Genomic DNA, 54,453 nt, shown 5'->3' with positions numbered 1-54,453 from the left:
GCCCAGCATCTGCGCGACATCGGCATCACCCGCGAATGACGAATGGTGGCGCTGCCACACTGGGCGGTGTGGCGGATCCGGCAGCGCACGACGTCGAGGCAGGTCTCACCGTCGGTGCGGTCGCGGCGCGGGCGGGCGTGACAGTCCGCGCCCTGCACCACTGGGATGCCATCGGCCTGGTCAGTCCGTCCGCCCGCACCGACGGCGGCTACCGGCTCTACACCGCCGCGGACCTCACCCGGCTGCACCGCGTGCTGGTTTACCGGGAGCTCGGGGTGCCGCTCGCCGAGATCGCCGGCCTGCTCGACTCCCCGTCGGCCGATGCGACGGACTCGCTGCGCCGCCAACGCGACCACCTGCGCGAACGCATCGCCGAACTGGAACGGATGGGCGCGGCGCTCGACCGCATGATCGAGGCCAGGCAGTCCGGCATCCTGCTGTCGGACCAGGAGCAGGTCGCGATGTTCGGCAAGCACTGGCAGCCGGAATGGGTCGGCCGGGCCCGCGAACAATGGGGCGACACCGCGCAGTGGGCGCAGTACGCCGAGCGGGCAGCCGAACGCACACCCGGCCAGTGGCAGCAGATCGCCGACTCCGTCCACGCGCTCAACGCGGACCTGGCCGCCGCCTGCCGCCGGGGCGTGCGGCCCGGCAGCGCGGAAGCCGATGACCTGGCCGAACGGCATCGGGCCTCGATCGGGGTGTACTTCGACTGCACTCATGCGATGCAGGTCTGCCTGGCGCGCAGGTACGTCGACGATGCGGGGTACACCGAGTTCTACGACGGCCTGGCGCCCGGCCTGACCGTATGGTTGCACGACATCATCGACGCGAATGCCCGCCATCACGGCGTCGACCCGGAGACCGCGACCTGGGCGTGAGCGGGCATCGGGCCATGCGCGACCCGGACGGCTCGTGACCGGTCGCGGCCGGTCACGTCGCGAGGGGATGCGAGGTGTAGGCGTGTGCGTCGCAGTCCGGTGCGTGCGCGCAGGTCGGTAGGTGGGCGAGACCGGCGCCGACCTGTGCTCGGTCGCTGACACCCGAACGATCGGTGCCCGTTTTGTCCCGGTTTCCGGCATGGGTAGGGTCTGGGTGCATCGATACGGAGGACGACATGGACGCGCAACAGCCGGTGGCGACCCAGACGCCATGGCTCGACCTGGAGCAGGTCGTGGACCGCGCGACCTCGCGACGGATCGTGCTGACCTTCCTCCGGTCGGTGATCGGGCGTCCCGTGCTGGGCGCCCTGGTCATCATCTGGCTCGGTATCTGGGTGGTCGTCGCGCCGGTCGGCGGTCTGTATCTGCCGGTGTTCCTGTCGGTGCTCATGACCCTCATGGCGCTCGCGCTACCGCTGGGCCCCGCGCTGCGCACCACCACCCTGCACGCCCGCACGGGTTCGGTCATCCAGGCCCGGTACTTCGAGGACTTCGTCACCACCGGCACTGCCGACGACGCCGACAGCCACCGATACGACGAGATCGAATCCGTCGACATTCGGGAGACGGTCGTCGTGCTCCGCTACACCGATCATCGCCGCGAGATCCTGCCGCGCGAACTCGTACCCGATGCGGCGCTGGCCGTCATGCGCCCGGGCACGCCTAGCTGAACGCAGTCTCCTCGCCCGCCGCCCCACTCGTGCGCCGGTGACGCAGGGAGCCGGCCGATCACCCGGTGGCGATTCCCACGACGAGATTGATCGTCGTCGCGAGGATGACGGTGCCGAAGGCGTAGGACAGCAGGTTGTGGCGCAGGGTGATGGCCCGGATCCGTGAGCTGGAGACGTCGGTGTCGGAGACCTGATAGGTCATGCCGAGGTTGTAGCTGAAGTAGAGGAAGTCGCGGTAGGCGGGCGCGTCGTCGGAGTTGAAATCGATGCCGCCGACAGGAGATTCGTAGAACAGGTAGGCGTAGCGGGCGGAGTACATCAGATGCAGCGCGGCCCACGCCATGAAGACCCCGCCGAGAGCGAGCGCGGCCGCCAGCTCGCCTGCGCCGGAATCGCCGAGCACGAGGATCACCACGATGCCGATCAGCCCGCTCGACGCGGCGCCGACCACCGACAGCTCCTCGACAACAGGCCGGAAGTCTTCGCGTCGCGCGTTCGCGCGGGTCTGCGCGGCATCCATCGGCCACAGCGCGAACCAGCCGACGACGACGAACAGCGTGTCCGCCGTGGCGATGCCGGCCAGGACCCCCAGCGGCCATTCGGTCAGACGGCCCACCAGCGCGCCGATCACGACACCGACCAGCACCGCGCCGACGAGTCGACCGACGGCGGATCGCAGGATCCGAGTCCTCATGCTCGTTCACTGTACGGATCGGATTGCCGCGACGTAGCTACATCGGTAGCCGCCCGGACGCCCGCCGAATCGTCTCCCCGATGCCCGCCGAACTCGCGGTCTCCGTCAGCGCCCTGGTCAGTACCGAACTCGGTTCGCCCGCATGGGTGACCAGGACGATCCGCGCGACCACGGCAGGATCGTCGAGTGCGAGCACCCGCACGCCTGCGGGCGGTCGCAGGGTGTGCAGCCAGGGCTGCGGCACGACGCAGGCCCAACGTCCGGTGCCCGCGTGCGCGAGCATGGCCACCACCGAATCGCTGTCCAGTTGCGGGGCGGCGGTGAGGCCGCGGGTGGCGAGGGCGTCGTCGATGAGCTGACGGCCGTGCATCCCCTTGTGCAGCAGGCACATCGGCATCTCCAATGCCTCGGCCCAGGTGATGGCGTCCGCGCGCCCCGCGAGCAATTCGGCGCCCGCGACGAGGACATGCCGCTCGTCGTAGAGCGGGGTGACGGTGAGATCGCCGGTTTCGATGCCATGCGCGTACACGATCCCGGCATCGAGTTCGAAGCGCCGGATCCGGTCGACGATGTCGGGGGAGCGCAGGCTGGTCTCCAGCCGCACCCGCACCAGCGGGTGTGCGGTGCAGAACGGATCGGTGAGCAGCGCGACGGTGCCCGACGCCGCCGGAATCACGCCGATCCGCAATTGCCCGGTCAACCCGGTGCGCAGGGCCGTCACCTCGTGTTTGAGCGCATCGTGGTCGGCCAGTATGCGCCGCGCCCACAGCACGAGCCGCTCACCCTCGGGCGTCAGCCCCTCGAAGGTGCGCCCGCGCCGGACCAGCGGCACTTCCAGCTCGCGTTCGAGCTTGCGGATCGCCTCCGACAGCGCGGGCTGGGAGACGTAGCAGGCGCGGGCCGCGCGGGCGAAGTGACGTTCGCGCGCGAGCGCGACGAAGTACTCGAGCTGGCGAAACAGCATGCGCTACCGCGATCAGTCCTCGTCTTGGGCGTCGGCGACGCGATTGCGGGCTTTGGCGATCTCCAGGGCGTTCTCCGCGGTCGCCTGGTCGGGGTAGGGCCCCATCCGGTCGCCGACCCAGCAGTTCTTGCCCTGCTCGGCGCGATGATGCTCGAGGCAGTAGTACCAGGCGTCGTTGTCGGAAGTCATGGCGCCAGTATGCGCGAGTTCGCATATCGCCGCGGTGACGGCGGGCGGCGTGGCGCCCGGTTGATGGATCAGCAGCGCTACCGCGACACCGACGGTGACTCCGAGGAGCGTGTCGACGGCCCGGTCGCTCAGCATGGTCAGGGGATCGGCCGGATCGGCGAGCTCGGTCATCAACATGATCAGCGGTGTGAAGAAGCCGAGCGCCACCGCGTAGTGGCGGGCCATGAACAGCTCCGTCGGATACAGCAACGCGATGATCGCCAGCGCCAGTACGGTCGCGCTCGGGCCGGGGATCAGCAGGGGAGCGGTGACCGCGAGACCGGCGAAGGTGCCGACCACCCGGTGCACGCCCCGCTGGATCCCGCCCTTGCGGTCGGCCGCGACCAAGGGCACCGCGGCGCCGGCCATCGCCCAATTGGCATGCCCCACACCGAGCAGCAGCCCGATCCCGCCCGCCACCGCGATGGCCGTCGCATAGCGCCCGGCCTGCACCAGCGATGCGGTCCCGGTCCGGCGCGGCAGGGCCGCCACGCTCGCCTCGGTGCCGGGCCGCCGGATCGCATCGAGGTAACCGACCAGCACGCACAGTCCGGCGGTCGCCGCGCAGATCGCCACGGCCTGCACCGGATCGTCCTGTGTTCCGGCGACCATGGCGATGGCGCCGAAGGCGAAGATCCCGAAGAACGGGCCCTCCGGCCGCAGTCCCAGCCGATCGGTCAGCGGTGAGGCGGCGGCGCCGAACAGCGCGACCGCCACCACCAGCAGCCATGCGGGTGCGAGTGAGCGACCGAGCACGATGCCGGCCGCGACGCCGCCGACCAGCAGGACCGCTGCCTCCAGCTGGTGGATCAGCCGCTGCCTCGGCGCCTCCGCATAGCCGTACATGCCGGTGAAGGACCCGAACACCGCGTAGATGAGCAGATCGGTCCGGCCCGCGGCGATCAGCATCAGCCCGGGAATCGCCAGTCCGGCGAACACCCGGACGGCGGGCAGATGATGATCGATCTCGCCGGCGAGGCGCTGGGTGAGCGGACGCGGCCGTGGTCGCGTGGTCGGCACGAATCCTCCGAAGGTCGCATCGCGGGCGCGATGACGGCAGTGTTGCCAGGTCGCTACGCGTGACCCGGTGCGGTGGATCAGCGTGCCCGAGCCCATCGCAAGCCGTCAACCTGCGGTTATCCGATCTCCGGCGGCGATTTCCGGTGCGACCGGCGGTGATAAGCGCTGCCTATCGACCGGTCGGAAGTTCGTCTTGGACAGCGGGTCCGAGCGCCCTGAACACTGGCGGTCGAGGTGGTGGCCGCCGCGCCCGGATCCGGTGGGTATTGCGGTCGCGCCGGAATCGGGACGAGGATTCTGAACGCACGACATTCAGCAGCTTCGCAAATCTCGAACCGGTGAGAGCCGCGTTCGAACCGTCGAAGGGATATGTCATGGCCGATCGTGTTCGTACCGATGCCGACCGCGCGGGATCCGCACCGGACGAGGGGCCGAGCGGCCGCGACAAGCAGCCCGAACCCGAATTCCGGCCCTACACCCACCCGGCGGCCGGTTGGGGCGCGGCCAAGAGCGTGACCAGGTTCCTGGCGCGCGAAGGCGAAGGGATCGCCGGACCGCACGCGATCCTGAAGATGAACCATGAGGACGGCGGATTCGACTGTCCGGGCTGCGCCTGGCCCGACGATATGAAGGGCCTGCACCTCGACATCTGCGAGAACGGCATCAAACACGTCGCCTGGGAGATGACCCACAAGCGGGTCGACCGCGAGTTCTTCGCCACGCACACCGTCAGCGAGCTGTCGCGGTGGAGCGAATTCGATCTGGAGAACCAGGGCAGGCTCACCGAGCCGATGAGCTACGACCCCGCCACCGACCGCTATGTCCCGATCAGCTGGCAGGAGGCGTTCGAACTCATCGGCCGCACCCTGCGCGAACTCGACGACCCGAACCAGGCCGCCTTCTATACCTCGGGCAGGCTCGGCAACGAAGCGACCTTTCTGTATCAGCTGCTGGCCCGCGAACTCGGCACCAACAACTTGCCGGACTGTTCGAACATGTGTCACGAGGCCAGCGGCCGAGCGCTCCAAGCGGCGCTCGGCACGGGTAAGGGCACCGTGGATCTCGAGGACTGGGAAACCACCGACGCCCTGTTCATCCTCGGCGTCAACGCGGCCTCGAACGCACCGCGCATGCTGACCGCGCTGGTGGAGGCGCACAAGCGCGGCGCGCACATCGTGCATATCAACCCGCTGGTGGAGGCGGCCGCTCGCAAGGCGATGATCCCGCATGATTTCGTGCAGATGGCCACCTTCCGCGCCACGCCGACCAGTTCGCTGAATCTACAGCCGCGCATCGGCGGCGATATGGCGTTGCTGCGTGGGATGGCGAAAGCGGTGCTGGAACAGGCGCGGTCGGACCCGAAGGCGATCGACATCGAATTCATCGAGCGGTACACGCACGGGTTCGACGAGTATCGCGCGGTGTGTGACGCGACGTCGTGGACCGATATCGAACGGCAGTCCGGTGTCGAGGTGGCCGATATCCGCAAGGCGGCGCGGATCTACTGCGACGCCGACCGCAGCATCATCAGCTGGTGTCTCGGGGTGACCCAGCATGAGCACGGCGTCGACACCGTCCGCGAGATCGTGAATCTGCTGTTGCTGCGCGGCAATCTGGGCCGGGAAGGCGCGGGACCGTCGCCGGTGCGCGGGCACAGCAATGTGCAGGGCAACCGCACCTGCGGTATCGATCATCGGCCAACGGACGCGTTCCTGGACCGGCTGGCGCAGGTGTGCGGGATCGATCCGCCGCGCGCGCACGGCCTGGACACCGTGGGAGCGATCGATGCCATGCACGCCGGCCGGGTGAAGGTCTTCGTCGGTATGGGCGGCAATTTCGCGATCGCGGCACCCGATACCGCCTACACCTTCGACGCGCTGCGCACCTGCGAACTGACCGTGCAGGTGAGCACGAAACTCAATCGCAGCCACCTCGTGCACGGCAGGCGCGCGGTGATCCTGCCGTGCCTGGGCCGCACCGAGAAGGACGAACAGCGCGGTGGCATCCAGGAGACCTCGGTGGAGGACTCGATGAGCATGGTGCATTTGTCGCGCGGGATGAAGAAGCCGGCCTCACCGCACCTGATGTCCGAGCCCGCGATCATCGCCGGCATCGCCCGCGCCGCGTTGCCCGGCAGCGCGACACCGTGGGAGTACTACGTCGAGGACTACGACCGCATCCGCGACACGATGGCCCAGGTGCTCGACGGTTTCGAAGATTTCAATCGCCGCGTCCGGCTGCCGCTCGGCTTCCGGATCCGCCAGCCCGCACGCGAATTGGTGTTCCGCACCCCATCCGGTCGCGCCGAATTCTCGGCCGCCGCGCTGCCCGACCTCACCCGGGAACCCGATACCCTCACTCTCGCCACCATGCGTTCGCACGACCAGTGGAACACCACCATCTACTCCGGCAACGACCGATACCGCGGCGTCAAGAACCTGCGCACGCTGATCTTCATGAACGCCGACGATATGCGTGAGCGCGGTCTGCGCCAGTTCGACGAGGTCGATATCACCAGCATCGCCCGTGACGGCAGCACCCGTTCACTGCGCAACTACAAGGTCATCCCGTACGACATCCCACCCGGCTGCGCGGCGGGGTACATGCCGGAAATGAATGTCTTGTGCGCGATCGGCGATGTGAGCACTCAAAGTGATCAGCCGATCATGAAGAACGTGAAGGTGAAGGTCCAGCGTTCGACCTGAGCGTCCGAGGTACCAGCGACCGCACTCCCGCTCCGAATGGCTACTGGTCGGCAAACATCATTGGGCCACTATTTGCGGGAATTCTCGCGCAGTGACGGGTTCTCAGTTACTCTTGAGCAACGCTAGTCGAAGTTGTCCCCTGCGGGCCCCACGGGGAACGCGCCCGGTCGACCGGAGGCGATGGGCTCCAGTATGCCATCGCCAACCGGCGGCCGACCTGCTCGTGAGTTTCTCGACGACAACGCTCGGACGTGCGCTCGATGTCCGTGCGGGAGAGGCCGTTACGAACATGCCGACCTCGGCGACAGCTGGTTCCGATCGCGCGGCCGACCTGCCGGGTGGTGATCAGTGCAGGGGGTAGAGCCACCCGGCGATTCATCCGACAGCAGCGCCGCACCCCGCTCGGCCGACGATCCCGCCTATGAACGCTGCCATGAGGTGCCGATCCTGCTCACCGAAGCGCACGCGCGCGGCATCGTCGGCATCCATGAACGCCTCGGATGCCGTTTCGACACCTGTGATCGGTTGCGCGCCGCGCGCCTGTACCTGGCGACGCTGCCATGAGGGCACCTGACGAGCCCGAGCCGCAGAGCTGGGTGCAATGGGCGGACGGATCGTGGGCGCCGGTGTACGCCGACGGGTGGACGGGCGACCCGGTCAGGATCTCCGAAATACTCGGCGCTGCACCGTCGTCCGGGGAATTGGTCGGCCCTTACATCGACGTCGATCCGCTCTCGGTCACCGATATCGAATCGACCGGATCGGAGCTCGGCGAGGGCGAAGGCCCGCCGTGAACCGCCGCTGACGCGGACGCCCGCAGGGTTCCATCTCCCGCCCAGTGGGAAGCGGTATCTGCCATGTCCTGCCGAGGCGGTTCAGTGCATGAGACGTGGACCACGGACGTGGTCCTACCGGCGGCGGATGGAGTCGATGGTGGGTCTGAGTTCGGATCGGATCGTGGTGGTCACCGGTGCCAGTCGCGGCGCAGGCAAGGGAATCGCGTTGGCGCTCGGGGAGACCGGTGCCACGGTGTACGTCACCGGCCGCACGCGCACCGAAGGCGAGTCGCCGCTACCGGGCACCGTGTTCGCGACCGCCGAGCAGATCACCCGTCGCGGCGGACGCGGCGTGCCGGTGGTGCTCGACCACCGTGACGACGCCCAGGTAGAGGCCCTCTTCGCCGACCTTCGCGACAAACACGGGCGGCTGGACATCCTGGTCAACAATGCCTTCACGGTGCCCGACGGCCTGACCGACAAGGGCCCGTTCTGGGAGAAGCCGCTGGCCTTGCTCGACCTGCTCGACGTCGGCATGCGCTCGAGCTACGTCAGCAGCTACTACGCCGCGCCGCTGCTGGTCGCCAATGGTGGCGGCCTGGTGGTGAATACGTCGTCGTTCGGTGGCACCTGCTACATGCACGGCCCGGCCTACGGTGCGGGCAAGGCCGCGGTGGACAAGATGGCCCACGATATGGCGGTCGACTTCCGGCCGTGGAACGTCGCGGTCGTCTCCATCTGGATGGGCCTGCTCACAACCGAACGTACACTGGCCGGTTTCGCCGCGAACCCGGGCGCCTACGAGGGCCTGGCCGCGACCGCCGAATCCCCGGAGTTCACCGGCCGCGTCATCGACGCCTTGGCCCGCGATCCGGACTTGATGAAGCGCAGCGGCAAGGTGCTCGTCGGCGCGGAAATCGCGCAGGAGCTGGGCGTCTCGGACACCGAGGGGCAACATCCGCCGTCACATCGCCCCTTCCTCGGCGACCCACCGGTGTTCTCCGACGCGGTCATCGACTGAGGTCTCGCCTTACCGTCCGATATCGGTGTCGCCGTCGTCGTTGCCCGGTGTAGAGACCGGCGACGCTGCTTCCGTGAACGGCACGTCGAGCGACAGCGCGCACCGGCAACCCGCCGACATTGCGGGCTTGCGCGCAGCCTCCGGTGACTGTGTTGTGAGAGCGGAAAAATCCGACTGCGCAAGGGAGTTCACACATGCAGTCATGGACATCGCGGATCAGGCGGCTGTTCGTGGTCGTCGCCGGGGCGACGCTCGCCGCAACCACCGTGGCCGGGCCACAAGCACACGCGGCCGGACCGGGACCGCTACCACCGCCGGGGCCGTCGTGCTCGACCACGCCGACCGGTGAGAACGCCATCGAACGAGACCTCGCCGACTCGACCGGCGAAGTGCGCCGATACCGACTGTTCGTGCCCGCAGGGCTCACCGGCCCCGCACCGCTGATCATCGCCCTGCACGGCGGGCAGAGCAATCCGGCCAAGTTCGAGGGTCAGTCCGGATGGACCGGCTTCGCCAAGACCAACAAGGTGATCGTCGCTTACCCGCGTGGCAGCAAACCCGATGGCGGCGCGGGCAAATGGGCCTGGGAGTTCGCCCGCGACACCGGCCCCGACGTCGACTACCTGCGCAGTGTTGCCGAAGACATCGCAGGCACCTACTGCGTGGACCCGAAGCGCGTCCACTTCGTCGGTCATTCCAACGGCGGCCAGATGACCACCCGCATGGCCTGCGAGGGCACCGATTGGATCGCCTCCGCCGCCGTCTGGGCGGGAGCGAAAGGCGCATGGGACGCCGCCGACTGCCCCGCCACCCGGCCGATCTCCTACGCCGTCATGGTCAACGACAACGACCCCATCATCTGGCAATGGCTCGCCGAGCAACACCGCGACCACTGGCGCACGATGAACAACTGCGGCACCGAACACTCCGAAACCGGCCCCGGCGTCCTCCGCGGCCAGCGCTTCGACTGCGCCGCGGGAACCGAAGTCGTCTACCGCCTCTACGACGGCCCCGACGACGTCACCAAGGCCCACGACTGGCCCGCCGACCCCGCGGGTGCGCACATCCGTAATCGGATGTGGGAGTTGTTCGACGGGAATCGGTTGCCGTAGGGGACGGCGGTAGCCGGTGCTGTTGCTAGTCGCACCGACTACCGCCGCCGCGGCGTTCGGCCTGCCCAGCAATGAGTTCTCGCGCATCGGCGCCGTAGACGGCGTGCCCGGCGATCAAGTCGAAGGCCCGCCCGTAGACCGCGATCTCACGCGGCTGAGTGATGGACAACTCCGCGGTCAGTGCTTCGACCTGAACGAGCTGATCATCGAACATGACGAAGTTCGTTACCTGCATGGGCAGTTCGGCATCGGCCGGGAGTATGCCGATTCGCACGCGTGGCAGGCCGAGTACCGCCAGCAGCCGGTCCAGCTGGCCCGCCATCACCGCGTCGTCGCCGACGGTGTTGTGCAATGCCTGTTCGGCGACGAGTATGTGGAACCGCCGATGCCCGCGGTAGAGCAGCTGCTGGCGTTCGATCCGTGCGGCCACCGCTTCGTCCACGTCGTCGGGAAGCCGGTAGAACGCGACCGCGTGCCGGAGGATCGCTTCGGCGTATTCGGCGGTCTGCACGATGCCCGGAATGACGTGCGGTTGAAAGATCCGCACGATATCGGCCTGCTCGGCACGCTTGATCGAGCGGCGTTGACCCTGCCTGAGCCCCGCTACATGCTGGCGCCGGTACTCCAGGTACGCCGCATCGAGGTTGTGCACACTGGCGAGTAGATCGTCCAGCTGGTCGGCCGCCCCGGTGTGGCGGCAGTAGGCCCGCACATCGGCATCGGACGGTTTGACCCTGCCGTACTCGATCTTGGAGACCTTCGACTCGTGCCATCCCTCCCGGCGGGCGAGGTCACGGCCGGTGATGCCGGCGCGCCGGCGAAGCTCTCGAAGCCGTGCCCCGAGAGCTTCCCTGGCTTGCTGTATCGAGCTGGTCACCGTCCTGTGGTGCTCGCTGAGCGGTACTCCGCATACGGTGTCGCCAGCGCCCAGAGCTGTTCTTTCACGCGTCGGCACCGGGCGACGGTTGCCGGATCGACGCTCAGTGCGGAACAGCCCGCAGCGCGGCCTTGCTCATTCACCAGATTGAACACTACGCGTTCGTCGTCGAGCAGCCAGAAGTCATCCAACGGAACAGCGGCCGCATCCACCAGATGCCGGGGAAGATACCGGATGTCTTCTCCCGCTTCTGTGTTCAAGGCGCTCAAGGCCAGCAACCAGCGCTGGTAATCCGAGTGCGGCACCGTGACCACCCGCACGCGCGTCACCTTCACGCCGCGTGCGGTGGTTTCGCGTATCAGCCGACCCCAGGATTCGAACCATGCGTTGTCGTCGGGCTCGCCGTCGAGGAACCGCCGGAACGGTTCGGATTCACTCGGCACCGCGTAGGTGTCGCGCACCTCCAGATGGAAGGCCTCACGCCGGCAGCGGCCGAACAACTCGGGCCATGGATTGCCGGGTAGCAGTTGCACCGTAGAACGTCCTCTCCTGCCGGGGTACTTCGATCGCCGCTTCACCGTCGGCCAGCGTGAGCTGCGCCAGCACATCGGGTTCGGTCACCGGCGGTCCGGTCACGAGGAATGTTCCTCTGCCGGTATCGACGAGCGTCGCACCGAGGAACTTTCGCGGCTCGACGAACCCGGTCAACAGGTGCGGTATCTCTACCGTGCCCGGCTCGTTCGTCTCCCACCCCTGAACGATATAGCTGTCCTCGTCGGTCACATACAGCGACGGGCAGTCGTTGGTACCGGATCCGCCCTTGCCGAGAAACCTCACACGCATGGCCTGTCCCCTCGAAGCGCTGTGCACGGGCTTTCCGTGCTGATTCCATGCTCTCGCACCATATCTCGACAAACTCGCAGAACAGCCGAAATCGGCAAGTTTTAGCAAACTCGTAGACCGGCCCGGCGCTTCGTTCATAGCGTGCTGCACACCCCCGGCGCCGGGTGTCGACCTCCTCGGCGTCGGGTGGAATCCACAACCCGACACACCACAGGGGTCTCCGATGCCCGAGCACAGTGAACGCCGGCTGACAATCGGCGCCGCGCACGACATCATGCAGGACCACCGGCGATGCAGCCTCGACAGCTGCGCCGAGAAACGACAGGCGTACCAGACGCTCGTCGACCACGGGGTGGTCGTCCCGGACCGGCGCGCCGAAAGGTACCTGCGGTGATCGACCCGGATGAGCCACAGTGCTGGGTGCAGTGGGACGACGGGACGTGGTCGCCGGTGTACTCCGATGGCTGGACGGGGGAGCGGCTGCCGGGCGCGGTGGTGCTCTCCGCCCTGGTGGATCGGGCTACCGCACCGTTAGCCGACGAGGAGGACGGCCGTCGCCTTCGCGTCGAGGCTTCCGCGGAGTCCCGCCGCATCAGTTCGTCGGGTGGCTTGTTCGCCGCGACAATTCGGCGGCAATGAGTTCTCGCGCCGCGTCCCCGTGCACGGCCTGCTCGGCCAACGCCGTGAACACCTTCTCGTAGAGGGCGATCTCGCGTGGCTGGGTGATGGTCGACTCCGCGGTGATGGTCTCCACCAGCACCTTGCGCCGGTCGTAGATCACGAAATCGGTGGTTCGGCGGAAGAACGCGCTACTGGCCGGGACGATGCCGAACACCAGGCGAGGCAGGCTCATCACCTCGAGCAGATGGGCGAGCTGGCCTGCCATCACCTCATCGCCGCCGACGGTCGTGCGCAGCGCCTGCTCGCCGACCAGCAGATAGAAGCGGTGCCTCCCCTGATGCAGGACCCGCTGGCGGTCCATCCGTGCGGCGACGGCTTGATCCAGGTCTCGGCTGGTGTTGAGGAACGACATACCCGCGGCCATGAGTGCGCGGGCGTAGTCCGCCGTTTGCAGTAGACCGTGGAACACCTGTGGGTCGTAGCCGCGAAGAAGTTCGGTGCGTTCCTCGATGCCGCTGATCTGGCGTTGGTGATTGGTGTAGCCGAGTCCGACGATGCGGCGCCATTCAGTCCAGGCCGCGGATATGTTGCGGACAGTGGCCAGCAGGTCCGGGTACTCGTCCTCGGCGCCGGTGATCCGGCACCAGATTGCCAGATCGTCTTCCGAGGTGGATTGTGCACCGTTCTCGATCCGGGAGACTTTTGCCGGATGCCAACCGGCCTGCTCGGCCAACTGATAACCGCGCAGGTGCGCCGCGACCCGGAGCCCGCGTAATCGGGCGCCCAGATCGCGGCGCGCTTCGCCCGCATTCGTCACTTGGCGTAGTCAGAGTGTTCGATTGCCTTCGCCCACAGGTCGTCTCGCCGCTGCGCGCAGTGCGCGACGATGACCGGATCTGTTGTCGCCACCCAGCCGGGAAGCGCTCGGCCGTCCGCGGTGAACACCGTGAACGCTGCCATGTCCTCGTCGAACAACCACCAGTCGTCATCGGGCAGGTCGAGCGGCGCATCGCGCCGGGGCAGCCACCGTATGTCCTCGCCCGCAGTCACATTGGCGGCGGTGGTCGCGATCGAGAATCGGGTGTAGTCCCCGTGCGGTTCCGAGATCACCCGGACGCGCTGGACTGCTGCGCCGGAACCGGTGACTTCCCGCATGAGCGCATGCCATCGCGCGCTCGCCGCGGGGTCTTGCGGTTCGCCATCGAGGAATCGGCGTACTCGGTCTGCTTCGCCTGCCACGCCGCTGTAGTCGTCGCGCACTTCGAGGTGGAATGCCCGCCGGTGGGTGCGGAAAGCCTCCGCTAGATCATCGAACGACAGGTGCCGCATCGCGCCTCCGCTCCACTCCGACGCCGACCTCGATCGCCGATTCGTGGCCGGGCAACCGCATCTGAGCGAGCGCTGCGGGGTCGGTGACCGGATCGCCGGTGAGCAGGAATGTACCGTGCCCGGTGTCGTGCAGCAACGCGCCGAGGCAGGTGCCGGCCTCCCTTGGTCTGCGTGAGCCTCCATCATCAACCGTCGGCCATTGCGGCGCGCCGCAATCCGGCGCAATATCGCGCAATTTTCTGTCGATGCCGAACTCGCCTCTCATAGCGTCACTTTCAGCCCCGCCGCCGGGTGCGCACACTCGGGCACCGTCAGTCCTAGAGCCCGCGCCGTCAGTGCGATCTCTCCCCGGCGGTGGGTGCCATCCACCCAACGACGAGGCGGTGCAGATGTCGCTCGGACAGGCGCGAGCTATCGGATTGATCCGGCGCGGAATCCCCGGAGGAGGACACGACCTCGATGCGGTGGCGCGAAGGCATGGCTGCCGGCTGGTCTTCACCGTCACCGTGGATACCGGTCCGCTCGTGGCGGCTTTGGTGGTGAGGCAGTACATCGTCGAACTCGACGCGTCCGCTGTCGTCGTGCCGGGATTCGAACACGCTGATTCTCTCCGCCACGTAGTGACCGATCTCGCTGCCCTGATTACGCCCATGCAGATCTATCCGCGCGGGTACAGGTGGTCACCGGGCGGCCATGGCGCAGAGTGGTCGCGGCCGTGACGGACACCGTGGCGCTGATTGCGCTGGTCGCCGCGCTCATCGGCCTGACAGTGTGGCTGTATTGGCCCGAGGGCGGGAGCTGATCGAAGCCGCGGCGGCCGCAACCCCTCAGCTCGATGCGCGGATCTGGCGCAGGAACTCGGCGTTCGAATCCGTCTGCCGCAGACCGGTGAGCAAAAGCTCCAGCGCTTGTTGGGGTTCGCGGCTGGCGAGGGTTTTGCGGAGGGAGTGGGTGGCGGTGAGTTCTTCGGGGGTGAGGAGGAGTTCTTCTTTGCGGGTGCTGGATCGGTCGATGTCGATGGCGGGGAAGGTGCGGCGGTCGGCGAGGTGGCGGTCGAGTTTGAGTTCGGCGTTGCCCGTTCCCTTGTACTCCTCGAAGATGACGGTGTCGGCGAGGGAGCCGGTTTCGACGAGGGCGGTGGCGATGATGGTGAGCGAGCCGCCGTTTTCGATATTCCTTGCGGCGCCGAGGAATTTCTTCGGCGGGGCGAGGGCGCCGGCGTCGACGCCGCCCGAGAGGATCCGGCCGGAACCGGTGGCCGCGAGGTTGTAGGCGCGGGCCAGCCGGGTGAGCGAGTCCAGCAGCACAACGACGTCGCGACCCATTTCGACCAGGCGTTTGGCGTGTTCGATGGCCAGCTCGGCGAGTGCGATGTGTTCGCGGGCGGGCTGGTCGAAAGTGGCGGCGGCGACCTCGGCGGGTACGGCGCGCGACAGGTCGGTCACCTCCTCGGGGCGCTCGCCGACCAGCACCAGCATCAGATGGCATTCCGGATGATTCTTGGCGATGCCGTGGGCGATGGATTGCAGCACAGAGGTTTTGCCGGCTTTCGGCGGCGCGACGATCATGGCGCGCTGGCCCTTGCCGACCGGCATGACGAGATCGGTTGCGCGCGTGGTCATTTCGTGCGCTTCGGTCTCGAGCCGCAGTCGCTGCCTCGGATAGATCGGTGTCAGGTCGCCGAAGTGGGGCCGCGCCTTGGCGTTGGCCGGTGGCAGTCCGTTGACGGTGTCGACGCGGATCAGCGGTGCGAGTTTCGCGCCGTCGCCGGTTCCGGTGACGCCGGTGACGATATCGCCACGGCGGAGTCCGTATTCGCGGATCAGCCGCGCGGGCACGTGCGCATCGTCGGGGCCGGGAAGGTAACCGTCGACGCGCAGTGCGGCGTGTTTGTCGTTGATGTCGAGGATGCCGGTGATCGTCGTGGGGAGTTCTTCGGCATCGTGAATAGTGTTGTTGTGCATGGGTTTTCTCCTCATGGAGTGAATCGGTGGAGGCAGGCCGGTACGTGTGCGGCCCGCGGAATGGCGCTGGATGGAGCGCGCGGCGGATCCGTTCGGTTCGGACGCGATGCCGAAGGCACGGGATCGAAACCGTGGAGATGAATCGAACTCTTGTGGGAGGGGCCAGTCACCTGCATCCACAAGATGGAGACGCGCCTACAGTAGCGCTGATCGGGTCAACACGCAATGAGGCCCGTTTGTTCCCGGCCTCGGCTGTCTGTGCGCCGAGGTCATGCGGGACTTCCGTGCGACTCGCTCGCTCGAGCGTTCGGCACGGGTCAGGTGTAGCCGATCAAGCCGGAGGACAGCGTGTCGAGCCCGAGCGCGTCCAGTGCGCGCTCCCGCACCTCGGGGCAGTAGTGGATCGTCAGGTCGTCGACGAAGGCATGGTCGCGGATGATGGCGCCCTCGAAGTTCTCGTACTCGGCTGCCCAGGTGCGGACGTGGCCTTCGAAGGAGATCAGCCCGATGTCCGGGTGTTCGCGCCAGGTGGCGGTGTCGACGTGGAGCATGTCGCACAGGTAGCCCGCGGCGACCGGGCCGACTTCCTCGACGGTCGGTTGCGGGGGCGGCTGGGAGGCCGGCTCGTCACCGGAATCGTCGGAACACGCGCCTGACGCCGCGGCCGCGAGGATAACGCCGGCGGCGAGCCACGCCCGCGACCTCCGGCGGCCGGACGGGGGAGTACTCATGGCGAAACCTCCTTTCGACCTGGGAGTACCCGTCTCGGCTCGATCGACGCGGAGCGCTGTGGGAGATCGGGAGGACGGTGCACCGGAGTCGGCGTCAGCTGCGGGTGGGCGGCGCGCCGGGGCGTGAGGTGACTTCCCGGCTTGACCTTGACACTGTGACAAGGGCTTGAGTGGGTCGTCGAAGGAGGTGGTTGTCGTGAACACAACCAACCATGAGGTGGATGTCCGCCTCGTCGACGCCCTCGCGGGTCCCGATCCGTCGGCTCGCCTGCGGGCGGCGCTGTCGGCGGGCACGCTCGCCGAGCCTGCCCTGGCCCGGACCCTGGTCGATCGGTGCGCGATCGAACCGGACTTCTTCGTCCGGGACATGCTGACCTGGGCGCTGTGCCGCCTGCCCGCCGAGATCACCGTGCCGATGCTGCTCGCCGAACTCGACTCCGAGACCGCGCAGGCCCGCAGCCAGGCGCTGCACACCCTGTCCAAGATCGGCGATCGCCGGGCTTGGCCCGCGGTGTCGGCGCTGCTGCACGATGAGCACGACGAGGTCGCGCTGAGCGCCTGGCGCGCCGCCGCCGTGCTGGTTCCGCCCGGCGCGGAGCACGCGCTCGCCGGTGATCTGGCGCGTGCGCTGGGCCGCGGTGACCATCAGATGTGGTTGAGTCTGAGCCGGGCTTTCGCGGCGCTCGGCGAGGCCGCCGCACCCGTCCTGGAGGTGGCGATGGCCCATCCCGACCCGTACGTGCGCGCTCATGCCGAGGCGAGCGAACAGCTGCGCCTCGACCCCGACAGCGGGTTCGCGTCGTCGGTCGAGCTGGCCAAGCGTGCCACCGCGCTGGGGCAGAACGCATGACAGGAGGCGACGGCATGTTGATCGGTGAAGTCTCGCGGCGTTGCGGCGTCAGCACCCGGATGTTGCGTCATTACGACTCCTTGGGGCTGGTGACGCCGTCGGTGCGCACCGCGAGCGGCTACCGCGAGTACTCCGCCGACGACATCCGTCGCCTCTTCCATGTCGAATGCCTGCGCACCCTCGGGTTGTCGCTCACCGAAGCCAAACGCGCCCTCGACGATCCCGGCTTCGCTCCCGGCGACATGGTCGAGCAGCTGGTCCGGCGCACCCGCGCCCGGATCGCCGCCGAGCAGGAGTTGCTCAGGAAACTCGAGCGCGTGGACGCGGCCGCGCCCGAGCAGTGGGAGGCGGTGCTGAGCATCGTCACCCTGCTGCACGCCCTCGAGTCGGAGTCCGGGGCCGACCGGCAACAGGCGGTGCTGGCGCAGTTCGAGGGCGTGCCGGTTGACGCGCTGGTTGCGGCGGCGTTGTCGGAGGAGGACCTGAATGTGGCGGGGGCGCTGCGGTGGTCGTTGGCGCGGGCGGCCGACGCAGGCCTGCCCGACCTCGCCGCGGGCTTGGATTCGCCGAAGGCCGAGGTGCGGCGCCGCGCGGTCGAGGCGATCGCGGCCGTGCCCACCGCTGAGGCTACCGCCGCGCTACGCCGTGCGCTCGACGACGCGGACGTGGCGGTTCGCGACCGCGCGGCGCTGGCTCTGGGCTCCCGCCGCGTCGCCGAGGCCATGCCATACCTGCTGGAGATGGTGACCGACGGCCGCACCGACGTCGAAGCCGCCGAGATGCTCGGCCTGCTGGCCGAGACTGCCGCCGACGATATCGTTGGCCGCCTGCGAGACCGTCTCGGCACCGACGACCAACCGACGCGCTTGCGGGTCACCCAGGCGCTCGGCGAGATCCCCGTACCCGCTGCCCGCCAGGCGCTGATCGAGTTGACCGAGGACGGCGATCACTGGGTCGCCGCAACGGCCGCCGCGATTCTGCGGAGCGCCGCCGACTCTTCCGGCTGAGGACGCCCTGCGGTGTTCGGGGGCAGGACGGACCACTGCGCTGTTCGCCTAGTCGGCACTGGGCGTCGCTGGTGCGGCGTGGCTCCGGCCTCCTCAGGGCGGATGTGGACCGCATCAGAGCGCATGGCAGCGTACTGGGCGATTCCGCGAGCGCCCAGCTGTTTCGCGATCAGGCTTTCGCTCGGAACGCCGTTGTCAGAGTGCGTGGTTGAGGTGTGCACCCAGCCACGTCTCGATATCGCCGATGGCAGCCTTCGCCATCGGAGTCGGATGCCCGGTAAACCCATGCGGTGCACCGGGATAGACGCGGAGATCGACATCCACCCCCGACGCCGACAGCCGGGCGGCCATGGCGAGGTTGTCCTGCAGCAGAATGTCCCGCTCGCCGACGACCATGAGAATGGGTGGCAGGCCGGACAGTTCGGCGTAGACCGGCGAGATGTCGGGATGTGTGCGATCCGGTGCCCCGCCGGCATAGGCCTCGAGGAAGTACTCGTCGGCGATCAAACGTCCCGCCGGCGTCTGCGCGCTGAGGTCGTAGGTGCCGAATTGCAGTACGGCACAATCGAATGCGCCGACACCGCGATCACGGAGACGCAGCAGCGTCGTCATCGCCAGCGTCGACCCCGCCGAGAATCCGCCGACAGCGAGCCTGCCGGTGCCGAACCGCTGTCCGGCATGCTCCACCAGCCAGAGTGCGGCAGTTTCGCAATCGTCCGGAGCAGCGGGCCACGGGTGCTCCGGCGCGAGCCGGTAATCGACGCTCACCACCACAACCCCGAGCGCATCGGCCAGCCGCCGATTCCGGACATCGCTGCCCGCCGCCGACCCCATATAGAACCCGCCCCCGTGCATCTCCAGGAACACCCCGTTCACGACCCCATTCACGGGAGCATGGATCCGCACCCCGACTGTGCGGCCCTCGGCCTCGATCGACTCTTCGACCGCGGCCGGGTCCACCGGTGCAGGATCACCCGCACCGCCCCGGACGGCACAGAGTTCCTCGAAATTCCGCGGACCGCGCCCTGGTTCTCGGTTCTCGTAGAACCCGCGTGATTCGTCGACGAGAGGCCGCAGGCGAGGGTCGATCACATCGTCCAGTCCGAGCCGCATGCGACTCACACTACTCGAGCGGACCCCGCCGAGGCCGGACGTCCCGGGGCAAGGACACCGACCTCCCGCCTGGCTCACCCGTCCAACAGCCGCACCATTTCGGACCCTTCCCGACGCCCCCGCCGCGATCCTCTCGGACCCCCCTTGTTTTGCGGGGTTGTCGGTGATTCGCTGCCGATGTTCCACTGGATTGCCGGTGAGATGGTCAGGGGCGCAAGGAGAAATGTCGCAACATCGGCTTCGGTCGTAAGCGAGGGGATGTCCTCGCGACGGTCCTCGTAGGAAGAGGCGGTACATGTCAGAGCACCTCACGCCGGCGAGTGGTCCGGGCGTTCAGCATCCGGCCACGGGGCCGGGACCCGTGGATCAGCGGCGAGGTCACCGTCGAACCTGGATCATCGTCGGTGCGGTTTTCGCCGTCCTCGTCGTGTCGATCGCCGGTCTGCTGATCTTCAACTCCTCGTCGAATGAGGGCACGTATTCAGCCGACGGTGTCACCAACGCCTGTGATCTCGTCGATTTGACCGTGCTCGAGCAGTGGACCGCTCCCCGGGGTGAGACGACGCATATCGAATCCGGGGCCGCACCGATCACCATGCTGCAGTGTGCCGCCGAGAACGGATACTCGGATCGCTCGCGCATGGCCTCGATTGATATGACGGCGACAGTCGACGATGCGCCGTCGGTCGGTATTCAGCCGAGGGAAGTGCCGCTGCCCGACAGCGTCGGCGAGCCGGGCGCAGAACGCGGCGAAGTCCCCGGTATCGGCGAGCACGCCGAGTACATCTGGTCACCGGGAAGTGAATCCCACGGATCCTTCGCCGATTCCTACCAGGCGGCCGTCTATCAGCTGAACGTTCGAGACGACAACTTGAAACTGTCCGTCACGATCCAAGTCATAGGTGACCGGGACTCGAAGTCCGATCTGTCGGCTGTAGTGCACGATCAGGCTCGCCTCGTGATGGAGAGGCTGCGCAAATAGCCGGTGCCACAAGGGTTCACCGGCGGCGAGGTGACGACGTTGCAGAGGTACGACACCTCATCAGGAGCTGTCCGAGGCGCAGGTCGTCGTAACCGGTACCGGCCAATGCCTCGAAGGCGCTTCGGCACCCGATGCCGGTGATTGACGGGCAGTCGGCGGCGGGGGAGTGTGGAGCGATGACGGGAGACCTGACGCGGCACGGTGTCGAACTGTCCAATCTCGATCAGCCGCTGTTCGACGGGGCCGAGGCGAGCAAGGGTGATCTGCTGAACTACCTGGAGTTCGCCGGCGAGCGGCTGCTGCGCGTGCTTCGCGGCCGGCCGCTGTCGGTGGTGCGGGTGCGGCCGGGGCAGGAGCCGTTCATGCAGAAGAATCTTCCGAAGAACACGCCCGACTGGGTGCGGAGGACGACGGTGTGGGCGCAGAGTTCACGGCGCGAGATCAGCTACGCGCTGTGCGAGGACCTGCGGACATTGATCTGGTTCGGCAATCAGCGCGCGGTCGAATACCACCCGACCCTGTTCTTCGCCGATTCCGCACCCGAACCGACCCACCTCGTGCTCGACCTCGACCCCTCACCGGGCCAGACCTTCGCCGACGCGGTCGCCGGTGCGCGGCTGATCCGGGAGGCCCTGGCCGCGGACGGGCTGGCGGGTGCGGTGAAGACGAGCGGCTCCAAAGGTCTGCACGTCTTCGTGCCCGTCGTGGCCGGCATCGATGTCGAGGATGCCGCCGCCGCCACACGTGCGGTCGCGGCCCGGGCCGAACGCATCGACCCCTCGGTCGCCACGACCGCCTTCATCCGCGACGACCGTCACGGCAAGGTCTTCCTCGACGCCACCCGCTCCGGCGGCGCCACCGTGGCCGCGGCCTACAGCCCGCGCATCCGTCCCGGCGTTACGGTCTCGTTCCCGCTGCGCTGGTCGGACCTGGACAACGTCGCACCCGCCGATTTCACCCTGCGGACCGTGCCGGACCTGATCGGCGACACGGACCCATGGCAATCGGAAATGCCTGCCCCGCAAGAACTTCCCCGCGACTTGGTCGAGGAAGGTCACACCATTCCGGTGGCCAGGGTGCAGGCCATGCACGAAGGCAAGCGGCGAGCACGGGCTCGGCGGGAAGAGTAACCGGCGGCCATATCCGTTATTGAACCTGGCCTCAGATTCAACTCATGCCGTAGGATCAGTCCATGCCTTCCGCGAGCACAGTGGACATCCCCGTCGGCGACCTGACCTTCGACGTGCTGATCTCTGGCCCGCAGGACGGTATTCCCTTGGTCGCACTGCACGGATTCCCGGAAAGCGCGGCCACCTGGGGCAAGATCACTCCTCTGCTTACAGCAGCGGGGTACCGCGTGATCGCGCCGAATCAGCGCGGATACTCGGCTGGCGCGCGCCCGGAAGGTGTGGACGCGTACCGGATCGAGTGCCTGGTCGCCGACGTCGTCGGGCTGCTCGATGCGCTCGGTGTGCCCGATGCGCATCTCGTCGGTCACGACTGGGGTTCGGCTGTCGCCTGGCAGGTCGCCGGGCGTCATCCGAGCCGGGTGCGCAGCTTGACCGCGATCTCCGTCCCGCACCCCACGGCCTTCGGCTGGGCACTCCGCGAGGATGACGACCAGCGGCAACGCTCGGCGTACATGGGGTTGCTCCGGCAGGAGGGCAAGGCCGAGAAAGTGTTGTCGGAGGACGATTTCCGCCGACTGCGCGCGATGTTCGGCGGCCGCGTCGCCCCCGAGTTCGTCGACGAGCACATTCGTGTCCTCCGCGGCGCGGGCGCCCTCACCGGCGCCTTGAACTGGTACCGCGCGATGACCAGCGACTTCGGCGATATCGGCCCCACCACAGTGCCGACCACCTACGTCTGGAGCACCGACGACACCGCACTCGGCCGCGCGGGCGCCGAGCGCTGCGGCGAATTCGTGGATGCGCCATACGAGTTCGTGGTGCTCGAGGGCGGCAGTCACTGGATCCCGGAGGAGCGCCCCGAAGAACTGGCGCAGGCGATCCTCGCGCGTGCCGGATCCTGACCGGCGCGCGGTGTTGTCCCGGCGTGTGCCGGGATCACCGCCCCGGAACCCGACGTTGCCGGTCGACCGGCTCGCCGGGATGCAGCTGCTGCTGGAGCTGGGTGACCGCGTCGTCGTCGAGATCGGCATCGATGACCGCGGCTGCCCAGTCCCAGTGCGGTGTCGACCAGACGTAGTGCAGTGGACCCCATCGTGGTGTCCAGCCCTCGGCGGTACGTGGCCGGCGCGACAGCAGTGTCCGGCGGCTGTGCGCGTCGAAGGCGCCGGTGTCCGGGTCGCGGAACGGGACGGATTCGGGGGTGAAGTCCACCGGCACCCGTGTGGTGATCGGTGCGGACGTGACGGTCTCGGCGAACCATCCGGCCTGCTCACGTTGTACGGCCGCGCGCTGCTCTTCGAGCAGCTGCTGATACTGCTGGGGCGTGTACACCGGCCCATCCCAACGGAACAGGGCTTCATCGACCTCCGCGCCGATGACCGGATCGACGAATCGCGCGCCGCGACCGCCTGCTTCGGAATGGAAGCCGAGCATCTGACCGGACTCGATATCCACCCAGATCCGCAGCGGATGCGGTTTACCGGGCGGCGGAGCCAGCTCGAGGTCCAGCATCGCCGCCCGGCGAACTCGGTTTCCCCCACATCCCCGGCCGGGCGGGTGAAATCGTTGCCTTGCCAGTCGGCGGCGCTGCGGCGCTGCACCAGGAATTGGTTCGGCCCCAGGTAGATCACGCGGTCGACCGAGCCGGTTCGAGGACGCTGCGCATCGACGGTGAAGTCCCAGGCCTGGGCACCGTCGGTGATGAAGACCAGGCCGCCGTCCTCCCGTTCGACGCGGAGCCGATCACCGTGCCGCCACACCCGGCAGCCGTCGCCGACCGGTATCACCATCTGATCCGAATGGCCCGCCCAGCCGAAGCCGGCGGGCTCGCCGCCACGGACCTCGCGAACCGTCCCGTGCAGGGATATCTGCGGAACGGTGGTGAGCGCTGTCAGGACCTCCAACCAGGTCGTCATCGCGCCAGCCTAGCCCCACAACACATGTGGGGCCGGTGAGCACGGCCGACCGCCACGCCGTCCGGTGAACAGCCGACCGCCAACCCATACGTCTGGCACTCTGTGCGGCAGGCCCCGTCAGCGCCGCTCGAGCTCGACCTGCTCCACCTCGCGCGCGATCACTTCCGGACGTTGCGGCGCGAACCAGGTCCGGTAGAACACGATCGACAGTGCGGTGAGAGCGCCGAGGATTGCGATGCCGAAGGGCACCGGGTGCGTCGCCATGGGCATCGCGAAATAGCGGATGCACAGCAGCACCGCTGCGAATGTGGCTGTTCCAATCGCTACCACCAGGCCGCGCTGACGGTCCCAGCCTCGGTCGGGGTCGCGCAGGGCGGACTCGATCGTCAGGCAGAACGCGGCGCCCGCGACGAGGTCGATGCCGTAATGCGCGCCGAGGCCGAGCGTCGCGGTCAGGGTGCACACCAGCCAGAAGGCGCCGCCCCAGCGCAGCCAGAGGGGTCCGCGGCGGGTGTGGATGAACAGCGCGAGGGCCCACGCGGTGTGCAGTGACGGCATGCAGTTGCGTGGTGTGATGCCGTCGAAGGGCATCGATTCGACCGAGGCAGGAAGCGCTGGAACGACATTCGGCCAGACGTCGGCAAGTTCCATGCCATTGCCCCACGGTCCGAACGCGAGCACAGGACCTACCACCGGGAAGAGCACATAGAAGATCGGACCGATGAGCCCGATGGCCAAGAACGTGCGCACCAGGTGGTGCTGCGGCCACGAACCCGTGGTCACGTGGCGCAACTGCCAGACGGCGACGACGATGGCCGCCACCGGAAGCTCGAAGTACACCCACCGCACCACTCCGGTGGGTATCGGCCCGGCCACGTCGAGCGCATGCCCGACCACCCAGGCGGGGCTGCCGAGGGCACGATCGGCCAACTCCACATACGGATCGAGGACCTGCGGACACGCCCAGGCGGTGATGTCCAACCAGATGTCGCCGACCTTCGTCGCGAGGATGAGCAGCGCACCGAGCGCGATCGTCCGCAGTGCCGTCCGCCGTCGTTCACCGCTCCACCGCAGGGCGACGATCACCGCCAGCGCCGTCAGCACGATGGTCGGCCCGTTACCGACGGTGAACGGACGACCGTCGAGGCTCCGCACCGCCACGAAGATCAGATCGATGGCGACCGCGGCGGCCAGGGCACCCACCCGCACCCGGGCGGTGACACCGATCAGCGCCAGCAGGAACCCCGCCCACGGTGTCGTCGCCGACTTGGGTGTGCCGATGTAGTCACGAAGGAGGCTGGTCAACGGACCCAAGGCGTGAATGTGCGCGGCCATGAGCTGCCCCGCGACGAGCACGAGCAGCGCGGCGGCAACGCCGCCCCACACCACGAACGGCAGAATTCGACGTTCCCGCCCTGCCCCGGTCGGCTCCGGAGGTGAGGTCGAACTGCCGTGCGTGTCGTGAATAAGCATTCGGACATCGTAAATAGGCCGTGAACGCGGTGCGACGGTGCACTGAACGCAGGCCGGCGTCGGATTGTCGAATGCGAAAACGCCTGGGCGCGAGGAGGGAACGTCCGCTCGGCATCCCCGGTGCTCGCCGAGGCCCTATCAACCGGGCGAAGACGCCTGGTCCGGCGCCCCGCGACGTCACGCGCCGTTGCCCGCCCGGCAGGGGCAGGTGCACGCACTCTCAGGACTCGATGGCCCTACTGATCGCCGATGAGCTCCGGCGGAAGGAACATCGTGCCCAGCTGCGCCGCGATCGCGCTGGTGTGCTCGACGATGCGCTCGGCGTCGACGTCGAGGACGCCGGTGCGCCAGGCCGAGAGCAGTTCGATGAAACCGCCGATGCCCGCCAGGGTGCTCATCCGGATGGCGGTCTCGTCGACGCCGGGGCGCAGGTAGGGCCAGGCGGTGGCGATGAGCAGGTTGGTCGCGTCGGTGAGCATGGTTTTGCGGCGCTGCTCCAGGACGGCGCTGCCCGCGTGGTCGGCGAGCAGGATTCTGGCGTGGCCACGCGGGTCGGACTGCAACTCGACCGAGCGGGCGATGGCGGCGCGCATGATCTCGAGCGGCGTGCGGTCCGCGTTCTCGGCGACGACGCAGGCCAGCTCGGCGAAGACCTCCGCGCACACTTCGTCCCACACCACAGCCAGCAGTGCGTCGCGGTCGGCGAAGTGCTCGTAGAAGTAGCGGTCGTTGAGGGAAGTCCGCTGACAGACGCCGCGCATGGTGACCGCGGCCCACCCGTTGTCGATCCAGATGTCGAGGGCGGCTTCGACCAGGCTGGTCCGCCGCTGCGCCCTGCGCTCGTCGGCGGTCAGCCCGCCCCAGGTCCTGGCCGGTGCGCGCACATCCATGGTTGACAAAGTACTCCGTCGCGAGCCTAATTGGTGTCAGGTGCGGCCAATGGTGGCGATTGCCACCAATTCGAGCCCCGCCGTCGAAGGAGTTCGAACAATGACGTTCGCCTATCCCGATATGCTCGACACGATTCGGGCCAGGCAGTGGGCGCTGGCCGATATCGATTGGGACGCTCCGGGCGCCGACACGATCACCGACGAGCAGCGTCCCCGGCTGGCCACCTTCATGGCCGACCTGGTGTGGATCGAACACGTGGGTGCCCGCGGCTTCGCCGCCCTCGTGCACCAGGCCCCACCGGGGCCACTGCGGGAGATCTACCGGTACTTCCACGCCGAGGAGCAGAAGCACGCCAACGCCGAACTGGCGCTGATGCGACGGTGGGGGATGCTCGACGGTGACGCGATGCCGGTGCCCAACAAGAACATCCGCCTCGTCATCAGCTGGCTCGACCGTTACGCCGACCAGCTGTCGCTGCCGGTGCTCGGCACGGTCATCCCGTCGCTGGAGACCGCGTTGGACGGCGCGCTGGTGAAATTCCTGCTGGACGAGGTCGAGGACCCGGTGTGTCACGAGGTGTTCCGGCACATCAACAGTGACGAGTCGCGGCATCTGGCTGTCGGCTTCCAGGTGCTCGAACAGCTCGGGGCGGGTCCGCTGCGCCGGATCGTCATCGAGACGGCCGGTTTCGCGGTCCGTCCGTCGTTCGTGCTCGGCGCGCTGCTGTACGCACCGCTGCTGTCGCGGATGTCGACGAACATCATCGCGCTCGGACTCGACGAGGAGAAGCTGTGGCAGGCGGTGCGCCGTTACGAGAACGTCGGCGAGCGCAGCCCGTCGATCCGGCGGATGCCGCTGTATCACGTGGTGAAGATGCACGGTAAGGCCACCATCCATCGGCGTCAGCCGTTCCAGCTGCTGGCCGATGTGTCCAATGCGTGTATCGACCGGTTCCCGGTGCGCGTGCTCGGCCGCAGGCCGTCGTGGTCGGACGAGCTGACCTACGACCCGGTGGCGAAATGACCACCCCGCGGTTCGCGGAGACGTTCACTGGTCCGCAGCTGCACCGCAAGGCGTTCGTTCCGCGCCACGAATTCACCGGCCGGCGGGTCGCGATCATCGGTACCGGTGCGGCGGCGGCGCGGCTGCTGCCGGGAATCGCCGCGGAGGCGCAGCGGGTGACGGTGTTCCAGACCGATGCGGTGTGGGTGCTGCCGCGGGCGCCGCTGCCCGCTGCGGTGCTGCGGCGGGCTCCCGACCGGTTCGTGCGGCTGATCGCGCGCGTCAACCTGCGCCTTCAGGTGCGTGATTCGTGGCTGCGGCACCGGCTCACGCCCGATGAGGCCGCGGGCGTCGCGGTGCACAACAGCTACTACCGGACCCTGAGACAACCGCATTGCACCCTGGTGACCTGGCCGATCGCGCGGCTGGTCCCGCTGGGTGTGCGCACCGTCGACGGGATCGAACACCGGGTCGACATCATCGTCTACGCCGAGGACGCCGGGCATATCGTGCGCAGGGTCGCCGGCCCGGGCCGCACACACACTCCGCCCGAACTCACCACCGCTGTCCTGCCCACTCGGTCGAAGGAGATCGCATGACCACCGCCGTCGATCACGAGATCATCATCGTCGGTGCCGGGTTCTCCGGCATCGGTGCGGCGATCGCGTTGCGCAACGCCGGGTTCGACGACTTCCTGATCGTCGACGACGCCGACGGCGTCGGCGGGACCTGGCACTGGAACACCTATCCCGGTGTCGCCGTGGATATTCCCTCGTTCAGCTACCAGTTCTCCTTCGAGCAGCGCACCGATTGGTCGCGGGTCTACGCGCCGGGGCACGAGCTCAAGGCCTACGCCGAATCGTGTGTCGACAAATACCGGCTGCGCCCGCGAATTCGCTTCGCCACCACCGTGTCCGGCGCGGACTTCGACGAGGACGGCGATCGCTGGATCCTGCACATCGCCGGCGGTGACGACCTGACCGCGCGTTTCGTGATCAGCGCGACCGGCGTGCTCACCCGGCCCAAGCTCCCCGATATCGCCGGGATCGACCGCTTCGCCGGCGTCACGATGCACACCTCCCGCTGGGACCACAGCCAGGACCTGCGCGGCAAGCGCGTCGCGATCATCGGCACCGGCGCCTCGGCCGTGCAGGTGATTCCCGAGATCGCACCGCGGGTAGCGCATCTGACGGTGTTCCAGCGCACCCCGATCTGGTGCCTGCCGCGCCCCGATATGCCGTTGCCGCTGCCCGTGCGCCTGGCGATGAGAATCCCGGGCGGACGCACACTGACCCGGCTGGTGAGCCAGACCTACGTCGAATTCACCTTCCCGCTCGCCGCCCACTTCTACCGTTCCCTTCCGACCGCCGCGATCGGCGAACGCGCAGGTCTGGCCCATCTGCGGCGCCAGGTGAAAGACCCCGCCGTGCGGGAGGCGCTGACGCCGAAATACGCGCTCGGCTGCAAACGGCCCAGCTTCTCCAACGACTATCTGTCGACCTTCAACCGGTCCAACGTCACGCTGGAAACCACGCCGATCAGCGAGATCACGCCTACCGGTGTGCGTGTCGAGTCCGGCGCCGAACACACCGCCGACGTCCTCATCTTCGCCACCGGCTTCAAAGTGATGGAGTCGGGCAATATGCCCACCTACGACCTGCACGGCGTCGGCGGCCGCGACCTGGAAACCTGGTGGGACGACAACCGCCTGCAAGCCTACGAGGGCGTGAGCGTCCCCGGCTTCCCCAACTTCTTCTCCATCATCGGCCCCTACGGCTACAACGGCGCCTCCTACTTCACCCTCATCGAGAACCAGACCCGCCACATCCTGCGCTGCCTGCACCACGCCCGCGCCACCGCCGCCGCCCGCATCGAAGTCACCGAGGAAGCCAACGACCGCTACTTCCGCGAGATGCTCGCCCGCCGCGGCGGCCAGGTGTTCTGGCAGGACAGCTGCGCCACCGCCAACAGCTACTACTTCGACAAGCACGGCGATGTGCCCTTGCGGCCCGTGTCGACTCTCGAAGCCGCTTGGCGCAGCGGGCATTTCCCATTGGAGGACTATGTCTTCAGCTGAGCGAGAAACCTCTCATAATTGTGCAGCCGGTCCCTGCCGTGCTCAGCGGAATGCGGCGGCGTGGGCGGTGGCCCACTGGGCGAAGGTCCGCGGTGGGCGGCCGAGCAGCTGTTGCACTGTCGGGCGGACGACAGATTCGTCGATGGCGCCGTTGACGTAGAAGTCGAAGAAGGCGTCGACGTATTCGACGGGGGTGGTCTCGAGCATTTGGGCGCGGGCCTGGTCGTCGGTGAGCCCGATGCAGGTGAGGGGGCGGCCGGTGGCCTCGGCCAGGATCGCCACCTGCTGGGCGGGGGTGAGTGGTTCCGGGCCGGTGGGCCAGAGGATCTCGCCGTGGTGGGTGTTGCCGCGCAGGATGGTGGCGGCCACCGCGCCGAGATCCTGTGGATCCAGGCTGGCCGTGCACACCTCGGGGAACGGCGCCCGGATCACGTCGCCGTCGCGCAACTGGGGGAGCCAGCGCAGCGCGTTGGAGGCGAATGCGCAGGGCCGCAGGATGGTCCATGCCGCACCGCATTCGGTGGTTTCCTGCTCGGAGGTCATCATGTAGCGGGTGATGGCGTTGGCGATGTCACCGGTCGCCGCGGAAACACCGGAGAGTTGCACGATGTGCTCGACGCCCGCCTTCGCCGCCGCCTGCGCGACGCCGGAATAGCCGGGCAACAGGAACAGCGCCCGCACCTGGTCGAAACTCAGCGTCTCGGGCACGGAGAGATCACCCGCCACGGCTTCCACGCCCGCGGGCACCGTGGCGCGCCGGGGATCGCGTACCAGCGCCCGCACCGGTTCGCTGTCCGCCGCCAAGGCCCGCACAACTTCCGCGCCGACATTGCCGGTCGCACCTGTCACGAGAATCATTGCACCAATACTTGTGGAACAGAGCCGGTTTCGCACGTGGTGGTGCAGCTTCCTGCACACGATCGTGCAGCGTCTTCCGTTTCGCCGGCGATGCCCGGTGGGCAGCATGGTCGCCATGGATCGCCTGGACGTCATCGACACCTGCACGCGCATGGCCTGGCATGTGGACCATCGCGAATGGGACGAGCTCGCTACTGTTTTCACCGACCGGGTGCGGTTGGACTACACCAGCCTCAACGGTGGTGAACCGGTCACCCTGTCTCCGGCGCAGCTCGTCGCCGCATGGCGGGACACTCTGGGCGGGTTCGCCGCCACCCAGCACCTGCTGGGCAATCACCTGGTCACCATCGACAGCGACGCGGCGGTGTGCACCGCCTCCTTCCAGGCCACCCACCGCGGGTCCGAGGCGTTCGGCGCGACGCTGTGGACGCTGGGCGGCAGCTATCGCTTCGATCTCGTCCGCTCCGCGGGTGGCTGGCGGATCAGCGGCATCGTGATGACGGCGGCATGGGGCGACGGCAACCGCGGGCTACTGCCCTGAGCAGAGAGAAGAAGGAGAACCGGAAACCATGAAGGTCGAATTCGACAGTGACGGCGCCACCCTCGTCGGCAATCTGTTCCTGCCCGCCGGCCGGGAACGGCCGCCCGGTGTGGTGGTCGCCGGGACGTGGACCAGTGTCAAGGAGTTGATGGCCGATCGCTACGCCCGGCGGCTGGCCGAGCACGGGTACGCGGCGCTGTCGTTCGATTTCACCGGGTTCGGTGAATCGGGAGGCGAACCGCGCGATGTCGAGAACCCGGCGCGCAAAGTCCGCGACATCCACCACGCGGTGAGCTTCCTGGCCGCACACCCGTCCGTCGACGGTGAGCGTCTCGGCGCTCTCGGCATCTGTGCGGCGGCGATGTACATGTCGGACAACACCGCCGGCGACGCCCGGGTGAAATCGCTCGCGCTGGTGGCGCCGTGGCTGCACGACGCCGCGGTCTGCGAACAGGCGTACGGCGGCGCCGACGCGGTCGCCGCCAAGCTCGAGCTCGGGCGCGCGGCGCGAGCGCGCTACGACGAGACCGGCGAGATCGAGTACGTGCCGGTGGTCAGTGCCACCGACGAACGCGCCGCCATGCCGTACGACATCGATTTCTACCTCAACCCCGCACGCGGTGGAATTCCCGCCTGGCCCAACCGTTTCGCCGTGATGTCCTGGGTCGACTGGCTGACCTACGACTCCATCTCCCTCGCCCCGCGCATCACCCGGCCCACCGTGCTGGTGCACAGCGAGGACGCCGCCATCCCGCAGGGCGCACATCGTTTCCACGCCGGACTTGCCGGGCCGAAGGACATCTACTGGACCCAGGGCACCCAGTTCGACTTCTACGACACCGAACCCCAGGTCGGCGTGGCCGTCGACACCGTCGCCGCGCACTTCGGCCGGACATTGTGAATCCGGTCCGCGCGCCCGTCAGAGCCAGTGGCGTTGTTTGGCCAGCAGGGCCGCCTGAAACCGGGTGTGCGCGCCGAGCCGATCCATCAGATCGGCCACGTGCGAGCGAAACTTCCGTACCGACACATTGAGCGCCCGTGCCGCCGATTCGTCGGTGGCATGGCGGGTGAGCGCGTCCAATACCTGCTGCTCGAACGGCGAGACCGGGAGTTCGTCGACGTCGTGGGCGCGTTCCCAGATCCGGTCGAACGCGTCCGCGAGCAGCCCGACCACACCGTTGCCGCGGATCTGCAACACGCCGGCCGCCGGTTCGGCGAGGTCGGCCGGGACGAAGGCGACCGACTGGTTGACCAGCGTCAGCGGCCGGATGGGTTCGGCGGTGGCCCGGTGGAGATCGCCGAGGGCGTGCCGGCGGCGGGCGTCGTCTGCCTGCCGCGCGTCCGCCATGGCCCGCAGGGGCACGACGGTCCGACTGCGTAATCCGGCCGCGAGCAGATGCTCGTGCCGGGTGCCGAGCAGGTGCTCGTGCCGGGAAGGGTGGTGCGGCGCGTGCGGCCGCAGGGTGCGGAGTTCGCCGGGATGATCGGCCAGCACCGCGTGGATTCGCCGCGCGGCCGCCGCCCCGTGCGGCAGCTGCTCGATCATGCTCGCGGGGCGTCCCGTGCGATGTTCCTCGGTCAGCTCCCGCAACGCGTCCCAGGCCGCGGTGAGCCCCTCGAACTGGCGCTGCGCCTGCGTGATTCGCCGCCGCACCAGCAGATCCACCGCCACGTCCGGTGATACCGCCGTCAGGTTCTCGTTCACCAGGCCGAGCGTGCGCAGTTCGCCGATCACAGTGCGCGTCTCGGACTCGACCTCCACCGCCCGGCGCGCCTGCCCGGACGGACGGGTGCGCAGCAGATGGCGATACACCCGTTCCTGCTCGGCGGTCAGCCCGAGTCTGGCCAGGCTCATGCCCGGTGCCTGCCGGTCACGGCGGACTCTGTGCGCCGCGGCGATCGACCGCGTTCGAGCCACGCTTCGGCGATCAACAGCGACAGCGTCCAGCCGAGCCAGGTGCCGATTCCGGCGATGGCCTGCACGAGCTGGGTCTCGTCCCCGTGGAAGGTGGATTCCAGGTGCGGGCTCAGCACGAGCAGCAGCACGGCGCCGAGCACCCTGTTGAGCATGATGGACAGGGTGAGCGCGACGCTGCGGATCATCCAGCGGCGATGCTCGGCGAAGCGGCGTTGCCGCGCCATCCGCCAGCCGATCAGCGTGGTGAGCAGCCACAACGTCGCCAGCATGACATTGCTGACGCGCGCGACCGGGCCGAACGGACTGGTCGCGCCGATCACCAGGCCGGCCAGTCCGGCGGGCAGCACACCGGCGAGGATGTACCAACGACCCAATCGCCGATGTGTCGCGGGATGCTTGCGCCGGAACCACGGCCACACTTGGAAGCCACAGACGAGGATGGCGATCGAGCCGCAGAACACGTGCACGACGAGCATCGGATAGTGCGGTGCGAACCCCGGGTCCGGCACCCGCGACCGGTCCGGATCCAAGGTGAGATACGGCGGCAGAGAGAAGGCGACGAATGCGAACGTGAGCACCAGCAGCGGTCCCACCCAGGGCCGCTGCCACCATCGTGACGGATTCGTTTCGGGGACAACGGCATTCGAATGCCTGGTGGGTACTGCCATGGTGGAATCACCCCGGACGGCGAAAACGGATGTATTTGCGTATACAATACGCATTGCGTATTGCATACGCAATGCGAGGCTAGGGAGTGCATATGGCCGAGGAACCACCGCGCGTGGCACAGCTGCTGTGGTCAGGAGCTCGACGCTCGGGCCGTGGCCGGCGACCGGCGCTGAGCCTGGAGCGGATCGTCGAGGAAGCCATCGCCATCGCCGACGCGGACGGGATCGCCGCACTGTCCATGCAGCGCGTCGCCACTCAGCTCGGCGCGGCGACCATGTCGCTGTATCGGCACGTGCCGGGCAAAGACGAACTCGTGGCCCTCATGCTCGACGCCACGATGGCCGAACCACCCGACCTCCCTCGCGACGACTGGCGCGCTGCGGTGGAACACTGGGCTCGCCTGACCCGCGACCTCTACCTGCGCCACCCGTGGGTGCTGGTGGCCGGCGCAAGCAACCGCTGGATGGGCCCGAACGAAGCCGCCTGGGGCGAGGCCGCGATGAGCGCGCTGCTGGCGGCCGGACTACCGCCGGACGGGATCTCCGACATCGTCCTGTCCATCAACGCCTTCGTCGGCGGTGCCACCCGTCTCGGCATCGACCCGACCCGCGGCCGTGACGCACCCGGCCACGTCGGCCCAGCCCTCGACCCGGAGATGATCCGCCGGTACGGGCAGCCCGAGCGTTATCCGATTTTGCTGGCCGCGCTCGGCGCGAGCCCCGCGGATGACCGCGACGCTCGCGCGGTCGCCGAGGACGTCTTCGAATTCGGTCTCGCCAAACTGCTCGACGGCATTGCGGCGCATCTCGAGGCCTCGGACTCCTGAGCTTCGGACCGGCCCCGGCGTGCGTCGCGCACGGTATCGCCGCGAATATGTTCCCCGCGACGCCGCACCGTGCCCTCGGCGACGCCAACCGCCCCAGCCTTCGCGTTACCTGTGTCTCGCGGCCCGCGCCGAGCTGATCTCGCTGCCGATGAAGCCGGCCAACATGTTCACCGTGCGGCTGCCCACCCGTCAGTCGGGGCCGGTTCGCTGGTCGAGGCTGTGCTGCAGTTCGGTATTGAGTCGTTGTGCTTCGGCGAGTTGGTCTTCGAGGATGACGATGCGGCAGGCGGCGTCGAGGGTGTTTCCGGCGTCGACGAGTTCCCGGACGCGGGCGGCCAGGCGTAGCTGGTAGCGCGAGTAGCGGCGGTGCCCACCCGCGGAACGTTGCGGGGTCAGCAGTTCCGCGGCGTCGAGGCCGCGCAGGAACGCGGGTGTGACGCCGAGAATTTCGGCGGCCCGGCCCATGCTGTAGGCGGGATAGTCATCGTCTTCGAGGCGCTCATCGGTGCGGGAAACGCCGGTCGGGTTCGTGTCGGATTGCTGCACAGCACCTCTGGGGTCAACGTCGGAGGGGCCCCGGCGCGTTGTGCGCCGGGGCCCGGGTTGCGAGGGGACTTCATTACTATTGGTCGGCCACGGGGCCGACAATGAACATCGCGTCCGAGCGTTCGTGGACGCGGAAACTGTCGAAAGTCTTCTCAGAGACCACCTCCCGAGATCGCGGATCGATTCTGCGTTACCAGCCCTCTCCTCCGGCAGTCCGGTCACGTGCCCCGGGTCTTGCTTTCGCCGGAGGAGAGGGGTCGATCGGGTGTTGCTTCCGGGCAGTTCACCTGCCCGGCCTTCTGGACTCCGCTTATCTCCAATGCCAGTGAGAATATATCGATGGTTGCAGGATGTCTACAGTCGCCGATGTAGATTTTCGATGGCCGAGACGTCTGTTTCCAGAAGCTGGGTTCAGGCGGCGGGATGGCCATCCCACGACACGAGCTTCCAGCCCTTCGCCGGGGTGCCCTTCACGACCACCCGGCCGGTGTTGTGCAACGGATCGGTCTGCAGCTTGCTCATGTCGGGGTTCGAGACGGACATGAGTGCCCAGAACATGATGGCGCCGCCGTGGGAGAAGACCACCGCGCGCTTGCTGCCACGGTCCTGGATGTCCTGAAGGGAGTCGTCCATGCGCTTCTTGAACTCGTGGCCGTTGATCGAGCCCGGGATCCTGGCATCAAGGTTGCCCTGCAACCACTGGATCGGCGCGGCCAAATAACCCTCGCGCGCATCCTTTTCGGGCGTGCCCTCGTAGATGCCTGCCTCGATCTCGTGCAGTCCGTCTTCGACGACGGTCGGATGACCACACAGCTGCGAGGTCGGCTCCGCCGTCTGCTGGGTCCGCACCATCGTCGACGCGTAGACGCCGTCGAACTTGCAATCGGCCAGCAGCTGGGAGACCGCCACGGCTTGGGCCCGCCCCTGCTCGGTCAGCTCGGGTCCGGGGACAGAAGTGTCGATCAGACCGGAACTATTGCCGGCCGATTCTCCGTGACGAACAAAGGTGAGGAACATTTCACCGGTCTGCGGTGCCGCGGCCGCGCTACCTGCTCCGGCTGCCATGAGCGCCACCGCCGCGATGATCGTGGCGATCATCGCGAACAGGCGAGACTTCATGAGGTTCATAGGGACTCCCTAGTGGATATCGGTTCGGCCCTCCTGGGGCGTCCCAGTGGCCGGAGTCACACTAAGTTCGGCGCGGCGGGGTCCCAAGAACTTCTCCCGGTGGACGGGAGGCTTCGGCCACTGTCGGCAGCCGTGGGGCGGCAGCTACCGGGCCACCGACGCCCCTCGGGACGCGCGCGAATTGGACCGCGGCCCGGCCGGCAGGCCTCGAAGTCGTCCAGCCGCAACACCTCGGGTCCGCCGTACCGGGTGGTTGTGGGTGCGCTGCATCGTCATGCTCCCGAGAGGTCTGTAGCCGGGGCGGGCGTCGGCGATGCCGAGGCGAAGGGGAAGCGGGTGCCGGTGAGGTGTTCGGAGATGCCCCAGAGCCGTGCGGCGGTGTCCGGATTCTCGGCCACGGGGGATATTTCGCCCACCGTCGCCGGACCGCGAACACCGCCGAAGCGGCTCGGGCCGACGAAACTGCCGCCGGGGACGTCGCCGACGGCCGCCAGCAGGGTGGGAAGCGCACCGGCGTCGGGTCCCTGGGCGAGTAATGGTGTGAAGAGGGTCGACAGGGCGTCGAGGAGTCGGTTGCCGCTGGTGATCCGGAAGCCGGTGGAGGCCCAACCGGGGTGCGCGGTGGTCGCGATGACCGGCGAGCCGGCCGCGCTCAGGCGGCGTTGTAGTTCGGCGGTGAACAGCAGGACCGACAACTTCGACGCCCCATAGGCGCCGAACGGCTTGTAGGGGCGTTGCGCCCATTGCATGTCGTCGAAGTCGAGCTGCGCAGTGCGGTACGCGGTCGACGAGGTGGACACGACGCGGTCGGTGATCCGGTCCAGCAGCAGGTTCGTCAATGCGAAGGGTGCCAGGTGGTTGACGCCGAACTGGAGTTCGAAACCGTCCGCGGTGTGCTGTAGCGAGTCGGTCATCGTGCCGGCGTTGTTGATGAGCACGTCCACTGTGCTGTCGATGCTGTCCGCGAACTGCCGGACCGATGTCAGGGAGCTGAGGTCGAGCGGACGGACTTCGACCGTGCCGCTCATCTCGGCGGCGGCTGCGCGGCCTTTGTCCTGGTCTCGGACGGCGAGGATGAGCCGAGCGCCCTTGGCGGCCAGGGCGGCCGCCGCGGCACGGCCGATACCGCTGCCGGCGCCGGTGACGATGACGGTGCGGCCGGTTTGATCCGGTATCTGCGACGGCGAGGCGAGTGTGAGCATGGAGCAATGTATCCAGTGGATACAATCTAGTCAACGGAAACATCCTGGGTACACTGCCGGCATGACGCCTGACCGCCCCTATCACCACGGCAACCTGCGCCAGGCCGTTCTGGAGCACGCCACACCGGTGGTGCGTGACCGAGGAGCCTCGGAGCTGTCGCTGCGCGAGCTGGCTGCCGCCATCGGCGTTTCGCACGCCGCTGTGCGCCGCCACTTTCCTGACCGCCGGCAGCTGCACGACGCACTGGCCGTCGAAGGGTTCGCGCTGCTCGGCGCCCGACTGCGGGACGCCGTCGAATCCGCGCCCGACTACCGCGCTCAGATCCTTTCGATCGCGCGGGCCTACCTCGACTTCGTGACTTCGGAGGCGAATCTGGCTGAGCTGATGTTCGCCCACAAACATGGTGCAGGTGGCGACGCCGTGAGCGCGGCTGCCGAGGCGGCCTTTGCGCCGATGTTGCTGGTGTTCCAACGCGGCCTCGCCGACGACCTGCCGGACACGAGCCCGGAGCGGACTGCGCTGATCTTCCTTGCCACCCTTCAAGGGCTGGCCGGGCTCGTCAACTGCGGCATGGTCACCGCCGGCCAGCTCGGCGGGTTGATCGAGGAGGCTGTTGGGCAATTCCCGCAGGGGCGAGATGGACGATAACGCGGACGGGAGTAAGCACGTGACGGGGAACCTCGGGCGCTCATGCGGCCGCTCGATTCACTGGATCGTTCGTCGGCGAGGCGTTGCAGGTAGCCGGCGAATTGGCGCCGGAGCGGCTCGCAACCGACAAACAGGCTGCGGCAACGTTTTTCGCTGAACCGATGGGACTTGCAGTCTCCGTCCCGAGCGGGCCGTTCGTGCCCGTGCAAGTCAACGACGATCTGACATTCGACTTCGACGAAGACGGATCTCGTGATCGCGGACTAGGCGTACTCGGCAGGGAACCGTAAAGAGCTCGCACGGCAACGAGAAAACCCCTTCCGGCCCAGGTCGGAAGGGGTTTTTTTGGTCGGGCTGACAGGATTTGAACCTGCGACCACTTGACCCCCAGTCAAGTGCGCTACCAAACTGCGCCACAGCCCGTTGCGCCGCGTTTCCGGGCGCTCGAAGAGATTACCTCAGGGGGTGTGTGGAGAGCTAATCCGCTGGTCAGGGGCGTGTTCGGTGGGGGAGGGGGCGGCGTTGGTGTCGTGGCGAGCGTGTGTGCGGGCGTATAAATGCGGGCATGGATACTGCGGGTATCGGGGTCGAGGGGGATGAGGCGGCGCCGTCGATGGCTCGGTCGTCGCTGTTGCGGGAGTTGCCGTCGACGGCGCGGGGGTTGCGGACTCGGGGGGCGTTGGTTGCGGCGGCGCGCAAGGTGTTCGAGCGGCGGGGGTATCTGGAGACGCGGCTGTCGGACATCACGAAGGCGGCGAAGTGTTCGTCGGGGACGTTCTACACCTACTTCGCGAGCAAAGAGGAGATCTTCGCCGCGGTACTGGAACTCGCGCAGGAGGACATGATGCATCCGGGGATGCCCCGGGTGGACGATGACGCGGATCCGGCGCAGATCATCGCGGCGAGCAATCGTGCGTATTTCCTGGCTTATCAGCGCAATGCCAAGTTGATGGGGTTGCTGGAGCAGGTCGCCGGGATCGATCAGGAGTTCGCGGTGCTGCGGCGGAATCGGGCCGAGGCGTTCATGGTGCGCAATGCGCGCAGTATCGAGAATTTGCAGGATCGGGGGCTGGCCGACCCGCAGGTCGATCCGATGCTGGCGTCGCGGGCGCTGTCGGGGATGGTCAGCAGGCTCGCGTTCAATCATTTCGTGGCCGGCTACGGCGGCGCGGACAGTCCCGCGCTCGAGGACGTGATCGACACCGCGAACCGGCTGTGGGTCAACGCCCTGCGCATCCGATCCTGAAGCCGGGCCGGATCCGCAGCGATCTTCACGGATAATTCCTGAATAAACGCTGGTGAAGGCCATTTCTCGACGCAACTCTTGAAATTGACGCCGAGTTCAAATACGGTGGTTGCGATGTGGTTCACAGGTCGTGACCCCGCAGTCGGCGCGACCGCACCCGTTGATCGCCGATAACGCCGTCTTACCCGTCAGGAGCCAGGATGTCCTTGTTCGACACCTCCGAACGTGCCGAGAAGTACCGGGCGGAACTGCTCGACTTCATGGATACGCACGTCTACCCGGCCGAGGCCGTGTACGACCAGCAGATGCGTGAGTCCGGTGATCCGCACTTCCATCCGCCGATCATGGAGGAGCTCAAGGCCGAGGCCCGGCGGCGCGGGCTGTGGAACCTCTTCCATCCGCATCCGGAGTGGGGGCCGGGGCTGACCAACCTGGAGTACGCGCCGCTGGCCGAGATCATGGGCCGCAGTTTCATCGCACCGGAAGCCTGCAACTGCAATGCTCCCGACACCGGAAACATGGAGGTCCTCACGCTCTTCGGTACCGATGAGCACAAGGAGAAGTACCTGAAGCCGCTGCTGGAGGGCACCATCAGGTCGGCGTTCGCGATGACCGAGCCGCGGGTGGCCAGCTCGGACGCGACCAATGTCGAACTGTCGATGGTCCGTGACGGCGACGATTACCTGCTCAACGGGCGGAAGTGGTTCGCCTCCAACGCGATGCACAAGAACTGCAAGGTGCTGATCGTGATGGGCAAGACCGATCCGAACGCCGCCCCGCACCGCCAGCAGTCGATGATGGTGGTGCCCATCGACGCACCGGGCATCACCGTGATGCGCAACCTGCCGGTCTTCGGGTATCAGGACCGCGAGGGGCACGCCGAAATCGATTTCGACAATGTCCGGGTGCCGGCCAAGGACGTGCTGAAGGGGGAGGGTGAGGGCTTCGCGATCAGCCAGGCCCGGCTCGGCCCCGGTCGCATCCACCACTGCATGCGCTCGATCGGCATGGCCGAACGCGCACTGGAATTGATGTGCACGCGGGCGCGTTCGCGCAGCACGTTCGGCAAGCCGATCAGCGACAACGCCAATATCCAGGACTGGATCGCCGAATCGCGCATCGATATCGAGATGATCCGGCTGCTCACCCTCAAGGCCGCCTACCTGATGGACACCGTGGGCAACAAGGAAGCCCGCACCGAGATCGCGGCGATCAAGGTCGCCGCACCCAATATCGCGCTGAAGGTGGTGGACCGCGCGATTCAGGTGCACGGCGGCGGCGGCGTCACCGATGACTTCCCGCTCGCCATGGCGTGGGCGCATCTGCGCACGCTGCGGCTGGCCGACGGTCCGGATGAGGTGCACAAGCGTGCGATCGCCCGCCAGGAGCTCGGCAAGTACCGCACCGCCGAGGCCGCCGCGAACAACGGACAGCAGGTGAAGGCATGAAGGGCATCGATCTGAGCGGGCGCACCGCCGTCATCACCGGCGCCTCGCGTGGCATCGGGCTCGCCGCGGCGCAGGCCATCGCGGCCGCGGGCGGCAATGTCGTGCTCACCTCGCGCTCGCAGGACTCCGCTGACGCGGCGGCGGCCGAGGTCGGCGGCAATGCCGTCGGTGTGGCCGCGCACGCCGTGGACGAGGACGCCGCGCGCCGTTGTATCGACCTGACGCTGGAAAAGTTCGGCAGCGTCGACATTCTCGTCAACAACGCGGGCACCAACCCCGCCTACGGCCCGGTGATCGACCAAGACCACGGCCGGTTCCAGAAGACCTTCGACGTGAACCTGTGGGCACCGATCCTGTGGACGTCGCTGGCCACCCGCGCCTGGATGGGCGAGCACGGCGGCGCGGTCATCAATACCGCGTCCATCGGCGGCATGGGTTTCGAGGCCAACCTCGGCTTGTACAACGCGAGCAAGGCCGCGCTGATCCATCTCACCAAACAGATGGCGCTGGAACTGTCGCCGCGGATCCGGGTCAACGCGGTCGCGCCGGGTGTGGTGCGTACCAAGCTGGCCGCCGCGCTGTGGCAGGAACACGAGCAGCTGCTCAACGAGGCGACGGCGCTGAACCGGATCGGCGAACCCGCCGACATCGGCGCGGCCATCGCCTTCCTGGCCTCCGACGCCGCGAGCTGGGTGACCGGCGAAACCATGGTGATCGACGGCGGACAACGGCTCGGTGACGCCGCCCAGTTCCGGAAGGGCCCGGTCGCCGATGGGTGACAGCCTCGCGGTGGAGCCGGATGCGATCGCGGGCTGGCTCGGTTCGCTCGGCATCGACTTCGATGCCCCGCTGCGCTTCACCAGGATCGGCCTCGGTCAGTCCAATCTGACCTATCTGCTCACCGATGCCGCCGAGCGCCGCTGGGTGCTGCGGCGTCCGCCGCTCGGTCAGCTGCTGGCCTCGGCGCACGACGTGGTCCGCGAGGCACGCATCATCGCGGCCCTGGAAGACACCGCGGTGCCCGCGCCGCGCATCCTCGGGGTCAGCACCGACCCCGCGGTCTGCGACGTGCCGCTGGTGCTGATGGAGTTCGTCGACGGCCTGGTGATCGACACCATGGACATCGCGCGCTCGCTCACACCGCAGCGGCGCGGCGAGATCGCCATGGCGCTGCCGCGCACGCTGGCGAAGATCCATGCCGTCGATATCGAGGCGGTCGGGCTCGCCGATCTGGCCTCGCACAAGCCGTACGCGCAGCGTCAGCTCAAGCGCTGGGCGGGGCAGTGGGAACAGTCGAAGACCCGTGAGCTGCCCGAACTCGACGACCTCACCCGCAGGCTCGTCGCCGCCGTCCCGGAACAGCGCGAAATCACCCTGGTGCACGGTGATTTCCATCTGCGCAACGTCATCGCCGATCCCGAATCCGGCGAGCTGAAGGCGGCGCTGGACTGGGAATTGTCCACCCTCGGTGAACCGCTCGCGGATATGGGCAGTCTGCTGGCCTACTGGCCCGAACCCGGTGAGGAGGAGCTCGGCGGCGATTTCCCGGCCTCGACCCTGCCGGGTTTCCCGACCCGCGCGGAACTGGCCCAGGTGTACCTCACCGAAACCGGACGCGATCCGGCCGCTCTGCAGTACTGGCATGTGCTCGGTCTGTGGAAGCTGGCGGTGATCGCCGAGGGCGTGATGCGCCGGGCCATGGACGAACCACAGAACCGGGCCGCGGCGGGCACCCCGACCGTCGAGCGGATCGACGCGGTGGTGCGCAAGGCCACCGAAGTCGCCGACGCCGCCGGCCTCTGACCACATCTTTCAGGAGAATGACATGACTCAGGAAACCAGGACCGCGATCGTCACCGGCGCCGCGCGTGGCATCGGCGCGGCCGTAGCGAAGCGCCTCGCCGCCGACGGAATGGCCGTGGCGGTCCTCGATCTCGATGCCGCCGCCTGCGCGGGCACCGTCGACGCGATCACCGCGGCCGGTGGGCGCGCGCTCGCGGTCGGCGCCGATGTCGCCGACGAATCGGCGGTCGCCGCGGCCGTCGAGCAGATCACCGACACGCTCGGCGCGCCGACCGTGCTGGTCAACAATGCCGGCATCATCCGCGACAACCTGCTGTTCAAGATGACCGTCGACGATTGGGACGCGGTCATGAACGTGCACCTGCGCGGTGCGTTCCTGATGACGCGCGCGGTGCAGCAGCACATGGTCGAGGCCGGGTTCGGCCGCATCGTCAACCTGTCGAGCACCTCCGCGCTCGGCAACCGCGGCCAGGCCAACTATTCGGCCGCCAAGGCGGGCATGCAGGGCCTGACCAAGACGCTCGCCATCGAGCTCGGCAAGTTCGGCGTCACCGCGAACGCCATCGCGCCCGGTTTCATCGAAACCGAGATGACCGCCGCGACCGCCGAACGTGTCGGCGTGCCGTTCGACGAGTTCACCAAGGCCATGGCCAAGCAGATCCCGGTGCAGCGCACCGGCAAGCCCGACGATATCGCGCACACCGCGTCGTTCCTGGTCAGTGAGGGAGCGGGTTTCGTTTCCGGGCAGGTCATCTACGTCGCCGGCGGGCCGACGGACTGATCCGCCGCCAGAACCAGGACGACGATATGACGATCGACACCGCGATCGCCGCCGATCTCGACGCGCGCATCGCCGAACTGCTCGCGGCCAACGATCCGGCGACCACCGACGCACGCGAATTCCTCGGCGCCCGTTTCGATGACGGCCTGGCCTGGGTGCATTTCCCGGTCGGCAACGGCGGTCTCGGATTGCCGCAGATCTATCAGGCCCACGTCGATGCCGCCCTCGCCGCCGCCGGCGCGCCCGGCCCGGCGGTGGAACGCAACGGCATCGGCCTCGGCATGGCCGCCCCGACGATCGCCGCCTTCGGCACACCCGAGCAGCGGCGAAAGTTCTTGCGGCCGTTGTTCACCGGCGAACACATCTACTGCCAGCTGTTCAGTGAACCCGGCGCGGGCTCGGATCTGGCCGCGGTGGCCACCCGCGCGGTCCGCGACGGCGCGGACTGGGTGGTGGACGGGCAGAAGGTGTGGACCTCCGGCGCGCAGAACGCCCAGATGGCGATCCTGGTCGCGCGCACGGATCCGTCGGTGCCCAAACATGCCGGGCTGACTTACTTCCTGTGCGATATGAGCGATCCGGGCATCGACATCCGGCCGTTGCGCCAGATCACCGGCGAAGCCGAATTCAACGAGGTCTTCCTGTCCGGCGTGCGCATCCCGGACGAGAACCGTCTCGGCGGGGAAGGGCAGGGCTGGCGGGTCGCCACCACCACGCTGAACAATGAGCGGGTCGCCATCGGGTCGGGTGCGCCGCGCGAAGGCGGCCAGATCGGCAAGGTCGCCCAGGCCTGGCGTGAACAGCCGCAGCTGCGGGATCCGGCCATGCACGATGAGCTGCTGCGATTGTGGGTCGAGGCCGAGGTGACCCGCCTGACCGGGGAACGGTTGCGTCAGCAGCTGGCCGCCGGGCAGCCGGGGCCGGAGGGTTCGGCGATGAAGCTGGCCTTCGCCAGGCTCGCCCAGCGCATCTCCGGATTCGGTATCGAGCTGCACGGCGAAGCCGGTCTGCGCTACGACGATTGGACGCTGCGGCGGCCCGAGCGCGTCGAATTCACCGGCCGCGGACCGGGTTACCGCTATCTGCGCGCCAAGGGCAATTCGATCGAGGGCGGCACCTCGGAGATCCTGCGCAATGTCATCGCCGAGCGGGTGCTCGGCCTGCCACCGGAACATCGCGTCGACAAGACCGCCGCCTGGAAGGACCTGGCCCGATGAGCACTGCGGACCTGCTGTACTCCGACACCGAGGAAGCGCTGCGCGACAGCGTGCGGCGGCTGCTCACCGATCGGTGCCCGCCCGAGGCCGTGCTGAGCGTCTATGACAGCGCGCCGAAGGATTTCACGCAGGTGTGGAAAGCGCTCGCGGCCGATCTCGGGGTCGCCGGGCTGCTGGTACCCGAGGAGCTCGGCGGTGCGGGCGCGTCGGCCCGCGAGGCCGCAGTGGTGTGCGAAGAGATCGGGCGCGCTGTTGCTCCGGTGCCGTTTCTGACCAGTGCGGTGCTGGCGACAGTGGCGTTGCTGCGGGCCGGTGACACCGAGGTGGTGCGCGAGCTCGCCGAGGGCAATCGCACCGCGACGCTGGTGGTGCCGTTGTCGATCCCGCCGGGTGCGCCCAGCACCGGGGTGCTGGCCACCGGTGGCGGGTTGACCGGCACGGTCACCAGCGTCGCAGGTGCGCTCGACGCCGATCTGCTGGTCGTTCCGGCCGCGGGGCCGCGGGGACTGGAGCTGCATGTCGTCGATCGGGCCGCCCGCGGCGTGACGGTGACACCGGTACTGGCACTGGATATGACCAGGCCGCTGGCCGATGTGTCGTTCGGCGCCACACCGTCGACGCGGGTGAGCAGCGACGCCGCAGGCGCTGTTGCCGAGGCCCTGCGCTGCGGTGCGGCCCTGCTGGCGTCCGAACAGTACGGGGTGGCGCGCTGGTGCTTCGACACCACGCTCGCCTATGTCAAGGACCGCAAGCAGTTCGGCCGTGCCATCGGCTCATATCAGGCGATCAAGCATCGGCTCGCCGAACTGTGGCTGGAACTGGGTTCGGCGGCCTCGGCCGCCCGCTATGCCGCCGACACCTATGCCCGCGGTGACGACGACGCCGAGATCGCCGCCGCGCTCGCCCAGTCCTACTGCGGTGACGCGGCCGTGCACGCCGCGGAGGAATGCGTGCAACTGCACGGCGGCATCGGCATGACCTGGGAGTATCCGGCGCACTTGTATCTCAAGCGCGCCAAGAGTTCGCAATTGGCGTTCGGCACCGGCTACCGGCATCGGGCCCGGCTCGCCGAACTCATCGATCTGCCGGTGACGGCGGATCCGGCCACGACCACGAGGAGCTGACGGTGAAAGCATGGCGAGTCAACGAACTCGGCGAACCGCGCGAGGTGCTGCGCCTCGAAGAGGTCGACGATCCGGCTCCCGGCCAGGGACAGCTGCTGGTGGGGGTGCTGGCCGCACCGGCGAACTTCCCGGATGTGCTGCTGTGCCGCGGCAAATACCAGATCACGCCGCCGCTGCCGTTCACCCCGGGGGTCGAGCTGTGCGGTGAGGTCGTGGCGGTCGGGGCCGGCGCCACCCGGTTCGCGGTCGGCGATCGCGTGATCGGCAATCCGAACCTGCCCGGCGGCGCGTTCGCCGAATTGACCGTCGTCGACGAGGCCAATGCCTTCCCCGCGCCGGCCGCACTCGATGACGCCGAGGCCTCGGCACTGAGCATCGGCTACCAGACCAGCTGGTTCGCTCTGCACCGGCGCACCACCCTGCAACCGGGGGAGACGTTGCTGGTGCACGCCGCCGCGGGCGGTGTCGGCAGTGCGGCGGTGCAACTCGGTAAGGCCGCGGGCGCCACCGTCATCGGCGTCGTCGGCGGTGCCGACAAGGCCGAGTACTGCCGGGCGCTGGGTGCGGATCTGGTGATCGACCGGCACAGCGAGGATTTCTTGCCGGTCGTCAAGGAGTTCACCGGCGGACGCGGCGTCGACGTCGTGTACGACCCGGTCGGTGGTGATGCCTACGCGAAATCCACGAAATGCATTGCCTTCGAAGGCCGCATCCTGGTGATCGGGTTCGCCGGCGGCACCATCCCGCAGCCCGCGCTCAATCATGCGCTGATCAAGAACTATTCGATCATCGGGCTGCACTGGGGCCTGTACAAGCAGTACAACCTCCAAGCCATCCAGGACTGCCACGACGAGCTCACCCGGCTCGCCGCAACCGGCGCGATCAAGCCGCTGGTCAGCGAAAGGCTCGCACTCACCGACGTCGCCGACGGGCTCGGCCGCCTCGGGGACGGCAGCACCACCGGGCGAATCGTGTTCCAGCCATGACCGGGGCCATGCTCGATCCCCGCGAGGCCGTCCTGGTCGATTTCGGCGGCGTCATGACCACCAGCGTCCTCGAAGGGTTCCGCGAATTCGGCGCCTCGATCGGGTATCCGGACCTGCCGATCACCCTGCTGAGCACGGATGAGATCTCGCGAAGGCTGCTGGCCGATCACGAATCCGGCCGTATCGACGCCGACGCCTTCGACGCCGGCTTCGCCGAAAGGCTGCGCGCCCACGGCGCCGCGGTCGATCCGGACGGGCTGAGTGCTCGGATGCAGGTCGGGCTGCGCCGCGATGAGGACAGCATCGAGCTGATCCGCGAGCTCCGCGATGCGGGTACTCCCGTGGCGCTGGTGTCGAATGCGTTCGGCCGGGACTGCTATGCGGGCTTCGATCTGACCGAGCTCGCCGACGTCGTGGTCATCTCCTCGGAGGTCGGCATCCGGAAACCGTCTCGGCAGATCTATCGGATCGCCTGTGACCGGCTGGGTGTGCGGCCGGAGCAGGCGGTGATGATCGACGATCTCCAGCAGAATCTCGACGGTGCGGCCCGGCTCGGCATCGCGGGAGTGCTGCATACCGCCGCCGCCGATACCCGCCGCCGGCTGGCCGAGCGGCACGGCATCGGCGGCTGACAGCATCAGGCACAGGGCTTGCCGACCCGGTGGGCAGGCCCGTCGGTGCTGTCGACCTCAGCGATTTGCGACGATGGTGTGGTGTCGCACTCTGTGAATACGCGAGCCGGTAGGCAAACACCGGCGTTGACCCCGCGAGGGGAGCGGACGCGCACGAAACTGATCGATGCCGCCGAGCTCGTTTTCGCGCGCCTCGGATTCGTCGAGACCAGGGTGGCCGACATCGTCGCCGAAGCGGGAGTCGCGCACGGCACGTTCTATGTGTACTTCGACTCCAAAGAAGCGATCTTCCACGCCGTCGTGCTGAATTTGATCACCGATATGCGTGACAAGGTCCGCGCACGCATGGGCACCCAGCCCGAGACCGCCGTCGAAGCCATCGAATCGGCCGTGCGCGCCTACGTTCTGGCCTTCCGGGAGCACCAGCGCCTGATGCTGATGTGGGGTGAGGTCGCCGGGGTGAACCCCGATATCGGCGAGCTCGCGCAGGCCGAGATCGAGCTGTTCATCGATCGCGCGGAATCCATGATCGTCCGGCTGCAAGTCGATCGCCTCGCCGCCCGCGATATCGACGCCCGCGTCGCCGCGACGGCCCTGTGCGGAATGGTGCGCGAATTCTGCGTCCAGCAGGCCAAAGCCGGCGCCGATATCGACGCCGACGCGGCCGCGGACACCCTGTCGACGCTGTGGGTGCGCGGGATCGGGGTGGTCCACGGCGCGCCGCCGGTCTGAGCCGCAGCGACCGCTACCGCAGCGATTCGCGGTCGATGGCGCGTTTGAGGATCTTGCCGGTCGCGCCCTTGGGCAGGGCATCGGTGAATCGGATGATGCGCGGAATCTTGTAGGCCGACAGCCTTTCTCGGCTCCACTGCGACACGGTCTCGGCGTCGAGGGCCGAGTCCGGCGCGGTGACGATGACCGCCGCGACCTCCTCGCCGTAATGGTCGTCCGGTACGCCGACCACCGCGGCCTCGATGATGTCGGGGTGCTCGTAGAGCACCTCCTCGACCTCACCTGGATAGACGTTGTAGCCGCCGCGGATGATCAGGTCCTTGACCCGGTCGACGATGCGCAGATCGCCGTCGGCGTCGAATTCGCCCAGGTCGCCGGTGCGGAACCAGCCGTCGTCGGACAGGACATCGGCGGTGGCCTCCGGCCTGCGCCAGTAGCCCTTCATCACCGTCTCGCCGCGCACGAACACCTCGCCGACCTGCCCCGGCGGGCACGGCGTCGCATCATGGTCGCGGACTTCGACCTGCGTGCGGGCGACCGCGCGTCCGGTGTAGCCGATCTTGGCGCCGCGATCGAGATCGTTGAAGGTGCCGAACGCCGTGGTCTCGGTCAGCCCGTAGCCCTCGAGGATGGTGCATCCGAACGTCTTCTGGAACTCGCGCGCGATCTCACCGGGCAGCGACGCCCCGCCCGAGATGGCTACCCGCAGCTGCTCGAAATCGGCCGGGTCGGCGGCATCGGCGGCCCGCAGCATGGCATTCCACATGGTCGGCACCCCGGCCATGATGGTCAGCCGGTCGCGGCGCAGCAGCTCGAGCATGGCGACCGGATCGAATCGGGCCAGTAGCGACAGTGATCCGCCGCTGGTGAAACACGACATCATGACCGCGGCCTGGCCGAAGACATGGAACAGTGGCAGCCCGGTGCCGGTGCGGTCGGTGGCGGTGCCACGGCTGCTCGCCGCGCCGATCTCGCCGCCGGCGAGCAGGTTGCCGACCGTCAGCTGAGCGCCCTTGGGGCGGCCGGTGGTGCCCGAGGTGTAGAGGATGGCCGCGGTGTCGGTGCGGTCGCGGTCCAGGCAGGCCACCGGTTCGGCGGCGGCCTGTGCACCGGCGGTGAGCGACCAGAACGGAGTGCCTGTGAGCTGTGCGGCGTCGGCGACGGCGGGCCCGAGTTCGTGCCAGGCGATGGCGAGCGCGCAGTCGGCGTCGGTGAGGAAGTATTCGACCTCGGCGCGCGTCGACATGGTGTTCACCGGTACGGTCACGCAGCCGGCGGCCTGAATTCCCATGTAGGCCACCACGAATTCGGGCACCGAGGGCGCGGCCAGCAGGACCCGGTCGCCGGGGTGCAGGCCGGCGGCGACGAGTGCTCCGGCATACCGCGAGGCGAGCCGGTGCAGCTGGCGATAGGTCCATTCGCCGCGCTCGCCGCGCAGCGCGACACTGTCGGGCGCGGTCTCGGCGTGGGTGCGAACAGGATCGAAGACGTTGGCCATGGATGGTCCTTCGACGGCAACAGTGAGCGAGAGCCGAGCGTAGCTGAAACTGACGTCATGTTTATGCGATTGGCGAGAATCGATTCCTTCCGGCGGTCGTGGGTGCTGGTAAATGGCCCCTGAACTGGATGAATGTCGGAAACTGCGGCGAGGGCGCACTCGGTGGCGGGGAAGCGCGAGATTCATTTCCCTGGCGAAGTGTGATTGACATTACTTCCGGCCTACCCCACACTGGTGCCACCAATTTGAACTTGGTGTCAACTTCTACTTCCGTCAGGTCGATGACCGGGCGATCCGCCCGAGGAGCACACGCATGACCGCACCCCCCGTGGAACCAGCAGGCCCGGCCGCCGAGGCGGCCCCCGACGAGGCGCACCGCCGGCGCGCCCACCGCAAACTCCTCGCCGCCGGACTCATCGGCAGCTCGATCGAGTGGTACGACTTCTTCCTCTACGGAACCGCGGCCGCGCTGGTCTTTCCGGCCGTGTTCTTCCCGGACAGTTCCGCGCTGATGGGCACCCTGCTCTCGTTCAGCACGTTCTGGGCGGGCTTCGTGGCCCGGCCGCTCGGCGGCGTGCTCGCCGGGCACTTCGGCGACAAGTACGGGCGCAAACCCGCCGTGGTGACCTGCCTGCTCGGCATGGGCCTGGCCACCTTCCTCATCGGCTGCCTGCCCGGCGCGGACGCGATCGGCGTCGCCGCACCGATCCTGCTGGTGACGCTGCGGTTCCTACAGGGCATGGCCTGCGGAGGTCAATGGGGCGGAATCGTGCTGCTACTCACCGAATCCGCGAGCCCGAAGCGACGCGGGTTCGCCGGAACCTTCGGGCAGATGGGGGTACCGCTCGGCGTCATCCTCGGCAACCTGGTGTTCCTCATCGCCGCCGAGACCATCTCCGAGGAGGCCTTCCTGAGCTGGGGCTGGCGGGTGCCGTTCTTCTGTAGCGCGCTGCTGTTCCCGGTGGTGCTCTACATCCAGACCAAGGTCGAGGACACTCCTGAATTCCGTGATCTGCAAAAGGAAGTCGCGAACAAGCGCAGCACCGCGGTGGTGCAGGCGCCGCTGGCGGAAGCGATCCGGCTGCACTGGCGCAAGATCCTGCTCGGCTGCGGACTGCTCGCGGCGACCAACACCGCCTTCTATATCAGCATCGCCGGCGTGCTCAGCTACGGCACCCAGGAACTGGGCATGAAGCACAATGACATCCTGGCCATTTCGCTGGGTGTCTCGCTCATCGGCGGGATCGTCATCCTGTGGTCGGGCGCCACCTCGGACCGGGTCGGGCGCAGACCGCTGATCCTGATCGGCGGCATCGGCCTCGCGGTCTGGGCGTTCCCGTACTTCTGGCTGGTCGACACCGCGAAACTGCCGATGTTCTTCATCGCGCTGGTCGTGGGCACGGTTTTCCAATCGATGACCTACGGTCCGCTGGCGGCGTTCATGGGCGAGCTGTTCGAACCGCGGCTGCGGTACTCGGGCGCCTCGCTGGCCTATCAGCTGGCCGCGATCACCGTCAGCGGCGGAACTCCGTTCATCATGACGGCGCTCATCGCCAATACCGGTACCACCGTGCTGGTTTCGGTGTATCTGGCGGCGATGGGACTGGTGACCGTCTTCAGCGCGTGGGTCTTGCAGGAGACCAATACCGCCGCAGTCCGCGCGGACCCGCAGGCCGTGCCGGGCGAGCAGCTGTACCGCTGATGTCGCCGCTACCCGACTGTTCAGGAAAAGAGAGGACCCCCAACCCGTCATGAGAGAAGCAGTGATCGTGTCGACCGCGCGAACGCCGATCGGCAAGGCCTACCGCGGTGCGTTCAGTGATACCTCCGGACAAGAACTCGCCGCCCATGCGATCGAACACGCGGTCGCCCGCGCCGGGATCGAGGGTGCGGAGATCAACGACGTCGTGCTCGGCTGCGCCTTGCAGCAGGGTTCGACCGGCAACAATGTCGCACGCCAGGCCGCCTTGCGGGCGGGACTGCCCGACAGCGTCTCCGGAATGACCATCGACCGGCAGTGCTCCTCCGGCCTGATGGCGATCGCCACCGCGGCCAAGCAGATCATCTCCGACGGCATGCGGATCACCGTCGGGGGTGGGGTGGAATCGATCTCGCTGGTGCAGAACGATCACGCCAACAGCTATCGCACTGCCGATCCATGGTTGCAACAGCATGTGCCAGCGATCTATATGCCGATGCTGCACACCGCGGAGATCGTCGCCGAGCGCTACGGCGTGAGCCGCGATCGCCAAGACGAGTTCGCCCTGCTGTCCCAGCAGCGCATCGCCGCGGCCCAGCAGGCGGGCAGGTTCGACGCCGAAATCGTCGCGCTGCCCTCGGTGGTGCGCGCCGTCGATCCGGCGACCGGCGAGGTCGTCGAGCAGCCGCTGACGCTGACCTACGACGAAGGCAACCGCCCCGGTACCACCCTCGACAAGCTGGCCGCTCTCACGCCGGTGTTGCCGGACGGCCAGGTCACCCAGGTCTCGACCGTCACCGCGGGCAATGCCTCGCAGCTCTCCGACGGTGCGTCGGCGTCGGTGCTGATGGAGGCCAAGGAGGCCGAACGGCGCGGGCTCACCCCGCTCGGGATTTATCGCGGCATCGCGGTGGCGGGCTGCGCACCCGACGAAATGGGCATCGGGCCGGTCTTCGCCATCCCGAAGCTGCTCGACATGCACGGGCTGAGCATCGACGACATCGGGTTGTGGGAACTCAACGAGGCGTTCGCCTCACAGGCGGTGTACTGCCGCGACAAGCTCGGGATCGATCCGGAGCGCTTCAACGTCGACGGTGGCGGCATTGCCATCGGGCATCCGTACGGGATGACCGGTGCGCGGCTGGTCGGGCACGCCCTGATCGAAGGCCGGCGGCGCGGGGTGCGATACGTCGTTATCACGATGTGCGTCGGCGGCGGCATGGGTGCGGCGGGGCTGTTCGAGGTGGTCTGACCCCGCTGACGGGCGGGAACGACGCCTGCACACTGGTCCATGAAATTAGAACTGATGTCAATATTGAAACTCGAGGAGAGAACATGGTCGACACGACCGTCCTTCCGGTGCGCCCGCGCAACTACGCCGAACTCACCGAACTGATCGGGCACGAACTCGGCCCGACCGAATGGCATGAGGTGACGCAGGACCGGGTCGACGCCTTCGCCGACGCCACCGGCGACCACCAGTGGATCCACGTCGACCCCGAACGCGCCGCCGCGAGTCCGCTCGGCGGCACCATCGCGCACGGGTTGTACAGCCTGTCGCTGGGGCCCGCGTTGTCCTACACCTTGCTGGCGTTCGACGGATTCACCCACAGCCTGAACTACGGCTACAACAAGGTGCGCTTCCCAGGACCGGTTCCGGTCGGATCGCGAATTCGCATGCGCGCCACCATCGTTTCCGCCGAGCAGGTCGCCGGTGGGATCCAGATCGTCATGCGCCAGGTCGTGGAACGCGAAGGCAGTGACAAGCCGGTGGTCGTCGCAGAATCCGTCGCCCGCGTCGTCGAGTAGCGGCCCGGCTCCGCACAAGAAACCCCAACGAAAGAAGATTTCTATGAAGGTACGCAAGCTCGCGGTCTCGACGGCAGCCGGTCTGGCCGCGCTGACGCTGTGTTCGGCCACCGCGACCGCCGAACCGCTGAGTGTGGACGTCGCGCCGGGCGTCAACTACACCGCCCATCAGGACGGCACCGCCGCGGTGATCACCGTCGATGCCGGCCAGTTGATCATCGACGACGGTAAGTTCCAGATCCGCGCCGATGACGGCACGGTGCTGGCCGGGGTGCCGCTGGAATTCAACGTCAACAATGTCGCCTTCCCCATCGACGCCGAGATCGACGGGCGCACCGCCCGGCTCACGCCGTCGCTGGATCCGGCACGCGCGGTGGAGAAGCCGGTCGCGCTGCCATTCCAGGAGCATGCGCCGTGGAAGACGCCCTACGAGCGTGAAGTCGCCGCCTTCTCCCGGATGGTCGGCACGGTCACCATGGCCGGTGTGGCCGGCGGCGTCGCCGGGGCGGTCGGCGCGGGCGTCATCGGCTGCCTGGTCGGCGGTGTCACGCTGGCCGCCGCGACCAGTCCGGTGGCGATGATGTTCGGTGCCGGGCCGATCGCCGGATGCCTCGTCGGTGCGGGTGCGCTCGCCCCGATCGGCGCCGTCGCCGGTGCGTTGCTGATCGGCGCGCCGGTGACGACGGCGGCGGTGATCCAGTACTTCACCACCATCAACGAGCCCTTCCCGGCGCCGATCAAGTAGCCGTCGCGCCAGCGGAGTTCGAGCGCCCTACGGTCCATCGACCGTAGGGCGCTCGCTTGTGCCGGGAGCCGGTGCCGCCGGCCACGACAGCAGCGCGCGCCTACCGGCCCGCGGCACCGACCGATGCCGCTGCCGCGGATGGTGGCAGGCCACGCTGTTTGCGCGCCGGGGTGAGCGCATACGGTGGCACGTATGTCGATTACTCCCGAGGACGTGTACCGTCGCGCCGCGCGGGCGATCGCGCATGGGCAGCGGCTCGAGGTGAACGCTCTGATCGACGAGTTGCATGTGTCGCGGGCGACCCTGTTCCGCAAGGCGGGCAATCGCGAACAGATCCTCGGCGAGGCGATCTGGTGGATGGCCGACCACAGCCTCGGCGGCGCGAGCGCGCGCTGGCGGCGCGCCTACGGTGGCGCGGTCCGTGACGGGACCGGGACGCTGCGGTGCGTGCGCATCATCACCGATCACGGTGCGGCGATCGCGGCGGCCCGTGGCGTGCGGCGGCTGCTCGACGAGGAGCCGAAACTGGCGATGCGGGTACTGACCGATCCGTTCGGTGCGGTCCAGCCGCGGATGATCGCGCGCGTGCACCAATTGATCGCCGACGATGTGCGCGAGGCCGCGCTGGTGCCCCTGGTCGCGCTCGATGATCTCGCGTATGCCGTTGTGCGGCTGGGGGAATCGATGCTGTACGCCGACATTCTGGCCGGCCGCCGGCCCAACGTCGAGAACGCCAACACCCTGGTCGGTGCGCTGATCGCCGGTGTGCTGGCCGCGCGCTGAGGTTCCGGCGCGACGGACATGCCGAAGGGGCCGCCACGATCTCGTGGCAGCCCCTTCGCCCCCGGGCCGCGCCAGGTGGTCTTTCGCAGTGGTCAGGACCCGCAGTTGCCTTGTGCGGGTTTGCCGTCCAGCCGGTCGGCGAGCCAGTCCACGGCGTCATCGCCGCCGATCAGGACCGCACCCATGTGGTCGGCCAGCGGATAGGAATGCCATTCGACGGTGTTGCCCGCCGCGCACCAATCGGCGCGGAGCTGTTCGCCGAGCCCGTAGGACACGATCTGGTCGGTGGTTCCGTGGAAGAGGTACAGCGGGAAGCCGGTGCTGCGGCTACCCAGCCGGTTCTCGCCCAGCCGCTGCCGCCACTGCGGGTTGTCGAGCGGATCGCGTGCCAGCACCTCGTCCAGGGAATGGCCCAGGCCGGCCCGGACATTGTCGAGCACGCAGCCGCCCCGCAGCTTTTGTACCAGGTCGCGGCCCTGCGCGGTGAGGTAGGAGTCGAGGTCGAGCTCCGGGTAGGCGACGTCGTGGCCGATCGCGACCATGAGCGAGGCCGCCGGATTGCCGTCGCTGCCGTTCTTGTCGATGGCGTCCTTCAGGACGTCGGCGGGCACACCGCCGCTCGAGGCGCCCTTCACTTGCAGTTCGGGGGCGTATTCACCGGCGAGCTCGGCCGCC

At 67.9% G+C, this 54,453-nt stretch carries 60 protein-coding genes and 1 tRNA gene (2 of these 61 only partly in view); 37 read left to right on the top strand and 24 right to left on the bottom strand.

Going from position 1 to position 54,453, the window contains the following annotated elements; translation table 11 throughout:
• From FEK34_RS27285 to FEK34_RS27275, 3 genes are all read left to right on the top strand, one after another.
• On the top strand, positions 1–39 hold the end of the coding sequence (locus FEK34_RS27285; protein WP_138452471.1) for a VOC family protein. Its footprint begins 462 nt before the window's first position; only the last 39 of its 501 coding nucleotides appear in the window; the start codon falls outside the window, past its left edge; its stop codon occupies positions 37–39.
• Between the two features lie 29 nt (positions 40–68).
• Positions 69–881 carry a MerR family transcriptional regulator gene (locus FEK34_RS27280; RefSeq protein ID WP_249359662.1) on the top strand — a complete coding sequence of 271 codons (813 nt, stop codon included), beginning with the start codon at positions 69–71 and terminating at the stop codon, positions 879–881.
• 236 nt (positions 882–1,117) lie between these two features.
• Positions 1,118–1,612, top strand: coding sequence for a hypothetical protein (locus FEK34_RS27275; protein WP_138452467.1), 495 nt, complete (start codon positions 1,118–1,120; stop codon positions 1,610–1,612).
• Positions 1,613–1,670: 58 nt separating this feature from the next.
• Here FEK34_RS27275 and FEK34_RS27270 read toward each other — a convergent pair whose 3' ends face one another.
• From FEK34_RS27270 to FEK34_RS31315, 3 genes are read right to left on the bottom strand one after another with little or no spacing between them, the layout of a single operon-like run.
• A complete protein-coding gene (locus FEK34_RS27270; RefSeq protein ID WP_138452465.1) occupies positions 1,671–2,306 on the bottom strand; it encodes a DUF1345 domain-containing protein in 636 nt (211 codons plus the stop codon).
• Positions 2,307–2,343: 37 nt separating this feature from the next.
• Complete coding sequence (locus FEK34_RS27265; protein WP_138452463.1) at positions 2,344–3,270, bottom strand: LysR family transcriptional regulator; 927 nt, start codon at positions 3,268–3,270, stop codon at positions 2,344–2,346.
• 12 nt (positions 3,271–3,282) lie between these two features.
• The gene (locus FEK34_RS31315) at positions 3,283–4,518 is read right to left on the bottom strand and encodes an FUSC family protein (RefSeq protein ID WP_138452461.1); all 1,236 of its coding nucleotides are present in this window, start codon (positions 4,516–4,518) and stop codon (positions 3,283–3,285) included.
• Between the two features lie 374 nt (positions 4,519–4,892).
• On the opposite strand from FEK34_RS31315, the gene FEK34_RS27255 reads away from it, so the two are divergent.
• The 5 genes from FEK34_RS27255 (at position 4,893) to FEK34_RS27235 (ending at position 10,132) form a co-directional block, all read left to right on the top strand.
• Entirely contained in the window at positions 4,893–7,223 is a 2,331-nt protein-coding gene (locus FEK34_RS27255) for an FdhF/YdeP family oxidoreductase (protein WP_138452459.1), read from the top strand.
• Between the two features lie 348 nt (positions 7,224–7,571).
• On the top strand, positions 7,572–7,787 hold the full coding sequence (locus FEK34_RS27250) for a hypothetical protein (RefSeq protein ID WP_138452458.1): 216 nt from the start codon (positions 7,572–7,574) through the stop codon (positions 7,785–7,787).
• Positions 7,784–8,017, top strand: coding sequence for a hypothetical protein (locus tag FEK34_RS27245; RefSeq protein WP_138452456.1), 234 nt, complete (start codon positions 7,784–7,786; stop codon positions 8,015–8,017). Before FEK34_RS27250 ends, FEK34_RS27245 begins: the two co-directional genes overlap by 4 nt.
• A gap of 136 nt (positions 8,018–8,153) precedes the next feature.
• Positions 8,154–9,020, top strand: a complete 867-nt coding sequence (locus tag FEK34_RS27240) for an SDR family NAD(P)-dependent oxidoreductase (protein ID WP_249359660.1) — start codon at positions 8,154–8,156, stop codon at positions 9,018–9,020.
• Positions 9,021–9,214: 194 nt separating this feature from the next.
• Positions 9,215–10,132, top strand: a complete 918-nt coding sequence (locus FEK34_RS27235; RefSeq protein ID WP_138452452.1) for an alpha/beta hydrolase family esterase — start codon at positions 9,215–9,217, stop codon at positions 10,130–10,132.
• A gap of 25 nt (positions 10,133–10,157) precedes the next feature.
• On the opposite strand, the gene FEK34_RS27230 is transcribed toward FEK34_RS27235, so the two are convergent.
• Genes FEK34_RS27230 through FEK34_RS27220 form a run of 3 tightly spaced genes read right to left on the bottom strand, consistent with a single transcriptional unit; the run spans position 10,158 to position 11,852 of the window.
• Positions 10,158–11,009: a helix-turn-helix domain-containing protein gene (locus FEK34_RS27230; protein ID WP_138452450.1), complete on the bottom strand. Its 852-nt coding sequence runs from the start codon at positions 11,007–11,009 to the stop codon at positions 10,158–10,160.
• Positions 11,006–11,542, bottom strand: a complete 537-nt coding sequence (locus FEK34_RS27225) for a DUF6879 family protein (RefSeq protein WP_138452448.1) — start codon at positions 11,540–11,542, stop codon at positions 11,006–11,008. The genes FEK34_RS27230 and FEK34_RS27225 overlap by 4 nt, the downstream gene beginning before the upstream one ends.
• Positions 11,487–11,852, bottom strand: coding sequence for a hypothetical protein (locus tag FEK34_RS27220; protein ID WP_138452639.1), 366 nt, complete (start codon positions 11,850–11,852; stop codon positions 11,487–11,489). The genes FEK34_RS27225 and FEK34_RS27220 overlap by 56 nt, the downstream gene beginning before the upstream one ends.
• Positions 11,853–12,075: 223 nt before the next feature.
• Here FEK34_RS27220 and FEK34_RS30245 point away from each other — a divergent pair, with 223 nt between their 5' ends.
• Positions 12,076–12,246, top strand: a complete 171-nt coding sequence (locus FEK34_RS30245; protein ID WP_171048425.1) for a hypothetical protein — start codon at positions 12,076–12,078, stop codon at positions 12,244–12,246.
• Positions 12,247–12,444: 198 nt separating this feature from the next.
• Here the strand turns inward: FEK34_RS30245 and FEK34_RS27215 are convergent, their stop codons facing one another.
• From FEK34_RS27215 to FEK34_RS27205, 3 genes are read right to left on the bottom strand one after another with little or no spacing between them, the layout of a single operon-like run.
• Positions 12,445–13,290, bottom strand: coding sequence for a helix-turn-helix domain-containing protein (locus tag FEK34_RS27215; protein WP_138452445.1), 846 nt, complete (start codon positions 13,288–13,290; stop codon positions 12,445–12,447).
• Entirely contained in the window at positions 13,287–13,802 is a 516-nt protein-coding gene (locus FEK34_RS27210) for a DUF6879 family protein (protein WP_138452443.1), read from the bottom strand. Before FEK34_RS27210 ends, FEK34_RS27215 begins: the two co-directional genes overlap by 4 nt.
• The gene (locus FEK34_RS27205; RefSeq protein ID WP_138452441.1) at positions 13,780–14,103 is read right to left on the bottom strand and encodes a hypothetical protein; all 324 of its coding nucleotides are present in this window, start codon (positions 14,101–14,103) and stop codon (positions 13,780–13,782) included. The genes FEK34_RS27210 and FEK34_RS27205 overlap by 23 nt, the downstream gene beginning before the upstream one ends.
• An 88-nt stretch (positions 14,104–14,191) precedes the next feature.
• Here FEK34_RS27205 and FEK34_RS27200 point away from each other — a divergent pair, with 88 nt between their 5' ends.
• A complete protein-coding gene (locus FEK34_RS27200) occupies positions 14,192–14,521 on the top strand; it encodes a hypothetical protein (protein ID WP_249359658.1) in 330 nt (109 codons plus the stop codon).
• Between the two features lie 108 nt (positions 14,522–14,629).
• Here the strand turns inward: FEK34_RS27200 and FEK34_RS27195 are convergent, their stop codons facing one another.
• Together FEK34_RS27195 and FEK34_RS27190 are read right to left on the bottom strand one after the other, a co-directional pair.
• A complete protein-coding gene (locus FEK34_RS27195) occupies positions 14,630–15,766 on the bottom strand; it encodes a transcription termination factor Rho, short form (protein WP_138452437.1) in 1,137 nt (378 codons plus the stop codon).
• A gap of 317 nt (positions 15,767–16,083) precedes the next feature.
• Entirely contained in the window at positions 16,084–16,497 is a 414-nt protein-coding gene (locus tag FEK34_RS27190) for a hypothetical protein (RefSeq protein WP_138452435.1), read from the bottom strand.
• 187 nt (positions 16,498–16,684) lie between these two features.
• On the opposite strand from FEK34_RS27190, the gene FEK34_RS27185 reads away from it, so the two are divergent.
• Together FEK34_RS27185 and FEK34_RS27180 are read left to right on the top strand one after the other, a co-directional pair.
• Positions 16,685–17,347 (top strand): HEAT repeat domain-containing protein, encoded by a 663-nt coding sequence (locus FEK34_RS27185; RefSeq protein ID WP_171048432.1) that lies wholly within the window; start codon positions 16,685–16,687, stop codon positions 17,345–17,347.
• 14 nt (positions 17,348–17,361) lie between these two features.
• Positions 17,362–18,354, top strand: a complete 993-nt coding sequence (locus FEK34_RS27180) for a HEAT repeat domain-containing protein (RefSeq protein WP_138452430.1) — start codon at positions 17,362–17,364, stop codon at positions 18,352–18,354.
• 195 nt (positions 18,355–18,549) lie between these two features.
• On the opposite strand, the gene FEK34_RS27175 is transcribed toward FEK34_RS27180, so the two are convergent.
• Complete coding sequence (locus FEK34_RS27175) at positions 18,550–19,467, bottom strand: alpha/beta hydrolase (RefSeq protein WP_138452428.1); 918 nt, start codon at positions 19,465–19,467, stop codon at positions 18,550–18,552.
• Between the two features lie 427 nt (positions 19,468–19,894).
• Here FEK34_RS27175 and FEK34_RS27170 point away from each other — a divergent pair, with 427 nt between their 5' ends.
• The 3 genes from FEK34_RS27170 to FEK34_RS27160 all read left to right on the top strand — a co-directional run bounded on the left by FEK34_RS27170 (position 19,895) and on the right by FEK34_RS27160 (position 22,481).
• Positions 19,895–20,449, top strand: coding sequence for a hypothetical protein (locus FEK34_RS27170; protein WP_138452426.1), 555 nt, complete (start codon positions 19,895–19,897; stop codon positions 20,447–20,449).
• Between the two features lie 176 nt (positions 20,450–20,625).
• On the top strand, positions 20,626–21,579 hold the full coding sequence (locus FEK34_RS27165; RefSeq protein ID WP_138452416.1) for a DNA polymerase domain-containing protein: 954 nt from the start codon (positions 20,626–20,628) through the stop codon (positions 21,577–21,579).
• 62 nt (positions 21,580–21,641) lie between these two features.
• Entirely contained in the window at positions 21,642–22,481 is an 840-nt protein-coding gene (locus tag FEK34_RS27160; RefSeq protein WP_138452414.1) for an alpha/beta fold hydrolase, read from the top strand.
• A 34-nt stretch (positions 22,482–22,515) separates the two neighbouring features.
• On the opposite strand, the gene FEK34_RS30500 is transcribed toward FEK34_RS27160, so the two are convergent.
• The 3 genes from FEK34_RS30500 to FEK34_RS27140 form a co-directional block, all read right to left on the bottom strand.
• Positions 22,516–23,091 carry a hypothetical protein gene (locus FEK34_RS30500; RefSeq protein ID WP_212748837.1) on the bottom strand — a complete coding sequence of 192 codons (576 nt, stop codon included), beginning with the start codon at positions 23,089–23,091 and terminating at the stop codon, positions 22,516–22,518.
• A 521-nt stretch (positions 23,092–23,612) separates the two neighbouring features.
• Complete coding sequence (locus tag FEK34_RS27145; protein WP_138452411.1) at positions 23,613–24,968, bottom strand: phosphatase PAP2 family protein; 1,356 nt, start codon at positions 24,966–24,968, stop codon at positions 23,613–23,615.
• Positions 24,969–25,204: 236 nt separating this feature from the next.
• On the bottom strand, positions 25,205–25,858 hold the full coding sequence (locus FEK34_RS27140) for a TetR/AcrR family transcriptional regulator (RefSeq protein ID WP_138452409.1): 654 nt from the start codon (positions 25,856–25,858) through the stop codon (positions 25,205–25,207).
• Between the two features lie 100 nt (positions 25,859–25,958).
• On the opposite strand from FEK34_RS27140, the gene FEK34_RS27135 reads away from it, so the two are divergent.
• The 3 genes from FEK34_RS27135 to FEK34_RS27125 are packed head-to-tail and all read left to right on the top strand — an operon-like array spanning position 25,959 to position 28,938.
• The gene (locus FEK34_RS27135) at positions 25,959–26,882 is read left to right on the top strand and encodes a ferritin-like domain-containing protein (protein WP_138452407.1); all 924 of its coding nucleotides are present in this window, start codon (positions 25,959–25,961) and stop codon (positions 26,880–26,882) included.
• Entirely contained in the window at positions 26,879–27,460 is a 582-nt protein-coding gene (locus FEK34_RS27130; protein ID WP_138452405.1) for an NAD(P)/FAD-dependent oxidoreductase, read from the top strand. Before FEK34_RS27135 ends, FEK34_RS27130 begins: the two co-directional genes overlap by 4 nt.
• On the top strand, positions 27,457–28,938 hold the full coding sequence (locus FEK34_RS27125) for a flavin-containing monooxygenase (RefSeq protein WP_138452403.1): 1,482 nt from the start codon (positions 27,457–27,459) through the stop codon (positions 28,936–28,938). Before FEK34_RS27130 ends, FEK34_RS27125 begins: the two co-directional genes overlap by 4 nt.
• A 42-nt stretch (positions 28,939–28,980) precedes the next feature.
• Here FEK34_RS27125 and FEK34_RS27120 read toward each other — a convergent pair whose 3' ends face one another.
• Complete coding sequence (locus FEK34_RS27120; RefSeq protein ID WP_212748836.1) at positions 28,981–29,787, bottom strand: NAD(P)H-binding protein; 807 nt, start codon at positions 29,785–29,787, stop codon at positions 28,981–28,983.
• 124 nt (positions 29,788–29,911) lie between these two features.
• On the opposite strand from FEK34_RS27120, the gene FEK34_RS27115 reads away from it, so the two are divergent.
• A complete protein-coding gene (locus FEK34_RS27115; RefSeq protein ID WP_138452399.1) occupies positions 29,912–30,337 on the top strand; it encodes a nuclear transport factor 2 family protein in 426 nt (141 codons plus the stop codon).
• A gap of 28 nt (positions 30,338–30,365) precedes the next feature.
• Positions 30,366–31,238 carry an alpha/beta hydrolase gene (locus FEK34_RS27110; protein ID WP_138452397.1) on the top strand — a complete coding sequence of 291 codons (873 nt, stop codon included), beginning with the start codon at positions 30,366–30,368 and terminating at the stop codon, positions 31,236–31,238.
• A gap of 18 nt (positions 31,239–31,256) precedes the next feature.
• Here FEK34_RS27110 and FEK34_RS27105 read toward each other — a convergent pair whose 3' ends face one another.
• Together FEK34_RS27105 and FEK34_RS27100 are read right to left on the bottom strand one after the other, a co-directional pair.
• Positions 31,257–32,192 (bottom strand): hypothetical protein, encoded by a 936-nt coding sequence (locus tag FEK34_RS27105; RefSeq protein WP_138452395.1) that lies wholly within the window; start codon positions 32,190–32,192, stop codon positions 31,257–31,259.
• A complete protein-coding gene (locus FEK34_RS27100) occupies positions 32,189–32,923 on the bottom strand; it encodes a DUF2306 domain-containing protein (protein ID WP_138452393.1) in 735 nt (244 codons plus the stop codon). Before FEK34_RS27100 ends, FEK34_RS27105 begins: the two co-directional genes overlap by 4 nt.
• 92 nt (positions 32,924–33,015) lie before the next feature.
• Between FEK34_RS27100 and FEK34_RS27095 the strand changes: the two genes are divergently transcribed.
• A complete protein-coding gene (locus FEK34_RS27095) occupies positions 33,016–33,750 on the top strand; it encodes a TetR/AcrR family transcriptional regulator C-terminal domain-containing protein (RefSeq protein WP_138452391.1) in 735 nt (244 codons plus the stop codon).
• A gap of 189 nt (positions 33,751–33,939) precedes the next feature.
• Here FEK34_RS27095 and FEK34_RS27090 read toward each other — a convergent pair whose 3' ends face one another.
• The 3 genes from FEK34_RS27090 to FEK34_RS27080 form a co-directional block, all read right to left on the bottom strand.
• Positions 33,940–34,296: a MerR family transcriptional regulator gene (locus FEK34_RS27090; protein ID WP_138452389.1), complete on the bottom strand. Its 357-nt coding sequence runs from the start codon at positions 34,294–34,296 to the stop codon at positions 33,940–33,942.
• A gap of 411 nt (positions 34,297–34,707) precedes the next feature.
• Entirely contained in the window at positions 34,708–35,424 is a 717-nt protein-coding gene (locus tag FEK34_RS27085) for a histidine phosphatase family protein (protein WP_138452387.1), read from the bottom strand.
• Between the two features lie 272 nt (positions 35,425–35,696).
• Entirely contained in the window at positions 35,697–36,626 is a 930-nt protein-coding gene (locus FEK34_RS27080) for an oxidoreductase (RefSeq protein ID WP_138452385.1), read from the bottom strand.
• 61 nt (positions 36,627–36,687) lie between these two features.
• Here FEK34_RS27080 and FEK34_RS27075 point away from each other — a divergent pair, with 61 nt between their 5' ends.
• Entirely contained in the window at positions 36,688–37,275 is a 588-nt protein-coding gene (locus FEK34_RS27075; protein ID WP_171048424.1) for a TetR/AcrR family transcriptional regulator, read from the top strand.
• 346 nt (positions 37,276–37,621) lie between these two features.
• Here the strand turns inward: FEK34_RS27075 and FEK34_RS27065 are convergent.
• A tRNA-Pro gene (locus FEK34_RS27065) sits at positions 37,622–37,698 on the bottom strand.
• Between the two features lie 142 nt (positions 37,699–37,840).
• Between FEK34_RS27065 and FEK34_RS27060 the strand changes: the two genes are divergently transcribed.
• The 10 genes from FEK34_RS27060 to FEK34_RS27015 all read left to right on the top strand — a co-directional run bounded on the left by FEK34_RS27060 (position 37,841) and on the right by FEK34_RS27015 (position 47,244).
• Positions 37,841–38,521 carry a TetR/AcrR family transcriptional regulator gene (locus FEK34_RS27060; RefSeq protein WP_249359656.1) on the top strand — a complete coding sequence of 227 codons (681 nt, stop codon included), beginning with the start codon at positions 37,841–37,843 and terminating at the stop codon, positions 38,519–38,521.
• Positions 38,522–38,721: 200 nt separating this feature from the next.
• On the top strand, positions 38,722–39,969 hold the full coding sequence (locus FEK34_RS27055; protein WP_138452380.1) for an acyl-CoA dehydrogenase family protein: 1,248 nt from the start codon (positions 38,722–38,724) through the stop codon (positions 39,967–39,969).
• The gene (locus FEK34_RS27050; protein ID WP_138452378.1) at positions 39,966–40,748 is read left to right on the top strand and encodes an SDR family oxidoreductase; all 783 of its coding nucleotides are present in this window, start codon (positions 39,966–39,968) and stop codon (positions 40,746–40,748) included. Before FEK34_RS27055 ends, FEK34_RS27050 begins: the two co-directional genes overlap by 4 nt.
• Entirely contained in the window at positions 40,741–41,772 is a 1,032-nt protein-coding gene (locus FEK34_RS27045; RefSeq protein WP_138452375.1) for a phosphotransferase family protein, read from the top strand. Before FEK34_RS27050 ends, FEK34_RS27045 begins: the two co-directional genes overlap by 8 nt.
• 22 nt (positions 41,773–41,794) lie before the next feature.
• Positions 41,795–42,553, top strand: coding sequence for a 3-oxoacyl-ACP reductase FabG (gene fabG, locus FEK34_RS27040; protein ID WP_138452372.1), 759 nt, complete (start codon positions 41,795–41,797; stop codon positions 42,551–42,553).
• A 26-nt stretch (positions 42,554–42,579) separates the two neighbouring features.
• Complete coding sequence (locus tag FEK34_RS27035; protein ID WP_138452368.1) at positions 42,580–43,770, top strand: acyl-CoA dehydrogenase family protein; 1,191 nt, start codon at positions 42,580–42,582, stop codon at positions 43,768–43,770.
• A complete protein-coding gene (locus FEK34_RS27030) occupies positions 43,767–44,894 on the top strand; it encodes an acyl-CoA dehydrogenase family protein (protein WP_138452367.1) in 1,128 nt (375 codons plus the stop codon). Before FEK34_RS27035 ends, FEK34_RS27030 begins: the two co-directional genes overlap by 4 nt.
• A 2-nt stretch (positions 44,895–44,896) precedes the next feature.
• Positions 44,897–45,880, top strand: coding sequence for an NADPH:quinone oxidoreductase family protein (locus FEK34_RS27025; protein WP_138452365.1), 984 nt, complete (start codon positions 44,897–44,899; stop codon positions 45,878–45,880).
• Positions 45,877–46,512: an HAD family hydrolase gene (locus FEK34_RS27020; protein WP_138452363.1), complete on the top strand. Its 636-nt coding sequence runs from the start codon at positions 45,877–45,879 to the stop codon at positions 46,510–46,512. The genes FEK34_RS27025 and FEK34_RS27020 overlap by 4 nt, the downstream gene beginning before the upstream one ends.
• 126 nt (positions 46,513–46,638) lie before the next feature.
• Positions 46,639–47,244: a TetR/AcrR family transcriptional regulator gene (locus FEK34_RS27015; protein WP_171048423.1), complete on the top strand. Its 606-nt coding sequence runs from the start codon at positions 46,639–46,641 to the stop codon at positions 47,242–47,244.
• A 13-nt stretch (positions 47,245–47,257) separates the two neighbouring features.
• Here the strand turns inward: FEK34_RS27015 and FEK34_RS27010 are convergent, their stop codons facing one another.
• A complete protein-coding gene (locus FEK34_RS27010; RefSeq protein WP_138452359.1) occupies positions 47,258–48,742 on the bottom strand; it encodes an AMP-binding protein in 1,485 nt (494 codons plus the stop codon).
• A gap of 313 nt (positions 48,743–49,055) precedes the next feature.
• Between FEK34_RS27010 and FEK34_RS27005 the strand changes: the two genes are divergently transcribed.
• From FEK34_RS27005 to FEK34_RS26985, 5 genes are all read left to right on the top strand, one after another.
• Positions 49,056–50,444, top strand: a complete 1,389-nt coding sequence (locus FEK34_RS27005) for an MFS transporter (RefSeq protein WP_138452357.1) — start codon at positions 49,056–49,058, stop codon at positions 50,442–50,444.
• A 49-nt stretch (positions 50,445–50,493) separates the two neighbouring features.
• A complete protein-coding gene (locus FEK34_RS27000) occupies positions 50,494–51,693 on the top strand; it encodes an acetyl-CoA C-acyltransferase (RefSeq protein ID WP_138452355.1) in 1,200 nt (399 codons plus the stop codon).
• 83 nt (positions 51,694–51,776) lie between these two features.
• The gene (locus FEK34_RS26995) at positions 51,777–52,250 is read left to right on the top strand and encodes a MaoC family dehydratase (protein ID WP_138452353.1); all 474 of its coding nucleotides are present in this window, start codon (positions 51,777–51,779) and stop codon (positions 52,248–52,250) included.
• A gap of 43 nt (positions 52,251–52,293) precedes the next feature.
• Complete coding sequence (locus tag FEK34_RS26990; protein WP_138452351.1) at positions 52,294–52,995, top strand: hypothetical protein; 702 nt, start codon at positions 52,294–52,296, stop codon at positions 52,993–52,995.
• Positions 52,996–53,187: 192 nt separating this feature from the next.
• Entirely contained in the window at positions 53,188–53,778 is a 591-nt protein-coding gene (locus FEK34_RS26985) for a QsdR family transcriptional regulator (protein ID WP_138452349.1), read from the top strand.
• A gap of 92 nt (positions 53,779–53,870) precedes the next feature.
• On the opposite strand, the gene FEK34_RS26980 is transcribed toward FEK34_RS26985, so the two are convergent.
• Positions 53,871–54,453: the 3' end of a lipase family protein gene (locus FEK34_RS26980; RefSeq protein ID WP_138452347.1), read on the bottom strand. 656 nt of this gene lie beyond the right edge of the window; the window shows 583 of its 1,239 coding nt (coding positions 657–1,239); its start codon lies beyond the right edge, outside the window; its stop codon occupies positions 53,871–53,873.

It is taken from the genome of Nocardia cyriacigeorgica, from assembly GCF_005863245.1.
In the GTDB taxonomy this organism is placed as follows: Bacteria; Actinomycetota; Actinomycetes; order Mycobacteriales; family Mycobacteriaceae; genus Nocardia; species Nocardia cyriacigeorgica_C.
This window is presented reverse-complemented; position numbering and strand designations above follow the sequence as displayed.

Excerpts from the sequence above, each read along its gene's own strand:
- FEK34_RS27020 (WP_138452363.1), top strand. The coding sequence starts at position 45,877 with ATGACCGGGGCCATGCTCGATCCCCGCGAGGCCGTCCTGGTCGATTTC.
- FEK34_RS27130 (WP_138452405.1), top strand. The coding sequence starts at position 26,879 with ATGACCACCCCGCGGTTCGCGGAGACGTTCACTGGTCCGCAGCTGCAC.
- FEK34_RS27235 (WP_138452452.1), top strand. The coding sequence starts at position 9,215 with ATGCAGTCATGGACATCGCGGATCAGGCGGCTGTTCGTGGTCGTCGCC.
- FEK34_RS26985 (WP_138452349.1), top strand. The coding sequence starts at position 53,188 with ATGTCGATTACTCCCGAGGACGTGTACCGTCGCGCCGCGCGGGCGATC.
- FEK34_RS27105 (WP_138452395.1), bottom strand. The coding sequence starts at position 32,192 with ATGAGCCTGGCCAGACTCGGGCTGACCGCCGAGCAGGAACGGGTGTAT.
- FEK34_RS27110 (WP_138452397.1), top strand. The coding sequence starts at position 30,366 with ATGAAGGTCGAATTCGACAGTGACGGCGCCACCCTCGTCGGCAATCTG.
- FEK34_RS26995 (WP_138452353.1), top strand. The coding sequence starts at position 51,777 with ATGGTCGACACGACCGTCCTTCCGGTGCGCCCGCGCAACTACGCCGAA.
- FEK34_RS27115 (WP_138452399.1), top strand. The coding sequence starts at position 29,912 with ATGGATCGCCTGGACGTCATCGACACCTGCACGCGCATGGCCTGGCAT.
- FEK34_RS27245 (WP_138452456.1), top strand. The coding sequence starts at position 7,784 with ATGAGGGCACCTGACGAGCCCGAGCCGCAGAGCTGGGTGCAATGGGCG.
- FEK34_RS27220 (WP_138452639.1), bottom strand. The coding sequence starts at position 11,852 with ATGCGTGTGAGGTTTCTCGGCAAGGGCGGATCCGGTACCAACGACTGC.
- FEK34_RS27200 (WP_249359658.1), top strand. The coding sequence starts at position 14,192 with ATGTCGCTCGGACAGGCGCGAGCTATCGGATTGATCCGGCGCGGAATC.
- FEK34_RS27165 (WP_138452416.1), top strand. The coding sequence starts at position 20,626 with ATGACGGGAGACCTGACGCGGCACGGTGTCGAACTGTCCAATCTCGAT.
- FEK34_RS26990 (WP_138452351.1), top strand. The coding sequence starts at position 52,294 with ATGAAGGTACGCAAGCTCGCGGTCTCGACGGCAGCCGGTCTGGCCGCG.
- FEK34_RS27265 (WP_138452463.1), bottom strand. The coding sequence starts at position 3,270 with ATGCTGTTTCGCCAGCTCGAGTACTTCGTCGCGCTCGCGCGCGAACGT.
- FEK34_RS27060 (WP_249359656.1), top strand. The coding sequence starts at position 37,841 with ATGGATACTGCGGGTATCGGGGTCGAGGGGGATGAGGCGGCGCCGTCG.
- FEK34_RS27005 (WP_138452357.1), top strand. The coding sequence starts at position 49,056 with ATGACCGCACCCCCCGTGGAACCAGCAGGCCCGGCCGCCGAGGCGGCC.
- FEK34_RS27095 (WP_138452391.1), top strand. The coding sequence starts at position 33,016 with ATGGCCGAGGAACCACCGCGCGTGGCACAGCTGCTGTGGTCAGGAGCT.
- FEK34_RS27195 (WP_138452437.1), bottom strand. The coding sequence starts at position 15,766 with ATGCACAACAACACTATTCACGATGCCGAAGAACTCCCCACGACGATC.
- FEK34_RS27140 (WP_138452409.1), bottom strand. The coding sequence starts at position 25,858 with ATGGATGTGCGCGCACCGGCCAGGACCTGGGGCGGGCTGACCGCCGAC.
- FEK34_RS27000 (WP_138452355.1), top strand. The coding sequence starts at position 50,494 with ATGAGAGAAGCAGTGATCGTGTCGACCGCGCGAACGCCGATCGGCAAG.
- FEK34_RS27010 (WP_138452359.1), bottom strand. The coding sequence starts at position 48,742 with ATGGCCAACGTCTTCGATCCTGTTCGCACCCACGCCGAGACCGCGCCC.
- FEK34_RS27125 (WP_138452403.1), top strand. The coding sequence starts at position 27,457 with ATGACCACCGCCGTCGATCACGAGATCATCATCGTCGGTGCCGGGTTC.
- FEK34_RS27190 (WP_138452435.1), bottom strand. The coding sequence starts at position 16,497 with ATGAGTACTCCCCCGTCCGGCCGCCGGAGGTCGCGGGCGTGGCTCGCC.
- FEK34_RS27075 (WP_171048424.1), top strand. The coding sequence starts at position 36,688 with ATGACGCCTGACCGCCCCTATCACCACGGCAACCTGCGCCAGGCCGTT.
- FEK34_RS27270 (WP_138452465.1), bottom strand. The coding sequence starts at position 2,306 with ATGAGGACTCGGATCCTGCGATCCGCCGTCGGTCGACTCGTCGGCGCG.
- FEK34_RS27055 (WP_138452380.1), top strand. The coding sequence starts at position 38,722 with ATGTCCTTGTTCGACACCTCCGAACGTGCCGAGAAGTACCGGGCGGAA.
- FEK34_RS27145 (WP_138452411.1), bottom strand. The coding sequence starts at position 24,968 with ATGCTTATTCACGACACGCACGGCAGTTCGACCTCACCTCCGGAGCCG.
- FEK34_RS27080 (WP_138452385.1), bottom strand. The coding sequence starts at position 36,626 with ATGCTCACACTCGCCTCGCCGTCGCAGATACCGGATCAAACCGGCCGC.
- FEK34_RS27085 (WP_138452387.1), bottom strand. The coding sequence starts at position 35,424 with ATGAACCTCATGAAGTCTCGCCTGTTCGCGATGATCGCCACGATCATC.
- FEK34_RS27050 (WP_138452378.1), top strand. The coding sequence starts at position 39,966 with ATGAAGGGCATCGATCTGAGCGGGCGCACCGCCGTCATCACCGGCGCC.
- fabG (WP_138452372.1), top strand. The coding sequence starts at position 41,795 with ATGACTCAGGAAACCAGGACCGCGATCGTCACCGGCGCCGCGCGTGGC.
- FEK34_RS27135 (WP_138452407.1), top strand. The coding sequence starts at position 25,959 with ATGACGTTCGCCTATCCCGATATGCTCGACACGATTCGGGCCAGGCAG.
- FEK34_RS27030 (WP_138452367.1), top strand. The coding sequence starts at position 43,767 with ATGAGCACTGCGGACCTGCTGTACTCCGACACCGAGGAAGCGCTGCGC.
- FEK34_RS27100 (WP_138452393.1), bottom strand. The coding sequence starts at position 32,923 with ATGGCAGTACCCACCAGGCATTCGAATGCCGTTGTCCCCGAAACGAAT.
- FEK34_RS30245 (WP_171048425.1), top strand. The coding sequence starts at position 12,076 with ATGCCCGAGCACAGTGAACGCCGGCTGACAATCGGCGCCGCGCACGAC.
- FEK34_RS27035 (WP_138452368.1), top strand. The coding sequence starts at position 42,580 with ATGACGATCGACACCGCGATCGCCGCCGATCTCGACGCGCGCATCGCC.
- FEK34_RS27210 (WP_138452443.1), bottom strand. The coding sequence starts at position 13,802 with ATGCGGCACCTGTCGTTCGATGATCTAGCGGAGGCTTTCCGCACCCAC.
- FEK34_RS27275 (WP_138452467.1), top strand. The coding sequence starts at position 1,118 with ATGGACGCGCAACAGCCGGTGGCGACCCAGACGCCATGGCTCGACCTG.
- FEK34_RS27255 (WP_138452459.1), top strand. The coding sequence starts at position 4,893 with ATGGCCGATCGTGTTCGTACCGATGCCGACCGCGCGGGATCCGCACCG.
- FEK34_RS27175 (WP_138452428.1), bottom strand. The coding sequence starts at position 19,467 with ATGCGGCTCGGACTGGACGATGTGATCGACCCTCGCCTGCGGCCTCTC.
- FEK34_RS27180 (WP_138452430.1), top strand. The coding sequence starts at position 17,362 with ATGTTGATCGGTGAAGTCTCGCGGCGTTGCGGCGTCAGCACCCGGATG.
- FEK34_RS27160 (WP_138452414.1), top strand. The coding sequence starts at position 21,642 with ATGCCTTCCGCGAGCACAGTGGACATCCCCGTCGGCGACCTGACCTTC.
- FEK34_RS27240 (WP_249359660.1), top strand. The coding sequence starts at position 8,154 with ATGGTGGGTCTGAGTTCGGATCGGATCGTGGTGGTCACCGGTGCCAGT.
- FEK34_RS27045 (WP_138452375.1), top strand. The coding sequence starts at position 40,741 with ATGGGTGACAGCCTCGCGGTGGAGCCGGATGCGATCGCGGGCTGGCTC.
- FEK34_RS30500 (WP_212748837.1), bottom strand. The coding sequence starts at position 23,091 with ATGCTGGACCTCGAGCTGGCTCCGCCGCCCGGTAAACCGCATCCGCTG.